This is a genomic window from Streptomyces sp. NPDC029151 (assembly GCF_055564315.1).
In genome coordinates, this window is sequence record NZ_JBVHWQ010000001.1 from 1481817 (window position 1) to 1527137 (window position 45321).

At 73.9% G+C, this 45321-nt stretch carries 38 protein-coding genes and 2 pseudogenes; 19 read left to right on the forward strand and 21 right to left on the reverse strand.

Translation table 11 applies throughout. The annotated features are described in order from the left end of the window. Positions 1-337: 337 nt before the first annotated feature. Positions 338-1297 carry a LysR family transcriptional regulator gene (locus ACZ4VF_RS05980; protein ID WP_467923406.1) on the reverse strand — a complete coding sequence of 320 codons (960 nt, stop codon included), beginning with the start codon at positions 1295-1297 and terminating at the stop codon, positions 338-340. An 87-nt stretch (positions 1298-1384) separates the two neighbouring features. On the opposite strand from ACZ4VF_RS05980, the gene lpdA reads away from it, so the two are divergent. Both lpdA and ACZ4VF_RS05990 read left to right on the forward strand, forming a co-directional pair. Further along, positions 1385-2881: a dihydrolipoyl dehydrogenase gene (gene lpdA, locus ACZ4VF_RS05985; protein ID WP_467923407.1), complete on the forward strand. Its 1497-nt coding sequence runs from the start codon at positions 1385-1387 to the stop codon at positions 2879-2881. A gap of 138 nt (positions 2882-3019) precedes the next feature. Next, positions 3020-4270 carry a M14 family zinc carboxypeptidase gene (locus ACZ4VF_RS05990; RefSeq protein WP_467923408.1) on the forward strand — a complete coding sequence of 417 codons (1251 nt, stop codon included), beginning with the start codon at positions 3020-3022 and terminating at the stop codon, positions 4268-4270. Positions 4271-4297: 27 nt separating this feature from the next. Here the strand turns inward: ACZ4VF_RS05990 and ACZ4VF_RS05995 are convergent, their stop codons facing one another. Continuing rightward, complete coding sequence (locus ACZ4VF_RS05995; RefSeq protein WP_467923409.1) at positions 4298-4711, reverse strand: SSI family serine proteinase inhibitor; 414 nt, start codon at positions 4709-4711, stop codon at positions 4298-4300. A 223-nt stretch (positions 4712-4934) separates the two neighbouring features. Continuing rightward, a complete protein-coding gene (locus ACZ4VF_RS06000) occupies positions 4935-5486 on the reverse strand; it encodes an FHA domain-containing protein (protein ID WP_467923410.1) in 552 nt (183 codons plus the stop codon). Between the two features lie 177 nt (positions 5487-5663). On the opposite strand from ACZ4VF_RS06000, the gene treZ reads away from it, so the two are divergent. Further along, complete coding sequence (gene treZ, locus ACZ4VF_RS06005) at positions 5664-7409, forward strand: malto-oligosyltrehalose trehalohydrolase (RefSeq protein ID WP_467923411.1); 1746 nt, start codon at positions 5664-5666, stop codon at positions 7407-7409. 44 nt (positions 7410-7453) lie between these two features. On the opposite strand, the gene ACZ4VF_RS06010 is transcribed toward treZ, so the two are convergent. From ACZ4VF_RS06010 to ACZ4VF_RS06025, 4 genes are all read right to left on the reverse strand, one after another. Then, on the reverse strand, positions 7454-8389 hold the full coding sequence (locus ACZ4VF_RS06010) for an aminoglycoside phosphotransferase family protein (protein ID WP_467923412.1): 936 nt from the start codon (positions 8387-8389) through the stop codon (positions 7454-7456). 49 nt (positions 8390-8438) lie between these two features. After that, the gene (locus tag ACZ4VF_RS06015) at positions 8439-9566 is read right to left on the reverse strand and encodes a M24 family metallopeptidase (protein ID WP_467923413.1); all 1128 of its coding nucleotides are present in this window, start codon (positions 9564-9566) and stop codon (positions 8439-8441) included. Between the two features lie 243 nt (positions 9567-9809). Beyond that, positions 9810-10385, reverse strand: a complete 576-nt coding sequence (locus tag ACZ4VF_RS06020) for a PDZ domain-containing protein (RefSeq protein WP_467923414.1) — start codon at positions 10383-10385, stop codon at positions 9810-9812. A gap of 805 nt (positions 10386-11190) precedes the next feature. Beyond that, on the reverse strand, positions 11191-12060 hold the full coding sequence (locus ACZ4VF_RS06025; RefSeq protein ID WP_467923415.1) for a LysR family transcriptional regulator: 870 nt from the start codon (positions 12058-12060) through the stop codon (positions 11191-11193). Between the two features lie 93 nt (positions 12061-12153). Here ACZ4VF_RS06025 and ACZ4VF_RS06030 point away from each other — a divergent pair, with 93 nt between their 5' ends. Further along, a complete protein-coding gene (locus ACZ4VF_RS06030) occupies positions 12154-12879 on the forward strand; it encodes a CTP synthase C-terminal region-related (seleno)protein (protein ID WP_467923416.1) in 726 nt (241 codons plus the stop codon). A gap of 39 nt (positions 12880-12918) precedes the next feature. Here ACZ4VF_RS06030 and phsA read toward each other — a convergent pair whose 3' ends face one another. Both phsA and cyc2 read right to left on the reverse strand, forming a co-directional pair. Continuing rightward, complete coding sequence (phsA, locus tag ACZ4VF_RS06035) at positions 12919-14796, reverse strand: O-aminophenol oxidase PhsA (protein WP_467923417.1); 1878 nt, start codon at positions 14794-14796, stop codon at positions 12919-12921. Positions 14797-14911: 115 nt separating this feature from the next. After that, positions 14912-17074: a germacradienol/geosmin synthase Cyc2 gene (cyc2, locus tag ACZ4VF_RS06040; RefSeq protein WP_467923418.1), complete on the reverse strand. Its 2163-nt coding sequence runs from the start codon at positions 17072-17074 to the stop codon at positions 14912-14914. Between the two features lie 152 nt (positions 17075-17226). Between cyc2 and ACZ4VF_RS06045 the strand changes: the two are divergent. Next, a pseudogene (locus ACZ4VF_RS06045) lies at positions 17227-17994 on the forward strand (alpha/beta fold hydrolase); the annotation flags it as partial. 158 nt (positions 17995-18152) lie between these two features. Then, on the forward strand, positions 18153-19418 hold the full coding sequence (locus tag ACZ4VF_RS06050) for a cytochrome P450 (protein ID WP_467923419.1): 1266 nt from the start codon (positions 18153-18155) through the stop codon (positions 19416-19418). Here ACZ4VF_RS06050 and ACZ4VF_RS06055 read toward each other — a convergent pair. Both ACZ4VF_RS06055 and ACZ4VF_RS06060 read right to left on the reverse strand, forming a co-directional pair. Then, positions 19395-20594, reverse strand: a complete 1200-nt coding sequence (locus ACZ4VF_RS06055) for a damage-control phosphatase ARMT1 family protein (protein ID WP_467923420.1) — start codon at positions 20592-20594, stop codon at positions 19395-19397. The two genes, ACZ4VF_RS06050 and ACZ4VF_RS06055, sit on opposite strands and share 24 nt — an antisense overlap. A 22-nt stretch (positions 20595-20616) precedes the next feature. Beyond that, positions 20617-21264 (reverse strand): ScbR family autoregulator-binding transcription factor, encoded by a 648-nt coding sequence (locus ACZ4VF_RS06060; RefSeq protein WP_467923421.1) that lies wholly within the window; start codon positions 21262-21264, stop codon positions 20617-20619. A 431-nt stretch (positions 21265-21695) separates the two neighbouring features. On the opposite strand from ACZ4VF_RS06060, the gene ACZ4VF_RS06065 reads away from it, so the two are divergent. Then, positions 21696-22637: a lytic polysaccharide monooxygenase auxiliary activity family 9 protein gene (locus ACZ4VF_RS06065; RefSeq protein ID WP_467923422.1), complete on the forward strand. Its 942-nt coding sequence runs from the start codon at positions 21696-21698 to the stop codon at positions 22635-22637. A gap of 18 nt (positions 22638-22655) precedes the next feature. Here ACZ4VF_RS06065 and ACZ4VF_RS06070 read toward each other — a convergent pair whose 3' ends face one another. Continuing rightward, positions 22656-23306 carry a Tat pathway signal sequence domain protein gene (locus tag ACZ4VF_RS06070; protein WP_467923423.1) on the reverse strand — a complete coding sequence of 217 codons (651 nt, stop codon included), beginning with the start codon at positions 23304-23306 and terminating at the stop codon, positions 22656-22658. A gap of 641 nt (positions 23307-23947) precedes the next feature. Here ACZ4VF_RS06070 and ACZ4VF_RS06075 point away from each other — a divergent pair. The 4 genes from ACZ4VF_RS06075 to ACZ4VF_RS06090 all read left to right on the forward strand — a co-directional run bounded on the left by ACZ4VF_RS06075 (position 23948) and on the right by ACZ4VF_RS06090 (position 27228). Next, positions 23948-24646, forward strand: a complete 699-nt coding sequence (locus tag ACZ4VF_RS06075) for a DUF6230 family protein (RefSeq protein WP_467923786.1) — start codon at positions 23948-23950, stop codon at positions 24644-24646. 5 nt (positions 24647-24651) lie between these two features. Continuing rightward, positions 24652-25116: a DUF6114 domain-containing protein gene (locus ACZ4VF_RS06080; RefSeq protein ID WP_467923424.1), complete on the forward strand. Its 465-nt coding sequence runs from the start codon at positions 24652-24654 to the stop codon at positions 25114-25116. A 614-nt stretch (positions 25117-25730) separates the two neighbouring features. Next, positions 25731-26186: a tellurite resistance TerB family protein gene (locus ACZ4VF_RS06085; RefSeq protein WP_225826327.1), complete on the forward strand. Its 456-nt coding sequence runs from the start codon at positions 25731-25733 to the stop codon at positions 26184-26186. A gap of 46 nt (positions 26187-26232) precedes the next feature. Beyond that, positions 26233-27228 carry an Lrp/AsnC family transcriptional regulator gene (locus ACZ4VF_RS06090; RefSeq protein ID WP_467923425.1) on the forward strand — a complete coding sequence of 332 codons (996 nt, stop codon included), beginning with the start codon at positions 26233-26235 and terminating at the stop codon, positions 27226-27228. Between the two features lie 176 nt (positions 27229-27404). Here the strand turns inward: ACZ4VF_RS06090 and ACZ4VF_RS06095 are convergent, their stop codons facing one another. Next, positions 27405-28793, reverse strand: a complete 1389-nt coding sequence (locus tag ACZ4VF_RS06095; protein ID WP_467923426.1) for an MFS transporter — start codon at positions 28791-28793, stop codon at positions 27405-27407. 652 nt (positions 28794-29445) lie between these two features. Next, on the reverse strand, positions 29446-30405 hold the full coding sequence (locus ACZ4VF_RS06100) for an ABC transporter substrate-binding protein (RefSeq protein ID WP_467923427.1): 960 nt from the start codon (positions 30403-30405) through the stop codon (positions 29446-29448). A gap of 225 nt (positions 30406-30630) precedes the next feature. On the opposite strand from ACZ4VF_RS06100, the gene ACZ4VF_RS06105 reads away from it, so the two are divergent. From ACZ4VF_RS06105 to ACZ4VF_RS06120, 4 genes and pseudogenes are all read left to right on the forward strand, one after another. Then, on the forward strand, positions 30631-33126 hold the full coding sequence (locus ACZ4VF_RS06105) for a sensor histidine kinase (RefSeq protein ID WP_467923428.1): 2496 nt from the start codon (positions 30631-30633) through the stop codon (positions 33124-33126). Next, on the forward strand, positions 33123-33599 hold the full coding sequence (locus ACZ4VF_RS06110) for a roadblock/LC7 domain-containing protein (protein WP_467923429.1): 477 nt from the start codon (positions 33123-33125) through the stop codon (positions 33597-33599). Before ACZ4VF_RS06105 ends, ACZ4VF_RS06110 begins: the two co-directional genes overlap by 4 nt. A gap of 15 nt (positions 33600-33614) precedes the next feature. Further along, positions 33615-34032 (forward strand): annotated as a pseudogene (locus ACZ4VF_RS06115) (DUF742 domain-containing protein). Beyond that, on the forward strand, positions 34019-34621 hold the full coding sequence (locus tag ACZ4VF_RS06120) for a GTP-binding protein (RefSeq protein ID WP_467923430.1): 603 nt from the start codon (positions 34019-34021) through the stop codon (positions 34619-34621). The pseudogene ACZ4VF_RS06115 and the gene ACZ4VF_RS06120 overlap by 14 nt, the downstream one beginning before the upstream one ends. A gap of 3 nt (positions 34622-34624) precedes the next feature. Here the strand turns inward: ACZ4VF_RS06120 and ACZ4VF_RS06125 are convergent, their stop codons facing one another. The 7 genes from ACZ4VF_RS06125 to ACZ4VF_RS06155 form a co-directional block, all read right to left on the reverse strand. After that, positions 34625-35293, reverse strand: coding sequence for an ABC transporter permease (locus tag ACZ4VF_RS06125; RefSeq protein WP_467923431.1), 669 nt, complete (start codon positions 35291-35293; stop codon positions 34625-34627). Further along, the gene (locus ACZ4VF_RS06130) at positions 35290-35943 is read right to left on the reverse strand and encodes an ABC transporter permease (RefSeq protein WP_467923432.1); all 654 of its coding nucleotides are present in this window, start codon (positions 35941-35943) and stop codon (positions 35290-35292) included. Before ACZ4VF_RS06130 ends, ACZ4VF_RS06125 begins: the two co-directional genes overlap by 4 nt. Further along, on the reverse strand, positions 35940-37073 hold the full coding sequence (locus ACZ4VF_RS06135) for an ABC transporter ATP-binding protein (RefSeq protein WP_467923433.1): 1134 nt from the start codon (positions 37071-37073) through the stop codon (positions 35940-35942). The genes ACZ4VF_RS06130 and ACZ4VF_RS06135 overlap by 4 nt, the downstream gene beginning before the upstream one ends. A gap of 914 nt (positions 37074-37987) precedes the next feature. Further along, positions 37988-38395, reverse strand: coding sequence for a peptide-methionine (R)-S-oxide reductase MsrB (gene msrB, locus ACZ4VF_RS06140; RefSeq protein WP_467923434.1), 408 nt, complete (start codon positions 38393-38395; stop codon positions 37988-37990). A 17-nt stretch (positions 38396-38412) separates the two neighbouring features. Beyond that, a complete protein-coding gene (murC, locus tag ACZ4VF_RS06145) occupies positions 38413-39804 on the reverse strand; it encodes a UDP-N-acetylmuramate--L-alanine ligase (RefSeq protein ID WP_467923435.1) in 1392 nt (463 codons plus the stop codon). A gap of 90 nt (positions 39805-39894) precedes the next feature. After that, the gene (locus ACZ4VF_RS06150) at positions 39895-40368 is read right to left on the reverse strand and encodes an indole-3-glycerol phosphate synthase (protein ID WP_467923436.1); all 474 of its coding nucleotides are present in this window, start codon (positions 40366-40368) and stop codon (positions 39895-39897) included. A 126-nt stretch (positions 40369-40494) separates the two neighbouring features. After that, positions 40495-41334, reverse strand: a complete 840-nt coding sequence (locus tag ACZ4VF_RS06155) for a pyrimidine reductase family protein (RefSeq protein ID WP_467923437.1) — start codon at positions 41332-41334, stop codon at positions 40495-40497. A 37-nt stretch (positions 41335-41371) separates the two neighbouring features. Between ACZ4VF_RS06155 and zapE the strand changes: the two genes are divergently transcribed. From zapE to ACZ4VF_RS06175, 4 genes are all read left to right on the forward strand, one after another. After that, a complete protein-coding gene (zapE, locus tag ACZ4VF_RS06160) occupies positions 41372-42475 on the forward strand; it encodes a cell division protein ZapE (RefSeq protein ID WP_467923438.1) in 1104 nt (367 codons plus the stop codon). A gap of 208 nt (positions 42476-42683) precedes the next feature. Then, positions 42684-43079: a hypothetical protein gene (locus tag ACZ4VF_RS06165; protein WP_467923439.1), complete on the forward strand. Its 396-nt coding sequence runs from the start codon at positions 42684-42686 to the stop codon at positions 43077-43079. 83 nt (positions 43080-43162) lie between these two features. Next, positions 43163-43741, forward strand: a complete 579-nt coding sequence (locus ACZ4VF_RS06170) for a carbonic anhydrase (protein ID WP_467923440.1) — start codon at positions 43163-43165, stop codon at positions 43739-43741. 8 nt (positions 43742-43749) lie between these two features. Further along, positions 43750-45231 (forward strand): SulP family inorganic anion transporter, encoded by a 1482-nt coding sequence (locus ACZ4VF_RS06175; RefSeq protein ID WP_467923441.1) that lies wholly within the window; start codon positions 43750-43752, stop codon positions 45229-45231. The last annotated feature ends 90 nt before the right edge of the window (positions 45232-45321 follow it).

Sequence of the window (45321 nt, forward strand, 5' to 3'; positions counted from 1 at the left end):
GTCCGGTGGCCCCACGCCGAAAAGGTCAGGCGCCCGGGGCCGAAGGACTTCGGTGGCCCCACGCCGAAAAGGTCGGACGGCCCGGGGGGCGAAGGAGCCAGGCGGCCTCTATCCGAAAAGGTCAGGCGGCCCGGCGGCCGAAGGAGCCGGGCGGCCACGAGCCGTAGAGACCAGGCGGCCCCACGCCGAAGAGGTGAGGCGCCCACTAGCCGGAGAAGCCAGGCGGCCGCAGGCCACAGGGTTCAGGTGGCCGCGGGCCGAGGCGGCCGGGGGCCCCACGCCGAAGAGGTCAGTCGTCCACTAGCCGGAGAAGCCAGGCGGCCGCAGGCCACACGGTTCAGGTGGCCGCGGGCCGAGGGGGCCGGGGGGCCGGTACGGCGGAGAGTTCGCAGTCCTCGTGCGGTCCAGGGGCGCTCAGGGCCGGCCAGGTGGCGCGCAGGAGGTCCACGAAGGCCGCGGCGGCCCCGATGGGCGGCACGCGCGCGTAGACGGCCAGGGAGCGCTTCCAGGCGGGGTCGGGGGTCAGGACGACGCAGTCCTCGCCGACGGCGCCGCGTACGAGGTGGGCGGGCGCGGTGCACACGCCGACGCCGGCCGCGGCCATGCGGACGGCGGTCGAGGTGTGCTCGGTCCATACGGCCGTCCGGGGGCGGAAGCCGGCCTTCCCGCAAGCCCAGTCCAGGAAGCGCTCGCCGTGCACGACCGGTTCCATGGCGCAGCGGATCCAGGGGCGGTCGGCGAGTTCCGGGAGGGTGACCGTCGTACGGCCCGCGAACCGGTCGTCGAAGGGCACGACGAGGACCAGTTCCTCCTCGCCGACGGGCACGACGGTGCCGGGCCGGCCGGCGGGTTCGGGGCCGACGGCGAGGTCGGCGGTGCCGCGCTGCACGGCCTCCTCCAGGGCCTCGGCGGTGGCGTACTCGTGCAGGCGCAGCAGGACCCTGGGGTGGGCAGCGCGCCAGCGGGCGAAGACGTCGGGCAGGGCACCGACCGCGATGGAGTGCAGGGCGGCGACATGCAGTTCGCCGCCCTCGGCGCCGACGGTGGCGCGGGCGGCGCGGCGGGCCTGCGCGGCGCTGCGGACGGCGAGTTCGGCGTGCGGCAGGAAGGCGCGGCCCATGGGGGTGAGGCGTACGCCCCGGGGCAGGCGCTCCAGCAGGGCGCCGCCGACCGACCTCTCCAGCGCCTTGATCTGGTGGGAGAGCGCGGGCTGGGTGACGTGCAGGGCGTCCGCCGCACGGGTGAACGACGCCTCCTCGACGACCGTCACGAAGTACTCCATCTGACGCAGGCTCACCCTCACGCCCTCCCATAAGGATCATGCATGGATTCCACAAGAACATTGCCTTGGACTCATGACAAGGGGGAACGGAGGGTGGATGCCATGACCATCGATACGGGCATCCATACATCCGACGTGATCGTCATCGGCGGCGGCACCGGCGGCTACGGCACCGCTCTGCGTGCCGCCTCCCTGGGGCTGGACGTCGTCCTCGTGGAACGCGACAAGGTCGGCGGGACGTGCCTGCACCGGGGCTGCATCCCGAGCAAGGCGATGCTGCAGGCCGCCGAACTGGTCGACGGGATCACCGAGGCCCGCGAGCGCTGGGGCGTGAAGGCGACGGTGGATTCCGTCGACTGGGGCGCGCTGGTGGCCACCCGGGACGACATCGTGGCGCGCAACCACAAGGGCGTGGAGGCGCATCTCGCGCACGCGGGCGTGCGGGTGGTGCGGGGCAGCGCACGGCTGACGGGGACGCGCACGGTGCGTGTGGAGGGCGTGCGCGCGGGTGCCGGTGGCGCGGGTGACGGGAACGCCGCCGACGGGGGCGCGCACGGCGATGTCGTGCACGGCGTGCGCGACCTGACCGCGCGCCGCGGAATTGTCCTCGCGACCGGCTCACGCCCGCGCACGCTCCCGGGGCTCGCGCCCGACGGGCGGCGCGTGGTGACCAGCGACGACGCACTGTTCGCGCCGGGGCTCCCCGCGTCCGTCCTCGTGCTGGGCGGGGGCGCGATCGGTGCGGAGTACGCCTCCTTCCACCGGTCCATGGGCGCGGAGGTCACCCTGGTGGAGGCCGCCGACCGGATCGTGCCGCTGGAGGACACCGACGTCAGCCGGCATCTGACGCGCGGCCTGAAGAAGCGCGGGATCGACGTGCAGGCGGGTGCGCGGCTGCTCGACGCGGAAGTGCTGGACGACGGCGTACGCGCGCGCGTGCGCACGGCGCGGGGGGAGACCCGGACGGTGACGGCGGACCGGCTGCTGGTCGCGGTGGGCCGGGCACCGGTCACCGGGGGGCTGGGCCTGGAGGCGGCCGGCCTGACGACGGACGAGCGGGGGTTCGTCGTACCGGCGGACTGGCGCCGGCTGGAGACGGCCGTGCCGGGCGTCCACGTCGTCGGCGACCTGCTGCCGCCGCCTTCGCTCGGTCTCGCCCACGCCTCGTTCGCGGAGGGCCTGCTGGTGGCCGAGACGCTGGCCGGGCTGGAGCCGGCGCCGGTCGACTACGCGGCCGTGCCCCGGGTGACGTACTCCTCGCCGCAGACCGCCTCGGTCGGGCTGACCGAGGCCGAGGCACGCGCGCGCGGGCACGACGCCGACGTCAACACCATGCCGCTGACCGCCGTCGCCAAGGGGATGGTGCACGGGCAGGGCGGCATGGTGAAGGTGGTGGCGGAGGCCGGCGGCGGACAGGTGCTCGGCGTCCACCTGGTCGGCCCGCACGTGTCGGAGATGATCGCCGAGAGCCAGCTGATCGTCGGCTGGGACGCCGAGCCCGCGGACGTGGCCCGGCACGTGCACGCGCACCCCACGCTGTCGGAGGCGGTGGGCGAGGTGTTCCTGACGCTCGCGGGGCGCGGTCTGCACCAGCAGTGAGCCCTCGGTGCGCGGTGGCCCGTACGGGGGGCGGGCCACCGCGTCCGGGCGCCCCCGGGAGCCTCCCCCGCCGTACGCTTGACAGTTCCCCCGCCGCGTGGGGGACTGGGAGGGCGAGGCCGGGCGGACAAGTCGGGGGTGAGTCCACTGCCGGAGCTGCGCTATCCCAGCGTTCCCGAACTGGTGTCCTCCGCGCGCGCGTTGGCGGCCCGGGAACCCGGGCTGTGCGCGCTGCGCCAGGTGGGCCTCTCGCGCGCGGGAAGACCCCTGCACCTGCTGTCGGTGGGACACGCCCGCCGTGCCGTGCTCGTGGTGGCGGGTGCGCACGCCAACGAGCCGACGGGCGGTTCCACGCTGCGGGTGCTCGCCGAAAGAGTGCTGGAGGAAAGGGAGTTGCGGGCCGACACCTCCTGGCACTTCCTGCTGTGCGCGGACCCGGACGGCGCGAGTCTGCACGTGACCCCGGCGCCGCGCAGCCTGCTCGACTACCACCTCGGCTTCTACCGGCCGACGGGCGCGGAACAGCCGGAGTGGTCGCCCGCCGTGCTGCCGCCGGACCGGCTGCCGCCCGAGACACGGGCGCTGACCGGGGTCATCGACGAGCTGCGCCCGTACCTCCAGGTGACCTTGCACGGCACCGATCTGGGCGGCAGCTGGGTGCAGCTGACCAAGGACGTCCCCGGCCTCGCCGAGCCGTTCGCCAAGTCGGCCGCGGAGCTGCACATTCCGGTGGAGACGGGGGCGTCGGACGCGGCGGGCTGGCCGGCCTCCGGCCCCGGGGTGCACGTGATGCCCGGCCCGGAGACCGGCGTGGCCTACCCGAGCATGCCGGACGACGCCCGGCACAGCACCTGGTACCACGCGCACCGGTACGGCGGCCTGACGGCCGTGGTGGAGGTGCCGATGTGGGCCAGCGACCTGGTGGACGACCCGGCGCCGCACCCGGCGCCGGCGGCGGCCATGCGCCGGCTGGCCGGGCGGCTGCTGCGGGACGCGTGCGAGGTGGAGCGCGTCCTCGCCGACGCGCTGCCCCGGCTGGAGGGCGTGGACGGGCCGCTCCTGCGGGCCGCGCGCTGGGCGCTGGGGCTCATCCCGGGCCTGGCCGAGGACTGGGTGCACACCTCCCCGGCGAGCACGACGATGGCGTACGTCGGCAGTGTGGACGCCTTCGGGCGGCGGCTGCCGCTGCGGGCCGCGGCGATGCTGCTGCGGGTGCTGCGGGAGACGGACGACCGGGCGGCGCCGCGCCTTGAGCGGCTCGTCGCCGACTGGTGCGACGCCTTCGCGGAGCGGTTCCGAGCCCGCTGGGTGCCGTTGGAGCACCAGGTGGAGCACCAGTCCCGGACGGTGCTGGTGGCGGCGCAGCAGGCCCGGGAGCAGGAGGCCTGAGCCGTCCCCGCTCCCGGGGTGCGCCGGTCAGCCGTCCAGCCGGAACACGGATCCCGTGCGCGCCTTCATGACGCACGCGCTGCTGTACGTCTCCTCGAAGTGGACCCAGCGGCCGTTCCAGCGCCCGCGCGCGTGGGCGGTCACCGGGGCGAAGATCATCGGGCAGAAGACGTGCGCGGCCGGGATGCGGTCGATGTTCCCGTCGACGGCGTCCAGTTCGGCGCAGGCCTCGGTCGCGTGGGCATGCCCCAGGGGCGGGTCGCACAGCAGCAGCGCGCCGGGGGCGTCACCGGACCGGGCGACGCCCTTGGCGACCGTCAGGTGGAGCCAGTTGCCGGTATGGGTGTCACGGGAGGCGGCCCGGGCCGGGCCCGCGGTGAGGAGGCCGACGGCGGCCAGCAGGGCGCCGGCCGCCGCTGCCGTTCTGGTGAGATACGTCATGCCCGTTCCATCGGCACGGCGGCCCGGCATCCGCAGTGCGGCTCACCCGATCGGGACCCCGCACCCGCGCGTGTCCGACCGCCCGTTCGAACGGTCCGGCCCGACCGGTCCAGGGGGACGGTCAGCCGGCCCAGGAGGACGGTCAGCCGGCCCAGGGGGACGGTCAGCCGGCCCAGGAGGAAGGACGGTCCACGGCACCGTCCAGCCGGCCCGGGAGGACCGCTCAGGGCGCCGTGAGCCGGAACGCCATGCGGCCGAAGCCGACCTGGTCGCCCTCACGGACGGCGACCGCCCCGACCACCCGGCGGCCGTTGACGGTGGTTCCGTTGGTCGAGCCGAGGTCCCTCAGGACCCACAGGCCGCCCTGGTGGCGCAGTTCGGCGTGCACCCGGGAGACGGTCTCGTGGTTCAGGCGCAGCCCGTTCGCGGGGTCGCGGCCGATGCGCAGCGGATGGGTGTGCGCGGGGTGCGGCAGCAGCAGCTTGGGCAGTCGCTCGGCCTGCCAGGCCCGGCGCAGCCGCACGGTGAACCCGGAGACGGCCTCCACGGTGCCGAGGACCGCGCGGGAAAACCGGTTCTCCCGGGGCAGGTCGGCGACCAGGGCGGCGAGTTCGTCGGAGTGGCGCGCGGCGAGCGCCAGCTCCATGCGGCGCACGAACGTGTCGTGCGAGAGCCGGCCCAGGGCGACGCCGTCGCGCAGCGCCTGCAGCGCCTTGTCCCGCTCCGCGTCGGACAGGCGCGCGGGGTAGGTGGAGAACTCGAAGGACGACGTCACGCTGGTGATTGTCGGGCAGTGGAGTCCGGGTGTCCAGAAAACGCGGAACCGGTGCCGATATGCGGGTACTTCCACGACACCTGCCGGCAAAGGACCGATTCGAAAGCGGATCGATCGTCCGGGACGGCACGATGGGACCGCGGGACATCACGGTGAGCAGACGAAGGGGAACCGTCCGTGCAGTTCGAGGTGTGGGCACCGCAGGCAGACCGAGTGACGCTCCATTGCGAGGGCACCACGCGCGCGTTGGCGCGCGATCCCGCGCGCGAGGGCTGGTGGACGGGCGAGGCGGAGGCGGGGGACGGCGCACGGTACGGCTTCGCGCTGGACGACGGCCCCGTGCTGCCCGACCCCCGCTCACGCCGCCAGCCGGACGGCCCGGACGGGCTGAGCGCCGTCGTGGACCACGGCCGCCACCAGTGGCGCGCGCGGTGGGCGGGGCGTGGGCTGCCGGGCGCGGTGCTGTACGAGCTGCACGTGGGCACGTACACCCGCGAGGGCACCCTGGACGCCGCCGCCGAGCGGCTGGAGCACCTGGTGGAACTGGGTGTGACTCACGTGGAGTTGATGCCGCTGTGTCCTTTCCCGGGGCGGCACGGCTGGGGCTACGAGGGGGTGTCGCTGTGGGCGGTGCACGAGCCGTACGGCGGCCCCGAGGCACTGAAACGCTTCGTCGACCGGGCGCAGGGACTCGGGCTGGGCGTCGTGCTGGACGTCGTGCACAACCACTTGGGCCCGTCGGGCAACCATCTCCCGTCGTTTGGGCCGTACTTCACGGACACGCACACCACGCCGTGGGGCACGGCGGTGAACCTGGACGCGCCCGGCTCGGACGAGGTGCGCGCGTTCCTCCTCGGCAGCGCGCTGGCGTGGCTGCGGGACTACCGGATCGACGGGCTGCGGCTGGACGCGGTGCACGCGCTGTACGACACGCGCGCGTGCCACTTCCTGGAGGAGCTGTCGGCCGCCGTGGACGACCTGGCCGCCGAGGTCGGCAGGCCGCTGTTCCTGATCGCCGAGTCGGACATGAACAACCCGCGGTTCATCACCCCGCGCGCGGAGAACGGCCTGGGGCTGCACGCCCAGTGGAACGACGACTTCCACCACGCCCTGCACACCGCGCTGACCGGGGAGTCGCAGGGCTACTACGCCGACTTCGCCCGGGCTCCGTTCGCCGCGCTCGCCAAGACCCTCACCGGCGGCTGGTTCCACGACGGCACGTGGTCCAGCTTCCGGGGCCGCCGCCACGGCCGCCCGCTGGACCGCTCGCGGGTGGGCGGGCACCGGCTGCTCGGCTACAGCCAGACCCACGACCAGGTCGGCAACCGCGCCCAGGGCGACCGGCTCGCCGCGCACCTCTCCCCCGGCCTGCTGGCCTGTGCGGCCACGCTGACGCTGACCGCGCCGTTCACGCCGATGCTGTTCATGGGCGAGGAGTGGGCGGCGGGCACGCCCTGGCAGTTCTTCACCGACCACACCGACCCCGAGCTGGCCGAGGCGGTACGGCGGGGCAGGCGGCGCGAGTTCGCCGCGCACGGGTGGGCCGAGGAGGACGTGCCCGACCCGCAGGACCCGGCGACCCGGGAGCGGTCCTGCCTGGACTGGTCGGAGCCGGAACGCGAGCCCCACGCGCGCGTGCTGGACTGGTACCGCCGGCTGATCGCGCTGCGCCGGGAACACCCCGACCTCACCGACCCCGACCTCGCCGACACCAAGGTCGCCTACGACGCGGACGCCCGCTGGCTGGCCTTCCGGCGCGGGGACGTACGGGTGGCGGTGAACCTGGGCAAGGAGGAGGCGGCGATCCCGCTGGGCACCGGCCGGGTGGAGGTCCTCGCCGCCTGGGACCCGGTGGAGGCTCCGGGCCCCGACGGGCTGCTCCAGGTGCCCGGGGAGTCGTGCGTGGTGCTGACGCAGCCCTGACGAGCCGTCGGTGCGACACCGTCCTGACGGGCCGCCGCGGCCCGTCAGGGCTCCGGTTCGTCCTCCGGGAAGTCCGTCACCCGCTCCAGCAGGATCGGCTCCCAGACGCGCCGCAGCTGGGTCCGCAGGAGGAGCAGGGAACCGGTCGTCCGGCCCTCCAGGTACGCGGTGAGGCGGATGACGGTGTCGCAGCGGGCCAGCCACAGGCCGCGCAGGCAGGGGCGGGCGCCGTAGCCGGCGAGGGTGGCGGCGCGGACGGCCGCCGGGGAGCCGGCGGCGACGGCGAGCCCGGCGATGTCCTCGGCCGGGTCGCCGAGGGCCGCCGCGGTCCAGTCCAGGATGCCGCGCACCCGGCCGTCGGCGCTGACCACCACGTGCGCGCCGGTCAGCCCGTGGTGGGTGAGGACGGCGGTGCCGGGCTGCGCGGCGAGCTGGGCCGCGCCGGGCGGGGTGAGCTGGTGCAGCCGGGCGGCGTCGAACTCGTCGGCGGCGGCGAGCCGTTCGGCCGCGTGCACGGCCATCCGGCGCAGCGCCTCCAGCGAGCGCGGCGCGACCCGCGGCACACCGAGCGTCTCGGCCTGGCGTACGGGCACCGCGCGCAGTCCGCCGAGCAGCCCGGCGAGGTCCGCCTCGCCGACGGCGGAGACGTCGTACTCGTCGGCCGTGCCGCCGGGCACCCGGGTGTCGAGCGTGTAGGCGAGGCCGGGCGCCCAGTCGCCGTGCGCGACGCTGGTCGGCACGGCGACCGGCAGATGCGGGCGGACCACGTCGCGCAGGCGCAGTTCCCGGCGGCGGCGGACGGAGGCCTCGCGGTCCGGGGCGAGGCGCAGCACATGGCGGCCGCCGACCCACCAGGTGTGCTCGCGGTCCTCCGTCACGGGCCGCACTTCGGGCCCACCGGTGCCGTCGTCGCCCTCCTTGAGCAGCGAACGGACCAGTCTGCGGACGGTGTCCGCGGTGGGGGTCGGTGCCTGGGTCATGGGTCGGGGGTAGCCGTTCCGGGTGTCGTCGCGAGGTCTCCTGGGCCTGTCAGTCCACTATGACCATCTCACGGGTGGTGTTGTTGAGGCGGCGTGCGCCGTCCTCGGTGACCGTGACGATGTCCTCGATGCGCACGCCGAAGCGGCCGGGCAGATAGACGCCGGGTTCCACGGAGAAGCACATGCCGGGCACGAGCGGCTGCTCCTCGCCCTCGATCATGTACGGCGGCTCGTGCGTGGTGACGCCGATGCCGTGCCCGGTGCGGTGGATGAAGTACTCGCCGTACCCGGCGTCGGTGATCACCGCGCGGGCCGCGCGGTCGACGTCCTGGCAGGCCACGCCCGGGCGTACGGCCTGGACGCCGGCCTCCTGGGCTGCGCGCACCACGTCGTGGACCCGGCGCTCCTCCTCGGTCGGCTCGCCGACGTGGACCGTGCGGGTGGTGTCGGAGCCGTAGCCGTCCATCAGGCCGCCGAAGTCGAGGACGACCATGTCGCCGGGCCGGATCACCCGGTCGCCGACCTCGTGGTGCGGGTTGGCGCCGTTCGGGCCGGAGCCGACGATGGTGAAGTCGACCTGGGAGTGGCCGAAGCGGCGCAGCAGACCGGCGAGGTCCTGGCCGACGTCGGACTCGCGGCGGCCGGCGAAGGAAACCTTCCGGATCTCCTCGAACGTGGCGTCCGCGGCCGCTCCGGCGGCTGCCAGGAGGTCCAGCTCGGCCGCGTCCTTCACCGCGCGCAGCATGGGCAGGGCGTCGGTGAGGGAGGCGTAGGAGGTGTCGGGCAGGGTCCGCTGGAGGCCCAGCAGGTGCATCGCCCAGGTGTTGTCGCTGATGCCGAACCGGCCGCGGCCGTCCAGGAGACCGGCGGTGACGGCGTAGGGGTCCTTCCCGTCGGTCCAGTCGCGCAGGGTCAGCGCGGCGGCGCCGGTGGCCTGCTCCGCGTCCGGGGCCTCCAGCGTGGGCACGACCAGGACGGGGTCCCGGCCGGGGGCGAGGACCAGCACGGTGAGCCGTTCGGTGACCGCGGTGGGGGTGTAGCCGGTGAGCCACACCATGTCCGGTCCCGGGGCCACGAGCAACCCGGCGAGGCCGGCGTCGGCGGCGGCGCGCGCGGCGCGCTCCATACGGGACCTGTAGTCGGCGGCGGTGAAGGGCGCGGGCGTACTACCGGTCATCCGGACCTCCGGGCGCGGGCGGGAGAAGGCAGCGGGGCGGGCGGTGTGGCGCGCCGGCGTCCCGGGCGGCATCCTGCCCGCCCGGGCGGGGCCACGCGAGCAGGTCCCGCGGTCCGGCGTCCCGCCGGTGCGCGGTCCGTGGTGAAGGAACTCCGCATGGGCCCATGATGACGCGCGGGACGGACGGTGACCAGCGGGTTCCGTGGCGTGTGCGGGACCGGGAGCCGTGCGGACGCGGCGCGGTCAGGTGACCAGGCCGGGCGCCACCGACAACTGCTGGTAGCCGCCGCTGCGGTGGCGCACGGTGAGCAGGACCGCCTTCCCGGTGCGGGCCCGGGTGACGGCGCGGGCGAGGTCGGCGGCGGTGTCGACCCGGGCGGCGCCGAACTGCAGGACCACGTCCCCGCGGACCAGGCCGGCCGCGTAACCGGGGCCGGGCACGTGCACGCCCACCACCAGCGCGCCCGCCTTCTCGGCGTCGACGACCTCGACACCCAGTGTGGCGCCGGGGGCGGCGGGAGCGGGGGCCGGTACGGCGGTGGGGGCGGCCGAAGGGGCCGACGGCGGGGCCTGGTGCCGCAGGTCGGCGAGCCGGCCCATGCCGATCACCGTGGCGCCGACGGTGCCGATGCCGACGCCGGAGAGCACCAGCGCGGTGCCGGCGCAGACGCCGACCAGCACGGTCCGCAGCCGCCGTCCGCGCCGGGGAGCGGCGTGCGGCCGGCGGGCGGGGCCGGCCGTGGCGGTGGTGCCGGCGGTGCCGTCGTCCCGCCGGTCCTGGCCGGGGATCGGCTTGGGACGCAACGCAGTCTGTTCCATGGTTCGCTCGCCTCCGGCTGGTGCCTACCCGGAGCGGCGGGCCGCGACGAGACACGAACGAGTGAGAATGGCCGAAGGCCGGCCGAGGGTAGTGAGCCCCGAGGGGGCGCGCGGGCCGATACGCGACCGGCCGTGGCGGCGGGGACCGGCCGGAACGGCGGTGATGCGGCCGACGCCGGGGCGGAACGGGCGGGCGGGCGGGCACGGTGCCGTAACCCACGGGCCGGTCCACCGACCGGCGCCCCCTCGGCTCTCCTCAACGGCTCCGGCGCCCCTCGGCTCCCCTGCCGGTCCCGACGCACCCTCGGCTCTCCCGCCGGTCCCGACACCCCCCTGCTCCCCCCACCGGCTCGGCGCCCCCTCAGCTCTCCTGACCGGTCCCGACGCACCCCCGGCTCCCCCCACCGGTCCGGCGCCCCCTCAGCTCTCCTCACCCGGCCCCGACGCACCCCCAGCTCCCCCACCGGTCCCGACACACCCCCAGCTCACCCCACCCGGCCCCGACACACCCCCAGCTCCCCCACCGGTCCCGACACACCCCCAGCTCACCCCACCCGGCCCCGACACACCCCCAGCTCCCCCACCGGCCCCGACACACCCCCAGCTCCCCCACCGGCCCCGACACACCCCCAGCTCTCCTCACCCGGTCCCGACACACCGCCAGCTCTCCTCACCCGGTCCCGACACACCGCCAGCTCTCCTCACCCGGTCCCGACACACCCTCGGCTCCCCCACCGGCTCGGCGCCCCCTCCGCTGTCCCGCCAGCCCCGGCGCCCCCAGCTCACCCCACCGGCCCCGGCGCGCTCACCGCTCGTTCAGAAGCCGCCGTACCACCTCCGCCGCCGCTCCCCCGGGGCTGCCGCCGTGGAGGAGTTCCGTGCGGTGGACGAGGCGGGGCGCGGTCAGGGGGACGGCGACCGTGCCGGGGACGGCGGTGGCCGCCGAGCGGGGCAGCAGGGCGAGGCCGTGTCCGGCCGCCGTGAGGGCGGTGAGGGTGCGGATGTCGGTGCCCTCGTAGCGCAGGGAGGGCCGGAAGGCGCCGCCGCCCTCGGTCGCGGCGCGCAGGTGCGCCAGCGGGAGTGCCGCGTCGGGCGCGTCGAGCCAGCGGGCGTCGCGGAGGTCGCCGAGGCGCAGGCCGGGGCGGCCGGCGAGGGGATGGCCTGCGGGCAGCAGGACGCTCACGGGTTCCTCGGCGACCCCGTGCGTGGTCAGCGGTGCCACGTCGGGCAGCCGCAGCGGATCGCTCGGCGCGGCCGGCCCGTCGACGAGGCCGAGGTCGGCGGCGCCCGTGGCGACGGCGGCGGGGATCTCCGCGCGGGTGAGGACGCGCAGGGTGACGCCGGCGGGCGGGAGCGCACGGAGGACGGCGGGGCCGAGCGCGGTCGCGGTGGTGACGAGGGTCAGGCCGTGCTGGGGCGCGGCAGCCATGCGGACGACCTCGGCGCGGGCCGCGTCGAGCCGCAGCAGCAGCGGACCCGCGTGCTCCAGCAGCCGTTCGCCCGCTGCCGTGGGCGCGACCGGCCGGCGGGTCAGCAGCGGTGCGCCCAGGTCCTGTTCGAGGGCGGCGATGTGCTGGGAGACCGCGGACTGGGTGTAGCCCAGCTCGCGCGCGGCCTCCGAGAAGGAGGCGAGACGCGCCACGGTGACGTACGTGCGGAGCAGATGGGGGTCCATGCCGCCCAGCATGTCACTCCATCAGCAGTGCTTATCGACCGTGCAGGAACCATCGTTGGACGTGAACCACCCGGCGTACCGAGGATGGTGGCCATGACGAACACCGCCACCCTCGCCCTCGTCGGCGACCGCTCCCCGCACGTCGTCTCGCACACCCGCGTCCCGCTCCTGCTGGACGCCCTGGCCGCCCGTGACCGGCTGGTCCTGGACGCGTACTGGATCTCCTCGCAGGACGCCGCGACCGAGGGCGCGGTACGCGGGTTCGACGCCGTGTGGGTGCTTCCGGGCAGCCCGTACCGCAGTGAGGCGGGCGTCCTCGCGGCGGTGCGCACCGCGCGCGAGGAGGGCATCCCGTTCCTGGGCACGTGCGGCGGCTTCCAGCACGCGCTGCTGGAGTACGCCCGTGACGTGTGCGGGCTGACCGCGGTGGCGCACGCCGAGAACGACCCGGACGCCGAGGACCCGCTCATCGAGCCGCTGGCCTGCTCGCTGGTGGGTCACGAGGCCGCGGTGGCGGTGGAACCCGGCTCGCTGGCCGCGTCCGTGATCGGCTCGGCGCGCACGGTGGAGCGGTACTTCTGCGCCTACGGCCCCACGCGCCACCTCGACACGCTCCGCGCCCACGGGCTGCGGTTCTCCGGCCACGACGAGGACGGCCAGGTCCGGATGGCCGAGCTGCCCGGCCATCCGTTCTTCCTGGCCTCGCTGTTCCAGCCGGAACTGGCCGGCGACGGCTCGCGGCCGCACCCGATGATCCGGGCCCTGGCGCGCGCCGCGGTCGAGCACGCGGCGTCCGGGGCCGTCGCCCGGCCGGTGTGACGCCCGCAGGCCGGCACCCGCGGCCGCCCTGGAGCGCTGTCAGCCCGTGTGGCCCTCGCCGTGGCCGCCGTGCGCCCCACCGTGGTCGAACTTCAGGGCCTCCCGCGGCATGACGACGAAGGGCCGCATCATGCCCATGTCCTCGTGCTCCAGCAGGTGGCAGTGGTACATGAACCGGCCGTACGCGCCGTCGAAGCGGCCCATGACCCGCAGCATCTGGCTGCCCGGGACGCGGAAGACGTCCTTGTGGCCGCGCTCGTTGGGCGCGAGCGGTGTCGCCGTCCCCGCGTCGTACCGGATCGGGGTGCGGGTGCCGCCGAGCGCCGGGTCGAAGCCGGAGACGTCGTAGGCGTCCCGGCCCAGCAGCTGGAAGTCGGCCAGGTGGATGTGCATGGGGTGCACGATGGGCGCGAGGTTGAGGAAGCTCCACTGCTCGTGGCTGCCCTCGGCGATGGTGAAGCCGAGCCCGTCGTTGAAGGTCCGCGCGGTGCGGCGGTACGTCTTCGTGGTGCCGTCGGGTCCGGTGACCTGGACGATCCCCTCGGCCGGCAACCGCAGCCCGGAGGCGTCCTGGACCTCGGTCATCTCCCAGATCTCGGGGTGCCCGCCGGCGCCCTTGGTGGTGGGCGGGGTGAGCAGGACCAGGCGGTGGCCGTGCGGGATGTCGTGGGTGAGGCGGCGGAAGGAGTTGGAGAGCACCTCCGGCAGTTCGAAGGCGTCCTCCTCGCAGGTGTCCCGGACCCGGAACTCCAGCACGTCCGGGCAGGGCACGTCACCGGCCGCGTCGGGCACGCCCGCGGGCTGGTTGGGGCCCTTGTTCACCAGGCGGAGGGTGCGCCCGGCCAGGCCGCGGAAGTCCACCAGCAGGTCGAAGCGCTCGGCCGGCGCGGCGGTGAGGGCGGGCAGCCGCTCGTCGAAGTCGACCGGCACCGGGCGCGGCAGCAGCCCGCCGTCGCTGCCGATCTGGTGGACGATGCCCGGCACCGGCTCGCCGTCCTCGTCGATGAGGACGAGGTCGAAGATGCGCGCGTTGGAGGCGTTGACCAGCCGGAAGCGGTACCAGGCCGGGTCCACGTCGGCGTAGGGCCAGATGCGGCCGTTGACCGTGGTGTACGGGCCGCTGAACGGGACGGAGACCGGCTTGCCCGTCTCCGGGTTCTTCTCCTGGACGATCACCGTCTTGTGCAGCAGCCGGCCGTTGAGGCGGCCGTCCTCGTCGGTGTCCAGGTTGCGGTCGGCGATGAGCAGCGGGATCTCGCGCTCGCCGGAGGGCAGGTGGAGGGCGTCCTCCTCGTCGTCCCGGACGAGGTAGGTGCCGTACAGGCCCGCCATCACGTTCCACCGGGTGATGTTCATGGCGTGGTCGTGGTACCACCACTGCACCGCCTGGTGGTCGTTCGGGTACTCCGACAGCTGGGCGTCGCCGTGGCCGACGGCGTTGTCCGCCCAGCCGTCGTTGCCCCCGCCGGTCTGCGCGCCGTGCAGGTGGGTCACGGACCAGGCGGGCAGGGCGGCGACGTCCTTGTTCGGCTCGACGCCCTCGCGGCCGGGCTCGGTGGTGGCCTGCGGGCGGCCGTCGGTGCGCAGCGGCACCTCCACCGAGGTGACCGGGTACTCGCTGTCCTTGGGAATGCGGTTGGTCCAGGCGATGCGGACGCGCTGTCCGCGCCGCACCTCGATGGTCGGGCCCGGCACGTGCCCGTCGTAACCCCACATGAGGGTCGGCGGGAGCTGCGGGTGCAGGCGCACCCAGGTCGGGCGCAGCGCGATCTCGGTCTCGCGCAGGACGTCGCCGTGGGCGGGCCGCAGGAGTGGCGGCACGGTTAACGGCGCGACGTACGGGGTCAGTTCGCCCGCGGCGGCGGACGTCTTCTCCCCTGTGGTCTCTTCGGTGAGCCTCTCGATGGTCTCGGTCAAGGCCGAGCACCCCCCCGGTGTTCGTGGTCTGTTCTTCCCCTTACTCCACAAGACTGCCGAGGACTCACCGAAGTTCCCTGAACACCCCATTCCGTACGAGAAGTTTCGGTGACCGTCAGCCGAGCGTCAGGGCGGGTACGGCGGGCGCGCGGCCGGGCAGGAAGCCGTGGGCGCGGCGGCCGAGCCATTCGGCCTTGTAGCGGTCGACGCTCCGGTGCCAGTGGAGGATGCCGGCCAGCCAGTTCTGCAGATCGAGCACATAGCCGGCCATCGCGGTCCGCGCCTCCCGCGACAACTGCAAGTCGTCGCAGAGCACCGGGAGTTCGTGTTGGATCACGTGCTCGAACTGCTCCATGCGCTGGGTCATCAGGTCGTGGACGACGGCGAGCGCGGCCGGATAGTCCACGCCGAAGAAGTTCTGCACGACGAGGACGCCGTTGTGGATCTCGCCCTCGTACTCGATCTCCTTCTGGTACGAGAAGACGTCGTTGAGCAGGCAGGCGTAGTCGATGGCGGCGTTCTCCAGCGAGCGCACCGGGCCGCTGGCGTACACCTCGGCGGGGATCGCCGGCCCGTGGCCCATCCGGCACATGCTCAGGGTGAGGTCGGAGCCGAAGGTGGCTCGGCGCATCTCCAGGTAGTCGACCGGGTCGGGGACACGGTTCTGGAGGTGGTTGGACAGCTCCCACACCCAGCTCTCGGTCATGGTGTCGACGGTGGCCTTGAGGGTGCGGCGCTCGTCGGTGGTCATCTCCGCCGTGGTGCGCGTCCAGAGGTCGATCAGCGCGCGTTCCATGGCGTCGCCGGGGACGACCGTCGGCTCGCCCTCGACGGGCATGCACCGCGACAGCCGGGCCGTGGACAGGCGGGCGGCGGCCAGGTCCCGGCGGTGGCCGTGGACGAGCGGGTAGTAGTCGTCGCCGTACGTTCCCCAGGCGAGCCACCGCGCGCTGAGGTCGAGGGCCTCGGGGGTGGCGTCCGGGTCCAGGCCGGCGGAGCACAGGGCGAGGTCGTACGCGGCGAGCTTGTCCTCGTCCCAGACGCCCTCCTGGAGGATGCCCATGCGGTGGCACCAGTCGACGAGGTGGCCGCGGGCCGTGTCCAGGTGGGGGCTGAGCCGCACCTCGAAGGGCATGTACAGGTCGGGGACGCGGGACGGGCCGACCTTCTGGTAGGGCACGTGGGTGTAGGCGCGCAGGCGTTCCTGGGCGGCCGAGGCGAGGAGGGCGCCGACGTCGGCGGCGGAGGTGCCGGGTCCGCTCTTCGGCCGCCAGGGCGAGTCGGGCCGCGCGCCCTTGTTCATGTACCGGCTGGAGCGCAGGTGCCACTCGTGGCCGCCGGACTGCCAGTCCTGGAGCCCCTTGGTGTAGGCGGCGACCGCGGCGACCTCACCGGGGGTGAGGCCCGTCTCCAGGGCGACGGCGGGGACCTCGGTGAGCGCGGTGTGCTCGAACTGGTGCAGCCGCGAGGTGAGGACGTCGTTGACGATGTCGGCGGCCTCCTGCGTGGAGCAGCCGAAGAACTTCTCCAGGACGAGCACGCCGTTGCTGTTCTCGCCCTCGTCCTCGACCTCGCGCTGGTAGGAGAACAGGTCGTTGCGCAGGTGGACGGCGTCGGAGAAGGTCTCCATGAGGACGCGCAGCGGCCGGGTGCCGGCGACCGCGGCGGGCACCTCGGCGGTCGCGTACTCCACGAGCCCGGACGACCAGGGCGCGCCGCCGACCTTGCGGCGCATCTCGATGTACTCGACGGGGTTGGCGATGCGCCCCTCGTTGATGTTGGACAGCTCCCACATCGACTCGTTGAGCAGGTGCTCGGTGGCGACGGAGAAGCGGCGCCGCCAGTCCACGGACATCGACGGCACGGTCCGCGCCCAGAGGTCCTTCAGCCCGGCCTCCACCGGATTCTCCGGCTCCGGGACGGGGGTGGCGAGGTCGAGCGGCATGAACAGCGGAAGGCGGTCCAGGTGCGCCTTGCCGGCGGCACGGTCCTGGGTGCGCTTGTACATGTCGAGGAAGTGGTCGTCGAAGAAGAACACCCACACGTACCAGTCGGTGATCAGGGAGAGGGCGGGTCCGTCGCAGTCGGGATGGGTGTAGGCGCACAGGAGGCCGTAGTCGTGCGCCTCCAGGTCGGCCTGGTCCCAGATCCCGGAGCCTTCCAGCATGCCCGTCTTCCGTGCCCACGCGGTCGAGTGGGCACGGGCCTCGTCCAGGTGCGGGTTGAGCCGGGCCGGGTACGGAATGTAGAAGTGCGGGAGTTCGAACGGCTGCGTCATGGCCGGGCCCTACCCGGGGTGCCGGATCTCCATCCGAACCCCGGCACATGATCACACCATCGCGTGAACGGTCCGCGAAACCTGGAACTCCGGCGGGGGTTTGTGGCGTTGGTGCTCTTGCCGTGCCCGCGCGCGGGGGCCACGGTAAGCGCATGACCTCCTTCGCACTGCCCCACGAGGTGCACGGCGGCGGCGCCCACAAGGTGTTCGCCGTGCACGGCTGGTTCGCCGACCGGTCGGCCTACGCGCCCGTCCTGCCGGACCTGGACCGCGCGTCCTTCACCTACGCGCTGGTCGATCTGCGCGGCTACGGCGAGGCCCGGGACGCCACGGGCGCGTACACGACGGCGGAGGCGGCCGTGGACCTGGTGGAGCTGGCGGACCGGCTCGGCTGGGAGCGGTTCTCGGTGGTCGGGCACTCCATGGGCGGCGCGGTGGCGCAGCGGCTGCTCGCCGTGGCCCCGCACCGGGTACGCCGGATCGTCGGCGTGTCGCCGGTGCCCGCCTCGGGGATGCCGCTGGCCGGTGAGCAGGGGACGTTGTTCAGGGAGGCGGCGCACCGGGCGGAGTACCGGCGGGTGATCATCGACGTCACCACCGGGGGCCGCAGGCCCGCCGCCTGGCTGGACCGGATGGTCGCCCGCTCGCTGGAGCGCAGCGACGCCAAGGCGTTCCGGGCCTGGCTGGACTCGTGGGCGGGCGAGGACTTCAGCGCGGACGTCGTGGGCAGCGAGGTGCCGGCGCTCGCCGTGGCCGGCGCGCTCGACCCCGCGCTGTCGCCGGAGGTCATGCAGCAGACGTGGATCTCCTGGTACCCGCGCGCGCGGCTCGCCGTACTGCCCGGTGCCGGCCACTACGCGATGGACGAGACCCCGCTGGAACTGATCCGCACCGTCGAGGACTTCCTGCGGACGGACGGGACCGACGGGACCGACGGGACGGACGGGACGGATACGGCCCGGGAGACGGCCCCGGCAGTCGGTACGGTCGAAGCCGTCGAAGCGGTGGAAGCCGTCGAAGCCGGCGCGCCGGTCGAGGGCCGGCCCCGGGCGGTCGGGGAACGCGGGGACGGGCCGGCGTGAGCGTGCGCGAGGCGCCGCCGGTCCCGGACGTCTTCGACCCGCGCCGGTACGCCGCCGGGGTGCCCCACGACGCCTACCGCGTGCTGCGCGACCACCATCCGGTGGCCTGGCAGGAGGAGCCGGAGGTGCTGGGCTGGCCGGCCGGCCCCGGGTTCTGGGCGGTGACCCGGCACGCGGACGTCGTCCGTGTGCTGAAGGACGCGGGGACGTACTCCTCGTACGCCGGTGCGACGCAGATCCGCGATCCGGACCCGGAGGACCTGCCGTTCATCCGGCGGATGATGCTCAACCAGGACCCGCCGGCGCACGGGCGGCTGCGCCGGCTGGTGAGCCGCGCCTTCACGCCGGGGCGCGTCGAGCGGTTCGCGGAGGCCGCGCGGGAGCGGGCGCGCACGCTGCTCGCGGGCGCCCTGGCGGCGGCGCGGGAGGGGGACGGCACGGTCGATCTGGTGGCCTCCGTCACCGACGAGTACGCCCTGCTGAACCTGACGGATCTGCTGGGCGTCCCGGACGGCGACCGGCGTCTGCTGCTGCACTGGACGCAGCGGGTCATCGGCTACCAGGATCCCGACGAGGCCGGACCGCCGGTGCGGGACGGGGCGGGCAGGCCGGTGAACCCGCGGTCACCGGCGATGCTGCGGGACATGTTCGCCTACGCCGGACAACTCGCCGCGCACAAGCGCCGGTACCCCGCCGACGACATCATGACGACGCTCGCCCACGAAGCCGGACTCGCCGACGCCGAACTGGAGATGTTCTTCTTCCTGCTCACCGTGGCGGGCAACGACACCGTGCGCAGCGCGGCCCCGGGCGGACTGCTGGCACTCGCGGAGCACCCGGAGGCGTACGAGCTGCTGCGCGCCGGGAAGACCGGCGTACCGTCGGCCGTGGACGAGCTGCTGCGCTGGCATCCGCCGGTGCTGACCTTCCGGCGGACGGCCCTGCGGGACACAAAGCTGGCGGGTCGGGCGGTCCGGGCGGGCGACAAGGTCGTGGTGTTCCACGCCTCGGCCAACCGGGACGAGCGCGTCTTCGCCGATCCGGACCGGCTCGACCTCGCCCGCTCCCCCAATCCGCACGTCTCCTTCGGGGACGGCCCGCACGTCTGCCTGGGCGCCCATTTCGCCCGGTTGCAGCTGCGGCTGCTCCACGAGGAGGTGCTGCGGGCGCTGCCCGGGCCGCCGCGGCTCGCCGGGCCGGCCGGGCGGCTGGTGTCGAACTTCATCAACGGCGTCACGTCACTGCCGCTGACGGTCGCCTGACGGGTCGGTCTGGATCAGCGCGTGCGTGCCGCTCGTCCGCCAGGTCCGCCCCTCGGCCTCCTCCAGCGCGGCCTCGGTGGCGGGTGTGAGCCCGGTGATCACGTCGGACTTGAGGGTGCGCAGCGCGGCGACCGGGCCGGGGAAGTACGCGGTCGTCTCCCGGAAGGGCGTGGTGGGCGGCCACAGCCGGTCGCCCACCAGACGGCGGTAGTTCAGGTCGCCCTTGACGACGGTCAGCGTGGCCCGGGCGAACTCGGCGCGCAGGTCGTCCGGCATCGCGCTGTAGGGCAGCGGGGCGCAGGAGAAGGGGTGGGCGCGGACGGTGAGCCGGCCGTCGGCCAGGGCGGACCAGAGCGCACGCCCGTACTCGGCGGCCGCGCCCGGGGCCGCGCGCAGCCGGTGCAGGGCGTCGACGACGTCGGCGGTGGTGGCGTCGGAGACGTAGTACGGGTACGGCTTGACGTGCAGGACCGCCCGCGCGGCCCGGCCCTCGGTGAGGAGGTGGGCGATCAGCAGCAGGTCGGGGACGAGTTCGCGGCCCGCGTTGTCCGCGACGAGCACGAGCGTGCCCGCTCCGCCGGGCGGGAGCAGCGACCAGAGGCTGTCGCTGTCGTCGGCGACCAGCGCGGGCACCGGCTCGCGGGCCTCGGCGCCCGCGGCGGAGAGCCGGAAGCCGAGGTCGGCGCGGTTGCCCCACAGCGAGCCGTGCAGCAGGGCGCGGGCCCGCTCCTGTTCCGAGAGGTCGAGCAGCCCGTCCAGGGCGGCGAGTTCCTCCCCGGTCTCCGGGGCGTCGAGTTCGGCGCGTTTGAAGGGGCGGAAGGGGTCGATGCCCTGCCAGGCGCCCGGGCCGAACCAGCCGACGGCGTCCAGGAGCCGGCGGTAGAAGTAGCTCTCGGACCACAGCCAGGGCACGTCGTACCAGGACCGGCCGGCGTACTCGGCCAGACCCCAGCCGTGCCACTGCTCGCGGTCGGGGGCGTTGGCGGGAAGCGGCTCGACCGTCCCCTGGGTGCAGCTCTTCAGCAGCTCGTCCAGCGCCGTGTGCTGCCCGGGGCCGTACGGGAAGGCCTCCCGTACCTGCCGGATGATCGCGGGGTGCCGCTCGGCCAGCACGCTGTGCGGGAACGAGCCGGGTGCGTTGCCGAGGATCACGGGTGCGAAGGGGGTGTCGGGCATGTCCGTCACGGTATCGCGGGTGTCAGGCGGCGCGGATCTCCCGCTCCAGCTGCGTGGCGAGGGTGACGTAGCGGGGCCGGCGGTGCACCGGGACGAGGCCGCGGATCATGAGGTGCCACATCTCGGCGACCCTCCGCGGCAGCCGTCCGACGGGTTCCAGCGAGCGGCCGGCGACCCGGGTGCCGATGAAGAAGCAGACGAGGGAGTGGGCGACGACGCCGACGTCGAGGTCGCCGTGGACGTCGGCCTCCCGGACCGCTCCGCCGAACTTGCGGGTCGCGAACTCCAGCCACTCGGTGAACGGGTGCCGCAGCGGCGGCCGTACGGCGATGTCGGCGGCGGCGAGGCGCAGTCCGGCGCGCGGCACGGGGTCCTCCACGGCGAGCCGGGCGATCCCGAACGTGGTGCGCATCAGGGCCTCCAGCGAGGAGCAGCCGCGGCTCTCCACGTCGGCCACGAGCTGTTGCGCGGCCCTGGCCTGGAGTTCCAGGATGGCGTGGGCCAGGTCCTCCTTGGCGGCGAAGTGGAAGTAGAGGGCGCCTTTGGTGACCTTCGCGTGTGCGACGATGTCGCTCAGGCTGGTGGATTCGTAGCCGTACCGGTCGAACAGGTCGGCGGCGGCAGTGATGATCGTTGTCCGGGTCTGCTCAGCGCGTAACTGCCTCGCCATCCTGGGACCCCTCCTCGCACCTCAACGAACAGGACATGCGGTTTGTTTTAACCCCTTGCATACGATAACTCACCCAAGGGCAACGGGAGTCCGGGATGTCACCGCTCGTGTCCCGACACGTGTCAGCGCCGCGCACGGCGCCGGCCGGCCGCTTCCTCCCGTGTGAACGGGCGAGCCCACGGCGGTCCCCCTTCGATCCGGCCGGCGACCGGCAGCCTCGTGGCGACGGACGCCCGCCTCCATGATCGCCACGATACGAGCCGAACGGCCGGCTCCTCAACGGCTTGGGGGAGCAGGCGCGAAACAGCCGAACCGGTCGGTGCTTTCACGCCGCTCGCGCGCGGGCGTGCCGGTGGGGGGGTGAACGCGCCGGGGGCCGGTGCCGTACTGGACGTCGCAGACCCGTTCCCGCGCCCGCCGAGGAGACCCGGATGACTCGGATGACCGTCCGCCTGAGCGTCAGGGTGGCCGCCGTGACGGCACCGCTCCTGCTCCTGCCGTGGGCTGCGGGGACCGCCCGGGCGCACGGCGCCCCGACGGACCCGGTCAGCCGGGTCTACGCCTGCTCGCCCGGGGGCGGCGCGGTCCGGACGGCGGCCTGCCGGGCCGCGATCTCGGCGAACGGCGCTCCGTTCACCGCCTGGGACAACCTGCGGGTGGCGGGGGTGGACGGCCGTGACCGCGAGGTGATTCCGGACGGCCGGCTGTGCAGCGGCGGCCTGCCGGCGTACCGGGGCCTGGACCTGCCCCGGCGGGACTGGCCGGCGACACGGCTGGCACCGGGCGGCCGGCTGACACTGACCTACGCCTCGACCATCGCGCACACGGGCACGTTCCGGCTGTACCTGACCAAGCAGGGGTACGACCCGTCGAAGCCGCTGACCTGGTCCGACCTGCCGGAGCGGCCCTTCGCCGAGGTCACGGACCCGCCGCTGCGCGACGGGGCGTACCACCTGCGCGCCACGCTGCCGGCCGACCGGACGGGGCGTCAGGTGCTGTACACGGTCTGGGAGAACAGCAGTACGCCGGACACGTACTACGCGTGTTCCGACGTGGTGTTCCCGGCACGCGGGAAAGCGGGCGGGGCGGTACCGCCGCCCGCGCGGCCGGAGGGGTCGCCGAGCGGACCGGCGTCGCCGGAACGGCGGACGTCGCCCAGGACGAACGCGCCGGCAAAGGACGCGGTACCGGCCGCGGGCCGGAGCGGTGGGCGGACCGAGGGAGTCGCCGGCGAACGGACCGGGGTCGCGGAGGCCGCGCACGGCGGCTCGGGGCCGTCGGCGCCGCTGCTGGCGGGCGGCGCCACCGCGGTGCTGCTCCTCACCGGGGGCGCCGCCCTCACGTTCCGGCTACGGCGTCCGCGACGACGTTGAACCGGACGGTCCGGTCGCTCAGTTGACGTAGACCCGGGCACCCGCGTCGGTCACGGGCGCGTACTTGGCGGTGAAGTAGCCGTTGGCGAAGCACAGCGAGGAGCCGGAGACCTTGCCGAACTGCTGGTTGGTGAAGCTGATGCTGCTGTCGGCGTTGTCGGCCTTGCCGGTCAGGCTGGGTGCCTGGTAGACGCAGGTGACGCTGCCGAGCAGGGTGCGCAGCTGCACGGTGGCCTGGATGACGGAGCCGCTCGGGGGCGAGACGGTGAGGGTGCCGTCCGAGGTGATCGTCGCCGAGTAGGGCAGGTTGTTGATGGTGATGCCGTTGACGCCGAGGACACCGGTGACGTTGCTGGTGCAGGTGGCACTGGCGAAGGTGTGCGCGGTGACGGACTCGGTGGCGGTGCCGGGCGCGGCCGGGTTGCCGGTGACCTGGGCAGTGAACTGGGAGCCCGTGCACTTCACGCCACTGGTGCCGGTCGCGCTGGAGTAGAAGGTGGCGGAGGTGCCGGAGGCCAGCGGCGCGGTCAGGGTGTCGCCGACGGCGACCGCGGTGCCGCCGGTGCTGCCGGTGGTGAGGACCGTGCCGGCCGCGGAGGCCGGGGAGGCCCAGGTGAGGGCGAGCGCCGTGGCGGTGCCGGCGACGACGAGGAGGGAGCGCGTGCGCATGCGGGTGCCTCTCTTCCGTGTGGGGGGACAGCTGGGGTGAGGTGGGGGGTGGCGGGTGGAGCGGGAGATGCCGCCGGCGCGGGGCCGTAGCGCCTTCTCCGTACGCGGCGGACCCGCGACGGCGGCACACCGGGCACCGGCCGAAGGCCTCGGGGGAAGACCTCCGGCCGGGCCGGACCAGGGGCGGCCGGGCACGGGACGAGACAGGGGAACGCCGTGCCGGTGCCGCGGTGCGAGGTGGAGCGGTTGCCGTGACAGGGCCGGGAACGCGGCCGGTGCCGCGGGGGCGCGGGTGGTGCCACGCCGGGAAAACGCGACGGATGCCGCTTGCTGGATCCGGCGCCACGGATCCGGGGAAACAGGGGAAGTTGTAGACCTCGTCAACCGTCAACGTCAAGGAGAAGAAAGGGAGTTGTGGCAGGCGGAAACGGCCCGCGCACATCCGGCACCCTTTTTTCACACCTCCCTTGACCCCTGAAAGTAACCGGCGGTAACTTCCTCGAAAGGCTACTGCCGCGTAACGAGAAAGCCCTTGCGCCCGCCGGGAGTTGCGAGGAGGCGTACGCGGCATCCGCTGTCCGCGCCAGGACACCGCGCCACTGAAGCCCAACCCGCATTGATCCATGCCCATGGGAGCAGACATGGCCTCGTCCCCGGACGTCCCGTCCACCGGCAACACCCCGGAGAACCCGGGTAGCGACCCCTCTTCCGGCACCCCCGACGCCGCCGGGACCACCTCCGGCGGCGAGAGACGCGGACGCGTGCGGGCCCGCCGGGCCGCGGTGATGGCGGTGCCCGCCACCCTGGTCGCCGCGGGCCTGGCGGTCCTCACCGCGCAGGGAGCGCTGGGCGTGCAGTTCGCCATCTCCGGAATGCCGTTCACGGTCACCGCGACGGAACTGAACGGCACCGGCTTCGAACAGTTCGGCGGTCTCGACAACATGGCGGAGGGCAGCCCGAACGCCGGCGACACCGGCGGCCAGGTGCTCATCGTCACCTCCGCGATCAAGCAGGCCACGCTCACCAAGCTGTGCCAGAGCGTCGACCTCGGCGGGACCAACCTGCTGATCACCGCGGGCAGCGGGGCGGAGAAGGTCTCCGCGACCGACCTGACCACCGACTCCACCGAGCTGTCCGGTGACGCGGCGTTCAAGAACATCGAGATCGGCAACGACGCCAGCACGTTGACCAAGGCGGGCGTGAAGGGTCCGATCGGCGTCTTCAGCCAGCAGGCCGACACCGTGCGGATCGCCCACCTGCGGCAGACCAACTACGCGACGACGGCGGGCGTCTTCAAGCTGCCGGGTCTCAATCTGCGCTTCAGCGACTCGGGCTGCTGATCGCCGTGCCGGACCGTCCACGCCGGGGACCGAGGGCCGCCTTCCGCGGATGGCGGGCCCGCCGGCCGTTCTGGGGCGGGTTGCTGCTCGCCCTCGGCGGCGGCGAGATCCTGCTCACCGAGAAGGCCTCGCTGAAGGTCGTCCTGCACATCGGCATGCAGGGCCTGGCCGGCTATCTGCTGCCCGGTCTCATGGTCCTGCTGGGCCTGCTGATCCTCTTCAACCCCGCCCAGCGGCTCTTCTACTCCCTCACCGGCATCCTGCTCTCCCTGGGCACCTGGCTCACCTCGAACCTGGGCGGCTTCTTCATCGGCCTCCTCCTCGGCGCCACGGGCAGCTGCCTCGCCTTCGGCTGGCTCCCGGACCAGGAACCGCGCACGAGCCGCCGTGAACGCCGCAAGCGGGAACGCGCCGCGGGGCACACCCCCGGGTCCGGGAGCAGCCGGCCCGAGCGCGCCGGCAGTCACTGAGCGCGGGAGGTACGGGGAGCACGGAGGCGGCACCCCGGATGCCGGCGGGCTCGGGGGCCGCGGGGCCGGTGGCCGGGGACGGCGGCGGGCTCCTCCCGCCCTTCGAGACGGCCGGTGAGGAGTCGTACGACGTCGGCGGCGGCGGGCCTGTTCGGCCGTGCCGGCGAGGTCCACCCGGCGGCGGCCCTCGCAGCGGGAGCGGACGAGGCCGGCGAGTCCGGGCTCGGCCGGATACCGGCTGACGGTGGGCAGCGCGCCGCCGGTCCGCTCGGCGGGTCCGGTCACATCGCTCTCACCCTGGACCGGCGCCCGCGCGGTGTGTGGCCGGCGGGCGCGGCGAGCGGTCCGAGACGGCGGCCGCTCCGGCGAGGACCTCGGCAAAGGACCCTTGGCGGCCGGCCCCGGACGCTGTCGCCACCGTCGCCCCCCTCCCCTCCGCGCGTCGTCGCCGTGCGCCGGCCGTGTCCGCCGTGCGCCGAATCAGGCGGAATCCGCGGAACTTCCCGGCCTCCCCATTCGTTTCTACAAAACTGTAGAAGCTATCTTCTACAGTGCTGTAGAGATTCCCGCCGGGATGCTGCCGGAGCATCAGGCGGCCGATACGAGGAGCGCACATGGCCCTGTGGGACCGCATCAAGGAGTCGGCGTCGCAGATGCAGACCCAGTTGGTGGCGAAGAAGAACGACCTGAAGAGCGGCGCGTTCCGTGATGCGAGCATGGCGATGTGCGCGCTCGTGGCGGCCGCCGACGGGACGGTGGATCCCTCGGAACGGCAGCGGGTGGCCCAGCTCATCGGCACGAACGAGGTGTTGCAGAACTTCCCGGCGGACGACCTCCGCCGCCGTTTCGAGGAGAACCTGGACAAACTGACGGCGGACTTCGCCTTCGGCAAGGTGAGCGTGCTGCAGGAGATCGCCAAGGCCAAGAAGAAGCCCGCCGAGGCACGGGCCGTCGTCCAGATCGGCATCGTCATCGGCGGCGCGGACGGCGACTTCGACAAGGACGAGCAGGCGGTGGTGCGGGAGGCGTGCTACGCGCTGGACCTGCCGCCGCACGAGTTCGACCTCTGAGCCCTCGGAGGACTCGGAGCACTCCGCGGAGCGCGAGGATGGGGGCATGCTCGACGACCTCGACCGTGCCCTCATCCACGCCCTGCACCTGGACGGCCGGGCTCCGTTCAGCAGGATCGCCGACGTCCTCGGGGTCTCGGCGCAGACGGTCGCCCGGCGCTACCGCCGACTGCGCACCGAGGCGGGGCTGCGGGTGGTGGGCCTGCCCGACCCGCACCGGGCGGGCCGGGCCCAGTGGCTCGTCCGGCTGACCGCGACGGCGAGGTCCGCGCGGGAGATCGCCGGGGCGCTGGTGCGGCGGCCGGACACCTCCTGGGTGAAGCTCACCTCCGGCGGCACCGAGATCACGGCGGTCGTCCACGCCCCCGCCGAGGACGCCTCCCCCGGCTCCCTGCTGCTGCACGACATCCCACGCACCGGCGGCGTCACCGCGGTCTCCGCGCACTGCCTGCTCCACACCTACCTGGGCGGTCCCGCCAACTGGCGGCGCAGCGCCCGGGCCCTGGACGCCCGGCAGCAGGCGGCGCTGGAGTACCGGGACACGCGGGAGGAGGCACGGCAACCGGAGCCGGGGGACGCCGCGTTGCTGGCCGCGCTGGAGCGGGACGGCCGGGCGGGGCAGGGCGAGCTGGCCCGGGCCACCGGCTGGTCCCCCGGCACCGTGGCCCGCCGGCTGGCCGGGCTGCGCGCGGCGGGCGCGCTCTTCTTCGACGTCGAGGTGGACGCCGCGCTCTTCGGGGTGCGCACACGGGCGCTGCTGTGGTTGTCGGTGCGGCCGGCGGACCTGGACCGGGTGGGACACGCCCTGGCCGGCCATGACGAGCTGGCCTTCGTGGCGGCGACCACCGGCCCCACCAACCTGGTCGCCCAGGCCCTGTGCCGGGACCCGGCCGACCTGCACCGCTATCTCACCCGCCGGCTCGGCACGCTCCGGGAGATCGACGCGCTGGAGACCAGCCCGGTCCTGCGCACCCTGAAGGCGGCGAGCCCGGCCCTGACACCGCTGGCGCAGATACGACGACAGGGGCCGACGCCCCCGTGAAGCGCCGGGCGCCCGGAGGTGCCGGGGGCCCGGCAGCGAGTTGCCGCGGACCCGGAGCTGCCGCGGGCCGGGGGCGGCACCGGACGCCTGGAGTTGCCGCAGGCCGGGGCATGCCCGACACCGGCGGTCGCCGACGCCCGCCGAGACGGGCCCGGGGCTCCGGTGGCGGCGGCCGTCTAGGAGGCGGCCGCCGCCACCCGTCCGCTCGACACCCAGGCCAGGCCCACCAGTGCCGTCGCCGCCCAGCAGGCGGTCCGTGCCGCGCCGGGAGCCGTGCCGGTCAGGTAGACGCTGCCGAGCAGGGCGATGCCGAGCGTGGCCCCGAGCTGCTGGACCGCGTTGAGCAGGCCGGCCGCCGAGCCGATCTCGTGCGGACGCAGGGGCCGCAGCGCGAGGGTGAAGAAGGCCGGCGTGAACAGGCCGGCGCCGGCGCCGACGAGGGCGAGGGCGGGCAGGAGCGCCGCCGGGTAGCGGCCCGGGGCGGCCGTGCCGTACGCCGCACCTGCCGCGAGCACGCCGGCCAGCAGCAGTCCGAGCCCGTACGGCAGCACGCGCCGCCCGTACCGTCGTACCAGCCGGGAACCGGCCAGCCAGGACGCGACGGCGAGCCCGGCGGACCAGGGGAGCAGACTCAGACCGGCCGCCAGCACGCTCGTGTGCGCGTCCAGTTGCAGCTGGAGGACGACGACGGTCGACAGTCCGTTGGTCACCGCGAAGAAGGCGGTGGAGGCGACCAGGGCGGCCGGGAAGCCACGCCGGGCGAACAGGCTCGGCTCCAGCAGCGGCCCGGCCGAGCGCCGCTGCTGGACGGCGAAGCCGGCCAGGACGAGCAGGCCGGCCACCAGCAGCACCACGGCCCTGAGCGGAAGACGGCCGAGGTCCGTGCCGGTCAGCGGGTAGACGACGAGCCCGGTGCCGAGCGCGGCCAGAGCGGTGCCCGGCCAGTCCAGGGCGGGGCGGTGCGTGGCGCGGTCCTCCCGCAGCAGCGGGGCGAGGGCCAGCACCGCCGCGGCCACGGGGACGTTCACCAGGAACGCGGCTCGCCACGAGGACCCGAACAGGTCGGCGTGGGTCAGCACGCCGCCGAGGACGGGCCCGCAGACGGCGGCGAGTCCCATCACGGGGCCGATGCAGCCCAGCGCCTTCGCCGTCTCCTCCCCCGCGAACATCGCCTTGATCAGCCCGATGGTCTGCGGAACGATCAGTGCCGCCGCCGCGCCCTGCGCCGCGCGGAACGCGATCAGCATGCCCGCCGAGGGAGCCAGGGCGCAGGCCACGGACGCCGCCGTGAACAGCGTGACCCCGAGGAGGAACATCCGGCGCCGGCCGGCGATGTCGCCGAGCCGTCCGCCGGTGAGCAGCAGCACGGCGAACGGCAGCGTGTAGGCGGTGCCGAACCACTGAACCTCGGACACCGGCCCGCCGAGATCGGCGCGCACGGCGGGCGCGGCGACCTGGACGACGGTGGCGTCCAGCAGGTTCATGGCCTCGCCCAGCAGCAGGGCGGCCAGGGCGGCCCAGCGGTGGCGGTACGGGGTGACGACCGGGCTGTGCTCCAGGGTCATGGGGATTCCTCTCACGCCTCGGGACCGGCACCGGGAACGGGCTCGGTCACCGGGCAAGCGTGGGAGCGCGAGGCGGGGGGACTCCATCCGGGACGAGGAGTACGTGGATTTCTTCCATCCACCGGGCAGTTCGCGTGGAGAACTCACACGGCCGAAGGCTTTGGTGTGCCGGTGTCACGACCCGGCCAGTAGGGACGTGAGGCGGGTCGTCGACGCGATGTCCCCGGGTCGGCGGGCGGTCCTGCAGACCGGTGGGCGCGGAGACGGCGGGGGCGAAGGCGGGTGCGGCCGGCGGTACCGGGCGGAGGCTCGACGCCCGGACGGCGACGGCGATTCGCGGCCGAGGACGGTGGCGCAGGCGGCGCCGGCCCGGGCCGCCCGCCCGGCGAAGCCCGCGGCTTCCTCCGGCCCGTGGGAGAGGACGGCGGGTCCGTCCGTCCCAGGCCGGGGCGGCGGCACTCGAACACGGCCCGGCCGGCGCCGGGCGGGCGGTGTCCTCGACGGGTACGGCCGTGGCGTCGGCGGGCCGGGCCCGGGCGGCCAGGGTGAGCCCGCGGCCGTCGAGCGGGACGCGGGTGTCCCCGGAAGGCGGGGACACCCGCGTCGGCACGTCGGCCGTCACCCCCGGCCGGGCCGGTCCGGGCCCGGGGCGTCAGCTCAGGCCCGCTGACTCCAGCCAGGCCTTGGCGACGTCCAGCGGGTCCTTGTTCTCCGTCTGCACCTGGGTGTCCAGCTTCAGCAGGGTCGCGGTGTCGAGCTTGGCGGAGACCGCGTTGAGCGCGTCCACGCCCTTCTCGGACAGCGCGCTCTTGTACACGAGCGGCTGGACGTTCTCGAAGCCGAAGAGGTTCTTCGGGTCCTGCAGGACGACGAACTTCTCCTTGGAGATGTTCGGGTCCGTGGTGAAGAGGTCCGCGGCCTGCACGGCGTCCTTCTTCAGTGCCGCCAGGGTGAGCGGGCCGCCCGCGTCCAGCGCCTTGAAGGACTTGAACTCCACGCCGTAGACGGACTTCAGGCCGACCAGGCCCTGGTGCCGGGTCTGGAACTCCGGCGAGGCGCCGATGACCAGGTCCCCGGCGATGTCCTTCAGGTCGGCGATGGTGGAGTTCTCGGTGAGGTGGTACGTCTTCGCGGTGGCCGCGTTGACCGTGACCGAGTCCTTGTCCTCCGCCGACGCGGGGTTGAGCAGCGTGAGCTTGGAGTCGAGCTTGGCGTCGATGGCCTGGGTGGTCGCGCCCAGGGTCTTCGGGGTGGCCTTCGGGTCCAGGTAGGCCAGCAGCGCCCCGTTGTACTCGGGCAGGACCGAGATGGAACCGTTCTTGATCAGTCCGTAGGTGGTTTCGCGGCTGCCGATGTTCGGCTTGTAGGTGACCTTGATCCCCTTGGCCTTGAGCGCCTCACCGTAGATGTCGGCGAGCAGGGTGCTCTCGGGGAAGTTGTTGGATCCGACGACGACGCTGTCGCCGCTCGCCTTGCCCTCCGTGAGGGGATTGCCGCCCTTGTCGTCCTTGGAGGAACAGCCCGCCAGCAGGGCCGTCGCCGCCACGAGGGCGACCGCCGCCGCGCCTCGGTTCCTCCGGATGGACCTGCTGATGTGGGTCGTGTAAGTCACCCATTGATCCAAGCCAGCGCGTTCTCGGTCAGTCAAGAGCCACAGATCACCGATTGGCCTCGATCTGTGACCAGTTGTGCGCGCAGTGCGTTGGCTTCGTAACGGATTCTTGATGAAAGGCGGGCTGATCCGCCCCTCAACGGGCCTGTAGTCTCGGGCCCCTTGGAGTCGAACACAGCGGTGCGCAGGGCCGCTCCGGTGGCGTGACAGCACGAAGGAGGCCCAGTGTCCACGAACGAGGTGGACGCTCCCGTCCGGCACTCACCCGCGCGGCACACACCCGGGCGGGGCCGCGCACTGGCGGCGTTCGCCGACCGCTGGCCCTTCCGGCGCAAGCTCAACCTCCTCGTCGGCATCCCCCTCGCGGTCATCGCGGTCCTGCTGGCGTACCTCTTCACCGACCTGGTGCAGCAGTCGTCCGGCGCGGCCTCCGCGGCCCGGCTGGTGCGGGACAGCGCGCAGGTGGCACGGCTGGTGGACCGGGTGGAGGCCGAGCACCAGCAGGCCATCCTGCTCTCCACGCGCTTCGAGTCCGGGGACGCACGGCCGTCGGCGTCCGCCTACCGCGCCGCACAGCGCGCCGTCGACTCCCAGGTGACCCGGGTGCGCGAGACCTTCGGCGATCGGCTGCCCCCGAGCGAGGCGCAGGCCCTGCGCGGGGTCGAGGGCCTCGCCGGCCTGCGCGGCTCGGTGGAGCAGTCGTACCTGCCCGCCGACAACATCGACCCGGCCTACGCGGGCGCCGCCCAGAGCCTGATCGACGGCCTCGGGCTCGACCGCGACGCCGACCTCGCCGACACCTTCACCGGCAGCCTGCTGGACTCCCTGCTGCGTGCCGACGCCGCCCACGGCGCCTTCGAGACCAACGTGTTCGCCGCCACCACGGGCGACACCAACGCGCTGATCGAGTTCACCAACGCGGTCGGCGCCTACGACCTCTACACCCACCAGGCCGCACGTTTCGGCCGGTTCGCCACCGAGGGCCAGGCCGAGCGGTTCGCCGGCATCGAACACACCCGGGCGCAGCGGCAGATCGCCGAGGCGTACGCCGAACTCCAGGTCGGGATCGAACGGTTGCAGTCGGACGACCAGGAGCGCCTGCGCCGGTCGGTGCGGGACGCGCTGGGCGACTACCCCGCCTACCCCGAACAGGCCGCCGCCCGGCTGAGGATCACCACCGCGCTGATCGGCCAGATCGCCGACCGCGCCGACGGTGCCGCCGACGGCGCCCGGTGGCGGGCCGGACTGCTGCTGAGCGGCACGCTGATCGCCTTCGCGCTGTGGATCGCCTTCGCGGTGCTGGTGCGCCGCTCGGTGGTACGGCCCGTGCAGGCGCTCACCGGGGCGGCGCGGGAGGTCGCCGAGGTGGCGGGGCGCGAACTGGCCCGGGTGGCCGACGACGACGCCGAGGACGACGGGCCGCCGCGGCTGCGTGACATGCCGGTCACGGCCCGGGACGAGATCGGCGACCTGGCGGTCGCCTTCAACCGGGTGCAGACGACAGCCGCGGCGCTGCTGGAACGCCAGGTGCTCAGCCGCCGGAACACCGCCGAGATGTTCGGCAACGTCGGCCGCCGTGTGAGCAACCTGACCACTCGTCAGCTCGCGTTGATCGACGCGGTGGAGCGCGGCGAGACCGACCCGGCGCTGCTGGAGCGGCTGTACTCCATCGACCACATCGCCGTACGGCTGCGGCGCAACGCCGACAGCCTGATGCTGCTGGCCGGCATCCGCGAGACCGTGCTGGACGCGGGGCCGACGGCGCTGTCCACCGTGGTCCGGGCCGCGCTCGGGCAGATCGAGGGCTATCGGCGGGTACGGCTGTACGCCGCGTCGGACGCCCTGGTCGAGCCGGACGCCATCGGGGACCTCACGCTGATGACGGCGGAACTCCTGGAGAACGCCGTGTCGTTCTCGCCCGCGGACAGCCCCGTCGAGGTCACCGTCCGCTCGGGCTCCGCGGGCACGCACATCGTGGTCACCGACCACGGTCTGGGCATGAGCGCCGAGCGGCTCGCCGAGGAGAACGCCCGGCTGATCCGCCGGGAGCGCCTGGACCTGGTGCCGACGAAGGTGCTGGGCCTGTTCGTCGTCGGTGCGCTGGCGCGTCGCTGGGAGATCGGGGTCGAGCTGACGCGGACGCCGGGCGGCGGGGTGACGGCGGAGGTCACCCTGCCGGCCTCGCTGCTGGTGGCACCGGGCGCCGGCAGGGCGACCCCGCTCGCCCCGGCACCCGCACCGGCGGCACAGGAACAGGAACAGGCGCCGAAGCCCGGGGCGTCGGGAGCGGCACCGTCCCGGGGCCTGCCGCCGGCGCCGGACCCCGCGCACGTAAGGACACCGGCCGACGGCGCCGCCGCCGGCGAGCCCGCCCGCCCGGACCACGGCACCGGCCCGCTGCCCCGCCGCGTCCCCCGCCACGCGCCGGACGAGGCGCGGCCCCCCGCGCCCCCTCCCTCCGGCACCGGACGCCCCCTCCGCCGCCGCGTCCGGGGAGCCACGCTCCCGGCCACCACCGGTGCCGCGCCGACGACCGTGCCGCAGACCGTACGACCGCTGGACGCGGAAGCCGTCCGCAGCGAGCTGGAAGAGTTCGAGGAAGCGGTGGAGCGCGCCCGGCGCGACGCCGGCACGGACACCTCCACCCGTCCGGACGGCGGCGGCGCCCGCAGCGAGAGCACCAGCACCGGACCCGCTTCCCGGAAGGAGCACGAGAGTTGAGCACGCCGACAGGTGACAGCCCCACGGGCGGCACCCCGCCGACCGACCTGCAGACCGCCGCGGCCGACTTCACCTGGCTGCTGAACCGTTTCGCGACCGAGACCGCCGGCGTCGTGGACGCCATCGCCGTGTCCTCCGACGGCCTGCTGATCGCGGTGTCCGCCCTGCGCGAGCACGCCGACTCCGAGCGGCTCGCGGCGATCGTGTCCGGCATCACCAGCCTGGCCGCGGGCGCGTCGGGCAACTACGGCCTGGGCGGGCTGAACAAGGTCATCATCGATCTGGAGGGCGGGCATGTCATCGTCTCCGCGATCGGCAGCGGCGCCGTGCTCGGCGTCGTCACCGACAAGGAGGCGAAACTCGGCAACATCGCCTACGAGATGACGCTGTTCGCCAACCGCGCCGGTGCCGCGCTCAGCCCGCAGCTGGTGCTGGAACTGAAGAACAGCGTCGGCGCGGCGACGGCCCGCTGAGAAGGAGCGCCCCCCATGGCGGACGGCACCGCGCCGCCGGGCCCCGACCCGGTCGGCCCCGCCCCCGCCGTACGGCCGTACCTGGTCACCGCCGGCCGGGTCGCGGACGCCGCCTCCGGCCGGGCGCTGCCCGTGGAGACCCAGGTGGTGGCGACCGCCGGGGGCCTCGACGCGCTCGGCGGGCTCTCCTTCGAGCAGCACGACATCGTCGCCGCCTGCCGGCTGCCGCAGTCCCTCGCCGAACTCGCGGCCCGGCTGCGGCTGCATCTGAACGTGGTCCGGGTCCTGGCCGAGGACCTGCGCGAGGAGGGCCTGCTGGCGGTGTACGTCCCGGACGCCGAGGCCACCCACGACGCGTCCGTCCTGCGCAGGGTTATCGACGGCCTGCGGGCCGTCCCCGACTCCCCGAGGGGTACCGAGTGACACCGACTGAACCGCTCCCGGCCCGGGGCCCGGCCGCGCCGGCGGCCGTGCGGCCGCCGCTGCCGGTGAAAGTGGTGATCGCCGGCGGGTTCGGCGTGGGCAAGACCACCGCCGTCGGCGCGATCTCGGAGATCGAGCCGCTGACCACGGAGGCGTCGATCACCGAGGTCGCGGCCGGCGTGGACGACCTCACGCACACCCCGCGCAAGACCACGACGACCGTCGCGATGGACTTCGGCTGCCTCACCATCGACCCCACCCTCAAGCTCTACCTGTTCGGCACGCCCGGGCAGGAGCGGTTCGGGTTCATGTGGGACGACATCGTGGAGGGAGCGGTCGGCGCCCTCGTCATCGTGGACACCCGCCGGCTGGACGACTGTTACGCGGCCGTCGACTACTTCGAGCACAGGGGCGTCCCGTTCGCCGTCGCGGTGAACGCCTTCGACGGAAAGGTCGAACACGCGCTGGAGGAGGTCCGCTGGGCGCTGGACGTCTCCCCCGGGGTGCCGGTCGTGGTGTTCGACGCCCGCGAGCGGGGCTCGGTGCGGGACACGCTGCTCGTCGTGCTCGAACTCGCGCTGGCCCGCTCCGAGCGGTGACCGTCACCCGCTGCGGCGCACCCCGGAGGACACCGTGAGCCGGGACGCCGCCCAGAACACGGCGAGGGTCGCGAGGGCGAGACCGGCGACGAGGGCGGCGCCGCCGACGACCTTCTCGTAGTCCTTCTGGTAGAGACCGTCGATGATGTACCGGCCGAGGCCGCCGAGGCCCACGTAGGCGGCGATGGTGGCGGTGGAGACGATCTGGATGGCCGCCGTGCGCAGGCCGCTGAGGATGAGCGGGAGCGCGACCGGCACCTCCACCTGGAACAGCACGCGTGCCTCGGGCATCCCCATGCCCCGGGCCGCGTCCACCGGGGACGGGTCGACGGAGCGGATCGCCTCGTAGCTGGTGACCAGGATCGGCGGTACGGCGAGCACCACCAGCGGGATCATCACCGGCAGCATCCCGAGCCCGATCCAGATGACCATCAGCACCAGCAGACCGAAGCTGGGCAGGGCCCGGCCGGCGGTGGCGAGGAGCGCGAGCGCGTTGCCGCCGCGCCCGGTGTGGCCGGTGAGCAGGCCGACGGGCAGCCCGATCACGGCGGCGATCAGCAGGGCTTGCAGGGAGTACGTGATGTGCTCCACGAACCGGGTGGGGATGCCGTCGTAGCCGTGCCAGTGGGCGCTGTCGCTGAAGAAGGCGTGTGCGAAGTCCAGGACGTTCACCGGGTGGTCCCCTTCCGCGGCATCCAGGGGGTGAGGAGGAGGCGGACGAGGACCAGTACGGCGTCGGCGAGGATGCCCAGTACGGCGATGGTCAGCACCGAGTTCACGGCCAGGGCGGGCCGGTGGTAGGTCTGGGCGTCGTACAGCATGTTGCCGAGGGCGCCCTGGTTGCCGATGAGCATGCCGACGCTGACCAGGGAGATGCTGGAGACGGTGGCCACCCGAAGGCCGGCGATGATGGCGGGTGCGGCGATGGGCAACTGCACCTGGAAGTACCGGCGTACGGCCCCGAAGCCCATGGCCTGGGCGGCGGCCAGGGTCTCCGGGGGCACCGAGCGGACGCCGTCCACGATCGCCGGGACCAGCACCACCAGGCTGTAGAGCGCGAGCGGGATCATCACCGTGGTCTCGCTCTGCCCGAAGTAGTCGATCAGGACGACGAAGAAGGCGAGCGAGGGGACGGCGTAGAGGACGGTGGTGACGCCGAGGACGGGCGGGTAGATCCAGCGGAACCGTACGCACAGCTGGGCCACGGGCAGCGAGACGAGCAGCCCGGCCAGCACCGGCAGCAGGGCCTCGCGCAGATGCAGTCCGACGAGGCCGAGGTAGCTGTGCTGGAGGTCGCTCGGGAGGTCGAAGAAGCCGCTCATCGCCCGGCCTCCGCGTCGGCGTGCTCGGCCACCCTGCTGTGGGCGGCGCGGATGGCCTCGCCGATGACCTGCTGGGACACGACACCGACCGCGCGCCCCTCGCCGTCCACGGCCACCGCCCAGCCGGTCGGTGAGAGCACGGCGCCGTCGAGCGCGGTGCGCAGCGAGTCGGTACCGGGCACGAACGGCCGCCCGAAGTCCAGGAGCCGGCCGGGGTCGACGGCGCCGGCGGTGAGCCGGTCCGGCTCGCTCCAGCCGAGGGGCCTGCCGTCGAGGTCGGTGACGAGGAGGAAGGGGGCCGCCGTGGCCCGGGAGGCGAGCCGGGCGGCGTCGGCGTCGATCGCGACGATCGGCGCGGTCTCCAGCTCCAGTCCCGCGGAGGGGAAGAAGGAGAGCCGGCGGATGCCGCGGTCGGCGCCGAGGAAGTCCTCCACGAAGGAGTCGGCGGGGGCGCTGAGCAGTTCGGCGGGCGGGGCGAACTGGGCGAGCCGGCCGCCGGTGCGCAGCACGGCGACCTTCGTGCCCAGCTTGATCGCCTCGTCGATGTCGTGCGTGACGAAGACGATGGTCTTGCCCAGTTCCTCCTGGATGCGCAGGAGTTCGTCCTGGAGCCCCTTGCGGACGACGGGGTCGACGGCGGAGAACGGCTCGTCCATCAGCAGCACCGGCGGGTCGGCGGCGAGGGCGCGGGCCACGCCGACGCGCTGCTGCTGGCCGCCGGAGAGCTGGTACGGGTACCGCTTGGCCAAGGCGGTGTCGAGCCCGACCCGTTCCATCAACTCGGCTGCCCGGGCCCGGGCCTTCTGCTTGCTCCAGCCGAGCAGGCGGGGCACGGTGGCGATGTTGTCGAGGATGGTGCGGTGCTGGAAGAGACCGGCGTTCTGGATGACGTAACCCATCGACCGGCGCAGGGTGTTGACCGGCTGCTGCCGGATGTCGCGGCCGTCGAGGAGGATGCTGCCCTCGCTGGGTTCCACCATCCGGTTGATCATCCGCAGGGTCGTCGTCTTGCCGCAGCCGGAGGGACCGACGAGGACGGTGATCGCGCGGTCCGGTATCTCCAGGGACAGCCGGTCGACCGCCACCGTGCCGTCCGGGTACCGCTTCGTGACTGCATCTATCCGTATCAAAACGCCGCGTACCCTTCGGGCCGACCGATTCTGGGCTGGTGCGGGGAGAGTCTAGACCGCGCGTGTTTCATTACTTTGGCGGGAGCGGGGCGCGAGTCGGCACCGGCCCGTCCTGCCGCGGCGGGTGACGTGCCGCTGCACAGGGCCGCTCCCCAGCGGGCGGCACCGGTGTGCTCCAGCCAGGGGTCCGGTCCCGCGCCGACGGCCGGTACGTCCGCCTCCCGGGCCGCAGCGGCGGCCCGGCGGACGTCGGGCAGCAACCCAGGGGCACCGGTGATCACGTCGCACCCGACCGGGGCCCTCGCCCGTGCGCCGCAGCACGACGGCGGCTCCGTCGGCCGACCGTACGGCGGCCCGGGTCGGCCCGGTGCGGGTGCGGCCCGCGGCGGCGGCCCGGCGGACGTCGGGCAGCAGCCCAGGGTCGCCGGTGATCACGTCGCACCCGGCCGGGGCCCTCGCCCGTGCGCCGCAGCACGACGGCGGCTCCGTCGACCGGCCGTACGCGGGTCGGCCCGGTGCGGGTGAGGCCCGCGCCGACGGCCAGTACGTCCGCCTCCCGGGCCGCAGCGGCGGCCCGGCGGACGTCGGGCAGCAGCCCAGGGGCGCCGGTGATCACGTCGCACCCGACCGGGGCCCTCGCCCGTGCGCCGCAGCACGACGGCGGCTCCGTCGACCGGCCGTACGGCGGCCCGGGTCGGCCCGGTGCGGGTGCGGCCCGCGCCGAGGGTCGTACCGATCCCGGCCGGTGCCTCGCGCAGGGCGCTCGGCGACACGGCCGCCCGCTCGGCCTCGCCGGGGCCGCCGTCGGCGCGGCGGCCGGCGTCGGCGGGCGGGGGCGTGCGACGGGAGCGGATCCACCGCGCCACACCCGGCACCCTCACAGGGTCTCGAGCCGGGCCGGCCCCGCTCGGGGCTCAGCCCTCCTGGGGGGTCAGCCGCAGGGAGATGGAGTTGATGCAGTACCGCTGGTCGGTGGGGGTGGGGTAGCCCTCGCCCGCGAAGACGTGCCCCAGGTGGGAGCCGCAGCTGGCGCACCGCACCTCGGTGCGGACCATCCCGTGGGAGCGGTCCTCGACCAGCTCCACGGCGTCGGTGTCCTTCGGGTCGTAGAAGGACGGCCAGCCGCAGTGCGACTCGAACTTGGTCTCGGAGGTGAACAGCTCGGCGCCGCAGGCCCGGCAGGAGTAGACACCCTTCGTCCTGGTGTCGGTGTACTCACCGGTGAAGGCCGGCTCGGTGGCGGCCTGGCGCAGCACGGCGTACTCGGCCGGGTTCAGCTCCGCGCGCCACTGCTCGTCCGGCTTCTCGACGTCGTACGACATCAGTTCTCAGCCCCTTCTCACTGCGACAGGCGGTCGAGGATCAGCGGGCCCAGGTCGGTCACGTCGCCCGCGCCCATGGTGAGAACGAGATCACCCGGCTTCGCCATTCCCGCGATCACCGCGGGGATCTCCGCCTTGTCGTGCACGGCGGTGACGTCGGCGCCCGCCGCGCGCGCGGCCTCGATGATCAGCTCGCTGGTCACGCCGGGGACGGGGTCCTCGCGGGCCGGGTAGATGTCCAGGACCACCGAGGCGTCGGCGAGGGCCAGGGCCTGCCCCATCTCCTTGCCCAGCTCCTGGGTGCGGGAGAAGAGGTGCGGCTGGAAGACCACGAGGATGCGGGCGTCACCGGCGGCGGCGCGCATGGCCTCCAGGTCGGCGGTCATCTCGGTGGGGTGGTGGGCGTAGGAGTCGATCACCTGGACGCCGGCGGCCTCGCCCTTGAGCTGGAGGCGCCGCTTGACGCCGGTGTAGGCGGCGAGCGCGGGCGCCAGTCCGGCGGCCGGGACGCCGAGGGCGGCGCCGGCGGTGAGCGCGGCGACGGCGTTGAGGGCGTAGTGCCGGCCGGGCACGGAGACGGCGAAGGTCAGCTCCTGTCCGTCCAGCACCGCGGTGACCTGGCTCTTCAGCCCCTGCGGGACGATCGACAGCACGCGTACGTCCGCGTCGGCGGCCTCGCCGTAGGTCACCACCCGCACCCCGCGCGCGGAGACCCGCCGGGTCAGCTCCCGGGCGCCCTCGTGGTCCGCGGACACGACCAGGGTGCCGCCCTCGGTGATCCGGTCCACGAACGTCTCGAAGGATTCGTAGATCTCGTCCATGGACGCGTAGTTGGCGTGGTGGTCCAGCTCGACGTTGAGGACGATGGCGACCTCGGGCGCGTACTTGTGGAAGCTGCGGTCCGATTCGTCGGCCTCGGCGACGAAGATGTCGCCGTCGCCGTGCAGCGCGTTGGAGCCGGGCGCGTCCAGGTCGCCGCCGATGGCGTACGACGGGTTCAGGCCCAGCTCGCCCAGCGAGACGGCCAGCATCGAGGTGGTGGTGGTCTTGCCGTGGGTGCCGGCCACGGCGATCGGCCGCAGCCCCTCCATCAGCGCGGCCAGCGCGTCGGAGCGGTGCACCACCGGAACGCCGAGCTCGGCGGCGCGGGCCAGCTCCGGGTTGTCCTGGCGGATCGCCGACGACACGACGACGCAGCTGGCGTCGTCGGCCAGGTGCTCGGCGGCGTGCCCGATGTGCACGGTCGCGCCCAGTGCCCGCAGCGCCTCGACGGTCGCCGACTCCTTGGCGTCGCTGCCGGCCACCTCGGCCCCGCGCTGCGCGAGGATCTTGGCGATGCCCGACATCCCGGCGCCGCCGATGCCGATGAAGTGCGGTCGGTCCATGGCGGTAGGAAGGCCGGGTGCCATGCGTTTCTCCCCAGGGGCGGTACGTACTAGAGCGGCCCTAGCCTATGCGCTGCGGCGCCGGAGTCCTCGCAGCGAGGGCGAGCCGAGCGGCTACGCCTTGCTGTGCGAGAACAGCTTCAGCACCGGCACCCCCACCCTGTGCCGCGCCCGGGAGGCCCAGTCCCGGTGGAAGAACTCCTCGACGTAGTGCGGATCGGTGAGCACGATCACCTCGTCCGCGCCCACCTCCGCCACCAGCGCCTTGAGCGCGTCCAGCGGATGGTCCTCGACCAGCCGCCCCTCCGCCGCGCTCCCCGCGGACCGCAGCGCCTGGAGGGACACGCCGAGGGCCTGCTGCCCCATGCTCCGCGCCTCCTGCCCCTCCGGCGTCTCCCCCTCGCGCACCGCCTCGTCGAGTTCGCCGAGCGCGATGTCGTCGATGGCCCGCAGCAGCCGGTCCGCCTGCTCGCCGCGCGGCTGCAGCAGCACGTGGAAGGAGACCGGCTCGTCCCCGTGCAAGGTGGTGACGAACTCGACGTCGGCGGACGTCAGGGCCTTCTCGATCATCAGAACGCTTGTGAACACCAGGCGCCTCTTCTCCTTAGAGGGCCCGGCCGGGCCCCTGCGGAAACCATCCTTCCCCGTGATCGCACGGGTACTGCCGCTCTGAGTCTGCCCGCCGGAAACTAAGCGGAACAGCAGATTCCGCTGTTAGGGCCGTCGGTAGCGGCTGAACAGGAATCCGTCCTCCTCCAGCAGCGACGCCAGTTCGAACCGGTGCGGGACGGCGACCGACGGCCCCCCGGCGATGCGCTGGGCGCTGCCCGCGGTGAGCGTCGGCGAGACCGTCAGACACAGCTCGTCCAGCACGTCGGCGGCGATCAGCTGGCCGAGCAGCCGGGGGCCGCCCTCGGTGAGCAGCCGGGTGTGGCCGAGGTCGGCGAGGGCCTGGACGGCACGGGCCGGCTCCACGCCCATGCCGGCACCGGCGACCACCACGCGGGCGCCGGCCTTCTCGGCGGCGGCGACCCGGTCGGGGGCGGCCGCGGCGCCGGTGAGGATCAGCGTGGGCACCAGGGGGGAGGTGAACAGCGGCAGCGTGAAGTCCAGCTCCAGGCCCGCGGTGACGATCGCGATCGCCGGGACCGGTCCCTGCCCCGCGGCCTCGCGGGCCCCGGCGAACTCGGCACGCGCGCGTGCGGGGCGGTACCCCTCCTGCCGTACCGTTTCCGCGCCCACCAGCACGATGTCCGCGAGCGCCCGCAGGGTGCCGAAGATCCGCATGTCGGTGGCGCTGGAGATGGGCTGGGAGCGGCCCTCGTGCTGGGCGGCGCCGTCGAGGGAGGAGACCATGTTGGCCCGGAGCCAGGTCCGGGGGGCGCCCGGCGCGGGCTCCGGGTAGGCGTAGGCGGCGGCCAGCTCGGCGAGGCTCCACTCCCGGTTCCCGCCGGGCACCCGGGCGCCGGCGGCCCCACCGGCCTCCTCCCCCTCCGGGCTCCCGCCGGGGGCCTGGGCTGCTGTCTCTTCGGTCACAGGGAACAGGCGTCGCATGCCGTGCAGTGTGACACGGCGCTTAGCATGAGGGATTGTGTCGTCCTCCACCGCCGCCCCCGGTTCCAGCCCTCTGCCGGAAGCCGGCCCCCTGTCCCTGTGCGCCCGTCAGCCGCACGTCCCCGCCGAGCGGCTGGTCGCCGAGATGGTGCCGCCCCCGCGCTTCGACTCGGTGCGCTTCGCCACGTACATCCCGGACCCGAACCAGCCGAGCCAGACCGAGGCCGTCCGGGTGCTGGAGGGTTTCGCGGCCGGGCTCGGCGGAGCGCAGGCCTCCGGCAACGGCAGGCGCGGCCTGTTCGGCTTCGGCCGGGCCAAGGCGCCCAAGACACCGGCGGGCCCGCGCGGGGTGTACCTGGACGGCGGCTACGGCGTCGGCAAGACCCACCTGCTCGCCTCCCTGTGGCACGCGACCCCGGCCGAGCCCTCCCGCAAGGCGTTCGGCACCTTCGTCGAGCTGACCAACCTGGTGGGCGCCCTCGGCTTCCAGCAGACGGTGCGGACGCTGTCCGGGCACAGCCTGCTGTGCATCGACGAGTTCGAGCTGGACGACCCGGGCGACACGGTCCTCGTGTCGACGCTGCTCGGCAAGCTGGTCGAGGCGGGCGTGGCGCTCGCCGCCACCTCCAACACGCTGCCCGGCAAGCTGGGCGAGGGCCGCTTCGCGGCGGCCGACTTCCTGCGCGAGATCCAGGGACTGTCCGCCCACTTCCGCGCCCTGCGCATCGACGGCGAGGACTACCGCCACCGCGGCCTGCCCGAGGCCCCGGCCCCCTTCTCCGACGAGGAGGTCATGAAGACCGCCTTCGCCACCGAGGGCGCCTCGCTGGACGACTTCCCGCATCTGCTGGAGCACCTGGCCCGGGTCCACCCGAGCCGGTACGGCGCGCTGACCGACGGGGTGCGGGCGGTGTGCCTGACCGGTGTGCAGCCCGTGCCGGACCAGTCGACGGCACTGCGCCTGGTGGTGCTCGCGGACCGGCTCTACGACCGTGAGGTCCCGGTGCTGGCCTCGGGGCTGCCGTTCGACAGGCTGTTCAGCGAGGAGATGCTGAACGGCGGCTACCGCAAGAAGTACTTCCGCGCGATATCCCGGCTCACCGCGCTGGCCCGGGACGCGCAGGGTCTGCTCGGCGCCTAGCCCCGCCCCGCCATCCGGCAGCCAGCCGGTCACCGTCCGCGGGCCAAGGGCGATTTCAGGCCACCCGACCCGCATTTTTCACGCTCTCTTCGGCGCGTAACGCCCCGTTAACCCTGCAAAGGACTTTGCAGGGTTAACGTGTTTCTTGACCATCCATTGACCAACCTTTGGTCTGGACAAGAAACATGAACGCGAGGAGGGGGGGCTCATGTTCCGAGGTACGACGGCCAGGACCCTGCTCGCCCTCCTCGGCACGGCCCTGCTCGCGTTCCAGCTCTTCACGTCCACCGGAACCTTCGCGTCCGCGCATACACACGGTCGGGCGTGGGCCAAGGCTGAGACCGGAATCATCCCCTCCGAGCAGCTGGTCCGGGACGGAGCGGAACAGGCCCGCACCCCGGGCCGCCCGGGTGACCCCGCGGGCGCCCCGCACGTGCGCGACCGGCACCGCCGGCCCTCGTCCGGCTGCTGCCAGGAACACGCCCTCATACCCGGCCGCGCGGTCGCCGCGGACCCGTCGGGAGCCTCCGACGCCCGGCGTCCGCACACGCCGAGAGCCTCCAGAGCCCACGCCCCGGCGGCGCTGCAGGTCTTCCGCTGCTGACGGCGGGCCGCTCTCCACACCCCCCCACAACCGTTGTGCACGTCCGACGCGCCAGGCAGGCGCGCCAGGAGGAACCCACACACATGCAGCCCCTCATCGACAACGCCCGTACCTTCGGACAGCGCCCTGAGGAGTTCGCCGAGCTCGCCGAAGGCCAGTCCCCCCAGGTGCTGTTCATCACCTGCTCCGATTCCCGGGTCGTCCCGGCCCTGATCACGGGCGCCCGCCCCGGCGAGCTGTTCGAGCTGCGCACCGCGGGCAACATCGTCCCGCCCCACACGTCCGGGCACCCCACCAGCGAGGCCGCCACCATCGAGTACGCCGTGGAGGTGCTCGGCGTCCGCGACATCGTCGTCTGCGGCCACTCGCACTGCGGCGCCGTCGGCGCCCTCGTGCGCGGGGACGACCTGGACGCCGTACCCGCCGTGCGCGACTGGCTGGCCTCCGCCACCCCGCGTCCGGCCGGCGCGGCCGAGGACCCGGAGGTCGCCGAGGGCGTGCAGAGCCATGCCCTGACCCAGCTGCTGCGCCTGCGCTCGTACCCCTGCGTCGAGCGGCGACTGGCGGAGGGCCGGCTGACCCTGCACGCCTGGTACTACGAGGTGCACACCGGCGCCGTACGGGCGCACCGCCCGCAGACCGACACCTTCGAGTCCCTGTGAGCGCGCCGATGACCGACCGCGACCGCACCCTCATATCCCGTTTCCCGCACCTGAAGGAGGACTTCGCGGCCTCGCTGGTGGTCTTCCTGGTCGCGCTGCCGTTGTGCGTGGGCGTGGCCGTCGCCTCCGGCGTCCCGGCCGAACTCGGCCTGGTCACCGGCATCGTCGGCGGCATCGTCACCGGGCTGATGCGCGGCAGCAGCCTGCAGGTGTCGGGCCCGGCGGCCGGGATGACCGTGCTCGTCTTCGAGGCGGTCAAGGAGTTCGGGCTGCCGGTGCTCGGCGTGATCGTCCTCATCGCGGGCGCCCTCCAGGTGGCCATGGGCCTGCTGCGGCTGGGCCGTTACTTCCGCGCCATCTCCGTCTCCGTCGTCGAGGGCATGCTGGCCGGAATCGGCCTGGTGATCATCGCCGGGCAGCTGTATCCGGCGCTGGCGACGAAGGCGCCCGACTCCGGCCTGGGCAAGATAGCCGGGCTGCCGGGGGCGTTCTGGGACGCCTTCGGCGACACCGGCGCCCTCGCCTCGCTCGCGGTGGCCGCGGGCACCGTCGCGGTGCTCCTGCTGTGGAAGCGCACCCCGGCCAGGGTGCGCGCGGTGCCCGGTCCGCTCGCCGCGGTCGGGCTCGCCACACTGGCCGCGTTCGCGCTGGACCTGCCCGTGGCCACGGTGGAGGTCAAGGGGCTGCTCGGCTCGGTCCAGCCGCCGCCGCTGAGCGCTTTCGGCGAGCTGGCCGGTGCCGGCCTGCTGGGCACGGTCGTCGCCTTCACCCTGATCGCGTCCGCCGAGTCGCTGTTCAGCGCGGCGGCCGTGGACCGGCTGCACTCCGGGCCGCGCACCCAGTACAACAGGGAACTCGTCGCCCAGGGCACCGGGAACCTGGTGTGCGGGGTGCTCGGCGCGCTGCCGATGACCGCGGTGATCGTGCGCAGCGCCGCCAACGTCCAGGCCGGCGCCCGGACGAAGGCCTCCCGGGTCATGCACGGCGTCTGGCTGCTGCTGTTCGCGGCGCTGCTGCCCGGCGTGCTCGCCTACATCCCGATCCCGGCCCTCGCGGGCATCCTGATCCACGCGGGCGCCAAGCTCGTCCCGGTCCGGGCGCTGGCCGGGCTGTGGCGCGAGCACCGCGGGGAGGCACTGGTCCTCGCCGCGACGGCCGTCTCCATCGTGGCCGTCAGCATGTTCGAGGGCGTGCTCATCGGTCTCGCGCTGGCGGTGGTGAAGACCGCCTGGGAGGCCTCGCACGTCAGGCTGGAGGTCGTGGACAAGGGCGCCGGCCCGATCGAGGCGCACCTGTCGGGGAACGCCACCTTCCTGCGCCTGCCGAAGATCCTGGACAGCCTGGAGTCGCTGCCCCAGGACCGCCCGGTCCGGCTCGACCTGTCCGGGCTGCACCACCTGGACCACGCCTGCCGCACGGCCCTGGACAACTGGGCCGCACGGCACAGCGCGGCCGGCACGGAGCCGGTGAAGCTGGTCACCGCGGCCTGAGCACCCGCCCGTGGGGGGGGGGGGGGGGGGGGGGGATCGTGGTCCCGCCCACCAGGATGCTTTTTTGACCCCCCAACACAAAAACCTCCT

What these genes read in the sequence shown, in the direction of transcription:
- cyc2 (WP_467923418.1), bottom strand. Translation starts at nt 17,074, where the DNA reads ATGACGCAGCCGTTCGAACTCCCGCACTTCTACATTCCGTACCCGGCC.
- ACZ4VF_RS06130 (WP_467923432.1), bottom strand. Translation starts at nt 35,943, where the DNA reads ATGAGCGGCTTCTTCGACCTCCCGAGCGACCTCCAGCACAGCTACCTC.
- ACZ4VF_RS06165 (WP_467923439.1), top strand. Translation starts at nt 42,684, where the DNA reads ATGTTCCGAGGTACGACGGCCAGGACCCTGCTCGCCCTCCTCGGCACG.
- ACZ4VF_RS06020 (WP_467923414.1), bottom strand. Translation starts at nt 10,385, where the DNA reads ATGGAACAGACTGCGTTGCGTCCCAAGCCGATCCCCGGCCAGGACCGG.
- ACZ4VF_RS06010 (WP_467923412.1), bottom strand. Translation starts at nt 8,389, where the DNA reads ATGACCCAGGCACCGACCCCCACCGCGGACACCGTCCGCAGACTGGTC.
- ACZ4VF_RS06015 (WP_467923413.1), bottom strand. Translation starts at nt 9,566, where the DNA reads ATGACCGGTAGTACGCCCGCGCCCTTCACCGCCGCCGACTACAGGTCC.
- ACZ4VF_RS06065 (WP_467923422.1), top strand. Translation starts at nt 21,696, where the DNA reads ATGACTCGGATGACCGTCCGCCTGAGCGTCAGGGTGGCCGCCGTGACG.
- ACZ4VF_RS06175 (WP_467923441.1), top strand. Translation starts at nt 43,750, where the DNA reads ATGACCGACCGCGACCGCACCCTCATATCCCGTTTCCCGCACCTGAAG.
- lpdA (WP_467923407.1), top strand. Translation starts at nt 1,385, where the DNA reads ATGACCATCGATACGGGCATCCATACATCCGACGTGATCGTCATCGGC.
- ACZ4VF_RS06090 (WP_467923425.1), top strand. Translation starts at nt 26,233, where the DNA reads ATGCTCGACGACCTCGACCGTGCCCTCATCCACGCCCTGCACCTGGAC.
- ACZ4VF_RS06155 (WP_467923437.1), bottom strand. Translation starts at nt 41,334, where the DNA reads ATGCGACGCCTGTTCCCTGTGACCGAAGAGACAGCAGCCCAGGCCCCC.
- ACZ4VF_RS06075 (WP_467923786.1), top strand. Translation starts at nt 23,948, where the DNA reads ATGGCCTCGTCCCCGGACGTCCCGTCCACCGGCAACACCCCGGAGAAC.
- msrB (WP_467923434.1), bottom strand. Translation starts at nt 38,395, where the DNA reads ATGTCGTACGACGTCGAGAAGCCGGACGAGCAGTGGCGCGCGGAGCTG.
- ACZ4VF_RS06055 (WP_467923420.1), bottom strand. Translation starts at nt 20,594, where the DNA reads ATGCCCGACACCCCCTTCGCACCCGTGATCCTCGGCAACGCACCCGGC.
- ACZ4VF_RS06085 (WP_225826327.1), top strand. Translation starts at nt 25,731, where the DNA reads ATGGCCCTGTGGGACCGCATCAAGGAGTCGGCGTCGCAGATGCAGACC.
- murC (WP_467923435.1), bottom strand. Translation starts at nt 39,804, where the DNA reads ATGGCACCCGGCCTTCCTACCGCCATGGACCGACCGCACTTCATCGGC.
- ACZ4VF_RS06060 (WP_467923421.1), bottom strand. Translation starts at nt 21,264, where the DNA reads ATGGCGAGGCAGTTACGCGCTGAGCAGACCCGGACAACGATCATCACT.
- ACZ4VF_RS06025 (WP_467923415.1), bottom strand. Translation starts at nt 12,060, where the DNA reads ATGGACCCCCATCTGCTCCGCACGTACGTCACCGTGGCGCGTCTCGCC.
- ACZ4VF_RS06170 (WP_467923440.1), top strand. Translation starts at nt 43,163, where the DNA reads ATGCAGCCCCTCATCGACAACGCCCGTACCTTCGGACAGCGCCCTGAG.
- ACZ4VF_RS05995 (WP_467923409.1), bottom strand. Translation starts at nt 4,711, where the DNA reads ATGACGTATCTCACCAGAACGGCAGCGGCGGCCGGCGCCCTGCTGGCC.
- ACZ4VF_RS06030 (WP_467923416.1), top strand. Translation starts at nt 12,154, where the DNA reads ATGACGAACACCGCCACCCTCGCCCTCGTCGGCGACCGCTCCCCGCAC.
- ACZ4VF_RS06095 (WP_467923426.1), bottom strand. Translation starts at nt 28,793, where the DNA reads ATGACCCTGGAGCACAGCCCGGTCGTCACCCCGTACCGCCACCGCTGG.
- ACZ4VF_RS06070 (WP_467923423.1), bottom strand. Translation starts at nt 23,306, where the DNA reads ATGCGCACGCGCTCCCTCCTCGTCGTCGCCGGCACCGCCACGGCGCTC.